Annotated in this window: 49 protein-coding genes and 4 pseudogenes; 21 read left to right on the top strand and 32 right to left on the bottom strand. The window is 57.8% G+C overall.

All coding sequences use genetic code 11. The features are described from left to right. The first annotated feature begins 40 nt into the window (after positions 1-40). The 3 genes from IVB12_RS11170 to asnB are packed head-to-tail and all read left to right on the top strand — an operon-like array spanning position 41 to position 4,079. The gene (locus tag IVB12_RS11170) at positions 41-748 is read left to right on the top strand and encodes an acyltransferase (protein WP_247298816.1); all 708 of its coding nucleotides are present in this window, start codon (positions 41-43) and stop codon (positions 746-748) included. Beyond that, positions 741-2,102: a glycosyltransferase gene (locus tag IVB12_RS11165; RefSeq protein ID WP_247298815.1), complete on the top strand. Its 1,362-nt coding sequence runs from the start codon at positions 741-743 to the stop codon at positions 2,100-2,102. The genes IVB12_RS11170 and IVB12_RS11165 overlap by 8 nt, the downstream gene beginning before the upstream one ends. Positions 2,103-2,135: 33 nt before the next feature. Further along, on the top strand, positions 2,136-4,079 hold the full coding sequence (gene asnB, locus IVB12_RS11160; RefSeq protein WP_247298814.1) for an asparagine synthase (glutamine-hydrolyzing): 1,944 nt from the start codon (positions 2,136-2,138) through the stop codon (positions 4,077-4,079). Positions 4,080-4,098: 19 nt separating this feature from the next. Here asnB and IVB12_RS11155 read toward each other — a convergent pair whose 3' ends face one another. Beyond that, on the bottom strand, positions 4,099-5,052 hold the full coding sequence (locus tag IVB12_RS11155) for a glycosyltransferase family A protein (RefSeq protein ID WP_247298813.1): 954 nt from the start codon (positions 5,050-5,052) through the stop codon (positions 4,099-4,101). Positions 5,053-5,768: 716 nt separating this feature from the next. Here IVB12_RS11155 and IVB12_RS11150 point away from each other — a divergent pair. Then, complete coding sequence (locus IVB12_RS11150; RefSeq protein ID WP_247298812.1) at positions 5,769-7,193, top strand: O-antigen ligase family protein; 1,425 nt, start codon at positions 5,769-5,771, stop codon at positions 7,191-7,193. 99 nt (positions 7,194-7,292) lie between these two features. After that, positions 7,293-8,453 carry a GNAT family N-acetyltransferase gene (locus IVB12_RS11145; RefSeq protein WP_247298810.1) on the top strand — a complete coding sequence of 387 codons (1,161 nt, stop codon included), beginning with the start codon at positions 7,293-7,295 and terminating at the stop codon, positions 8,451-8,453. Positions 8,454-8,554: 101 nt separating this feature from the next. Here IVB12_RS11145 and IVB12_RS11140 read toward each other — a convergent pair whose 3' ends face one another. Next, a complete protein-coding gene (locus tag IVB12_RS11140; protein ID WP_247298808.1) occupies positions 8,555-9,013 on the bottom strand; it encodes a class I SAM-dependent methyltransferase in 459 nt (152 codons plus the stop codon). Between the two features lie 697 nt (positions 9,014-9,710). Between IVB12_RS11140 and IVB12_RS11135 the strand changes: the two genes are divergently transcribed. Next, entirely contained in the window at positions 9,711-10,688 is a 978-nt protein-coding gene (locus tag IVB12_RS11135) for a hypothetical protein (protein ID WP_247298806.1), read from the top strand. 84 nt (positions 10,689-10,772) lie between these two features. On the opposite strand, the gene IVB12_RS11130 is transcribed toward IVB12_RS11135, so the two are convergent. After that, positions 10,773-11,861: a glycosyltransferase family 2 protein gene (locus tag IVB12_RS11130; protein WP_247298805.1), complete on the bottom strand. Its 1,089-nt coding sequence runs from the start codon at positions 11,859-11,861 to the stop codon at positions 10,773-10,775. Between the two features lie 347 nt (positions 11,862-12,208). Here IVB12_RS11130 and IVB12_RS38385 point away from each other — a divergent pair, with 347 nt between their 5' ends. Next, positions 12,209-12,919 (top strand): methyltransferase domain-containing protein, encoded by a 711-nt coding sequence (locus IVB12_RS38385; protein WP_247298804.1) that lies wholly within the window; start codon positions 12,209-12,211, stop codon positions 12,917-12,919. Between the two features lie 82 nt (positions 12,920-13,001). Here IVB12_RS38385 and IVB12_RS11120 read toward each other — a convergent pair whose 3' ends face one another. The 4 genes from IVB12_RS11120 to IVB12_RS11105 are packed head-to-tail and all read right to left on the bottom strand — an operon-like array spanning position 13,002 to position 17,059. Continuing rightward, complete coding sequence (locus IVB12_RS11120) at positions 13,002-14,048, bottom strand: hypothetical protein (RefSeq protein ID WP_247298802.1); 1,047 nt, start codon at positions 14,046-14,048, stop codon at positions 13,002-13,004. Between the two features lie 30 nt (positions 14,049-14,078). Further along, on the bottom strand, positions 14,079-15,563 hold the full coding sequence (locus IVB12_RS11115) for a lipopolysaccharide biosynthesis protein (RefSeq protein ID WP_247298800.1): 1,485 nt from the start codon (positions 15,561-15,563) through the stop codon (positions 14,079-14,081). A gap of 48 nt (positions 15,564-15,611) precedes the next feature. Then, the gene (locus tag IVB12_RS11110) at positions 15,612-16,265 is read right to left on the bottom strand and encodes a PIG-L deacetylase family protein (RefSeq protein WP_247298798.1); all 654 of its coding nucleotides are present in this window, start codon (positions 16,263-16,265) and stop codon (positions 15,612-15,614) included. After that, a complete protein-coding gene (locus IVB12_RS11105; RefSeq protein WP_247298796.1) occupies positions 16,262-17,059 on the bottom strand; it encodes a sugar phosphate nucleotidyltransferase in 798 nt (265 codons plus the stop codon). Before IVB12_RS11105 ends, IVB12_RS11110 begins: the two co-directional genes overlap by 4 nt. Positions 17,060-17,255: 196 nt before the next feature. Between IVB12_RS11105 and rfbC (IVB12_RS11100) the strand changes: the two genes are divergently transcribed. After that, a complete protein-coding gene (gene rfbC / locus IVB12_RS11100; RefSeq protein WP_247298794.1) occupies positions 17,256-17,876 on the top strand; it encodes a dTDP-4-dehydrorhamnose 3,5-epimerase in 621 nt (206 codons plus the stop codon). Positions 17,877-17,933: 57 nt separating this feature from the next. Continuing rightward, positions 17,934-19,277, top strand: coding sequence for an NAD(P)-dependent oxidoreductase (locus IVB12_RS11095; protein ID WP_247281166.1), 1,344 nt, complete (start codon positions 17,934-17,936; stop codon positions 19,275-19,277). Positions 19,278-19,391: 114 nt separating this feature from the next. Here the strand turns inward: IVB12_RS11095 and IVB12_RS11090 are convergent, their stop codons facing one another. The 7 genes from IVB12_RS11090 to IVB12_RS11060 form a co-directional block, all read right to left on the bottom strand. Then, a complete protein-coding gene (locus IVB12_RS11090) occupies positions 19,392-20,510 on the bottom strand; it encodes an acyltransferase (RefSeq protein ID WP_247298792.1) in 1,119 nt (372 codons plus the stop codon). Positions 20,511-20,864: 354 nt separating this feature from the next. After that, positions 20,865-21,917, bottom strand: a complete 1,053-nt coding sequence (locus IVB12_RS11085; RefSeq protein WP_247298790.1) for an SDR family oxidoreductase — start codon at positions 21,915-21,917, stop codon at positions 20,865-20,867. A 157-nt stretch (positions 21,918-22,074) separates the two neighbouring features. Then, the gene (locus IVB12_RS11080) at positions 22,075-23,073 is read right to left on the bottom strand and encodes an NAD-dependent epimerase/dehydratase family protein (protein ID WP_247298788.1); all 999 of its coding nucleotides are present in this window, start codon (positions 23,071-23,073) and stop codon (positions 22,075-22,077) included. 19 nt (positions 23,074-23,092) lie between these two features. Beyond that, a complete protein-coding gene (locus IVB12_RS11075) occupies positions 23,093-24,259 on the bottom strand; it encodes a DegT/DnrJ/EryC1/StrS family aminotransferase (RefSeq protein ID WP_247298787.1) in 1,167 nt (388 codons plus the stop codon). Between the two features lie 34 nt (positions 24,260-24,293). Beyond that, positions 24,294-25,556 (bottom strand): UDP-N-acetyl-D-mannosamine dehydrogenase, encoded by a 1,263-nt coding sequence (gene wecC / locus IVB12_RS11070; RefSeq protein ID WP_247298785.1) that lies wholly within the window; start codon positions 25,554-25,556, stop codon positions 24,294-24,296. Then, positions 25,549-26,673, bottom strand: a complete 1,125-nt coding sequence (wecB, locus tag IVB12_RS11065; RefSeq protein WP_247298783.1) for a UDP-N-acetylglucosamine 2-epimerase (non-hydrolyzing) — start codon at positions 26,671-26,673, stop codon at positions 25,549-25,551. Before wecB ends, wecC begins: the two co-directional genes overlap by 8 nt. Before the next feature lie 3 nt (positions 26,674-26,676). Continuing rightward, the gene (locus tag IVB12_RS11060) at positions 26,677-27,471 is read right to left on the bottom strand and encodes a WecB/TagA/CpsF family glycosyltransferase (protein ID WP_247298781.1); all 795 of its coding nucleotides are present in this window, start codon (positions 27,469-27,471) and stop codon (positions 26,677-26,679) included. 187 nt (positions 27,472-27,658) lie between these two features. Between IVB12_RS11060 and IVB12_RS11055 the strand changes: the two genes are divergently transcribed. Beyond that, the gene (locus IVB12_RS11055; protein WP_247298779.1) at positions 27,659-28,564 is read left to right on the top strand and encodes a glycosyltransferase; all 906 of its coding nucleotides are present in this window, start codon (positions 27,659-27,661) and stop codon (positions 28,562-28,564) included. Positions 28,565-28,586: 22 nt separating this feature from the next. Here IVB12_RS11055 and IVB12_RS11050 read toward each other — a convergent pair whose 3' ends face one another. Genes IVB12_RS11050 through rfbC (IVB12_RS11030) form a run of 5 tightly spaced genes read right to left on the bottom strand, consistent with a single transcriptional unit; the run spans position 28,587 to position 33,220 of the window. Continuing rightward, a complete protein-coding gene (locus IVB12_RS11050) occupies positions 28,587-29,756 on the bottom strand; it encodes a hypothetical protein (protein WP_247298778.1) in 1,170 nt (389 codons plus the stop codon). Between the two features lie 54 nt (positions 29,757-29,810). Then, positions 29,811-30,686 (bottom strand): glucose-1-phosphate thymidylyltransferase RfbA, encoded by an 876-nt coding sequence (rfbA, locus tag IVB12_RS11045; protein ID WP_247298776.1) that lies wholly within the window; start codon positions 30,684-30,686, stop codon positions 29,811-29,813. Then, entirely contained in the window at positions 30,595-31,581 is a 987-nt protein-coding gene (gene rfbD, locus IVB12_RS11040; protein WP_247298774.1) for a dTDP-4-dehydrorhamnose reductase, read from the bottom strand. The genes rfbA and rfbD overlap by 92 nt, the downstream gene beginning before the upstream one ends. An 8-nt stretch (positions 31,582-31,589) precedes the next feature. Beyond that, complete coding sequence (gene rfbB / locus IVB12_RS11035; protein WP_247298773.1) at positions 31,590-32,648, bottom strand: dTDP-glucose 4,6-dehydratase; 1,059 nt, start codon at positions 32,646-32,648, stop codon at positions 31,590-31,592. Positions 32,649-32,662: 14 nt separating this feature from the next. Continuing rightward, positions 32,663-33,220, bottom strand: a complete 558-nt coding sequence (gene rfbC, locus IVB12_RS11030) for a dTDP-4-dehydrorhamnose 3,5-epimerase (RefSeq protein ID WP_247298771.1) — start codon at positions 33,218-33,220, stop codon at positions 32,663-32,665. Positions 33,221-33,750: 530 nt separating this feature from the next. Between rfbC (IVB12_RS11030) and IVB12_RS11025 the strand changes: the two genes are divergently transcribed. The 3 genes from IVB12_RS11025 to IVB12_RS11015 all read left to right on the top strand — a co-directional run bounded on the left by IVB12_RS11025 (position 33,751) and on the right by IVB12_RS11015 (position 39,804). Further along, complete coding sequence (locus tag IVB12_RS11025; RefSeq protein WP_247298768.1) at positions 33,751-36,075, top strand: AAA family ATPase; 2,325 nt, start codon at positions 33,751-33,753, stop codon at positions 36,073-36,075. 114 nt (positions 36,076-36,189) lie between these two features. Further along, positions 36,190-38,169: a hypothetical protein gene (locus IVB12_RS11020; RefSeq protein ID WP_247298767.1), complete on the top strand. Its 1,980-nt coding sequence runs from the start codon at positions 36,190-36,192 to the stop codon at positions 38,167-38,169. Between the two features lie 168 nt (positions 38,170-38,337). Further along, the gene (locus IVB12_RS11015) at positions 38,338-39,804 is read left to right on the top strand and encodes an exopolysaccharide biosynthesis polyprenyl glycosylphosphotransferase (protein ID WP_247298765.1); all 1,467 of its coding nucleotides are present in this window, start codon (positions 38,338-38,340) and stop codon (positions 39,802-39,804) included. A gap of 61 nt (positions 39,805-39,865) precedes the next feature. On the opposite strand, the gene IVB12_RS11010 is transcribed toward IVB12_RS11015, so the two are convergent. Next, positions 39,866-40,234: an H-NS histone family protein gene (locus IVB12_RS11010; protein ID WP_247298762.1), complete on the bottom strand. Its 369-nt coding sequence runs from the start codon at positions 40,232-40,234 to the stop codon at positions 39,866-39,868. A gap of 729 nt (positions 40,235-40,963) precedes the next feature. On the opposite strand from IVB12_RS11010, the gene IVB12_RS11005 reads away from it, so the two are divergent. After that, positions 40,964-41,350 carry an H-NS histone family protein gene (locus IVB12_RS11005; protein ID WP_247298759.1) on the top strand — a complete coding sequence of 129 codons (387 nt, stop codon included), beginning with the start codon at positions 40,964-40,966 and terminating at the stop codon, positions 41,348-41,350. 160 nt (positions 41,351-41,510) lie between these two features. Here the strand turns inward: IVB12_RS11005 and IVB12_RS11000 are convergent, their stop codons facing one another. From IVB12_RS11000 to IVB12_RS10985, 4 genes are all read right to left on the bottom strand, one after another. Next, positions 41,511-42,590 (bottom strand): nucleotidyltransferase family protein, encoded by a 1,080-nt coding sequence (locus IVB12_RS11000; RefSeq protein ID WP_247298757.1) that lies wholly within the window; start codon positions 42,588-42,590, stop codon positions 41,511-41,513. Beyond that, positions 42,577-43,095 carry a hypothetical protein gene (locus IVB12_RS10995; RefSeq protein ID WP_247298754.1) on the bottom strand — a complete coding sequence of 173 codons (519 nt, stop codon included), beginning with the start codon at positions 43,093-43,095 and terminating at the stop codon, positions 42,577-42,579. Before IVB12_RS10995 ends, IVB12_RS11000 begins: the two co-directional genes overlap by 14 nt. A gap of 8 nt (positions 43,096-43,103) precedes the next feature. Further along, on the bottom strand, positions 43,104-43,706 hold the full coding sequence (locus tag IVB12_RS10990; protein WP_247298751.1) for a PqqD family protein: 603 nt from the start codon (positions 43,704-43,706) through the stop codon (positions 43,104-43,106). Between the two features lie 181 nt (positions 43,707-43,887). Beyond that, positions 43,888-44,133, bottom strand: a complete 246-nt coding sequence (locus tag IVB12_RS10985) for a hypothetical protein (RefSeq protein WP_247281186.1) — start codon at positions 44,131-44,133, stop codon at positions 43,888-43,890. A 705-nt stretch (positions 44,134-44,838) separates the two neighbouring features. Between IVB12_RS10985 and IVB12_RS10980 the strand changes: the two genes are divergently transcribed. Next, positions 44,839-45,054 carry a hypothetical protein gene (locus IVB12_RS10980; protein ID WP_247298749.1) on the top strand — a complete coding sequence of 72 codons (216 nt, stop codon included), beginning with the start codon at positions 44,839-44,841 and terminating at the stop codon, positions 45,052-45,054. Positions 45,055-46,079: 1,025 nt separating this feature from the next. On the opposite strand, the gene IVB12_RS10975 is transcribed toward IVB12_RS10980, so the two are convergent. Continuing rightward, positions 46,080-46,307, bottom strand: a complete 228-nt coding sequence (locus IVB12_RS10975; protein ID WP_247298746.1) for a hypothetical protein — start codon at positions 46,305-46,307, stop codon at positions 46,080-46,082. A 638-nt stretch (positions 46,308-46,945) separates the two neighbouring features. After that, positions 46,946-47,576: pseudogene (locus IVB12_RS10970) on the bottom strand (IS3 family transposase); the annotation flags it as partial. Between the two features lie 241 nt (positions 47,577-47,817). Between IVB12_RS10970 and IVB12_RS10965 the strand changes: the two are divergent. Beyond that, entirely contained in the window at positions 47,818-47,961 is a 144-nt protein-coding gene (locus tag IVB12_RS10965) for a hypothetical protein (protein ID WP_247298852.1), read from the top strand. On the opposite strand, the pseudogene IVB12_RS10960 reads toward IVB12_RS10965, so the two are convergent. Then, positions 47,929-48,140 (bottom strand): annotated as a pseudogene (locus tag IVB12_RS10960) (protein-(glutamine-N5) methyltransferase, release factor-specific); the annotation flags it as partial. The gene IVB12_RS10965 and the pseudogene IVB12_RS10960 overlap by 33 nt on opposite strands. 91 nt (positions 48,141-48,231) lie before the next feature. Here IVB12_RS10960 and IVB12_RS10955 point away from each other — a divergent pair. After that, positions 48,232-48,663, top strand: a complete 432-nt coding sequence (locus IVB12_RS10955) for an HIT family protein (RefSeq protein WP_247298744.1) — start codon at positions 48,232-48,234, stop codon at positions 48,661-48,663. Positions 48,664-48,714: 51 nt separating this feature from the next. On the opposite strand, the gene IVB12_RS10950 is transcribed toward IVB12_RS10955, so the two are convergent. The 4 genes from IVB12_RS10950 to IVB12_RS10935 all read right to left on the bottom strand — a co-directional run bounded on the left by IVB12_RS10950 (position 48,715) and on the right by IVB12_RS10935 (position 53,575). Next, a complete protein-coding gene (locus IVB12_RS10950) occupies positions 48,715-49,413 on the bottom strand; it encodes an ABC transporter ATP-binding protein (protein WP_247281197.1) in 699 nt (232 codons plus the stop codon). After that, positions 49,410-51,257, bottom strand: coding sequence for a branched-chain amino acid ABC transporter ATP-binding protein/permease (locus IVB12_RS10945; RefSeq protein WP_247298740.1), 1,848 nt, complete (start codon positions 51,255-51,257; stop codon positions 49,410-49,412). Before IVB12_RS10945 ends, IVB12_RS10950 begins: the two co-directional genes overlap by 4 nt. 11 nt (positions 51,258-51,268) lie before the next feature. Then, positions 51,269-52,144 carry a branched-chain amino acid ABC transporter permease gene (locus tag IVB12_RS10940; RefSeq protein ID WP_247298737.1) on the bottom strand — a complete coding sequence of 292 codons (876 nt, stop codon included), beginning with the start codon at positions 52,142-52,144 and terminating at the stop codon, positions 51,269-51,271. A gap of 99 nt (positions 52,145-52,243) precedes the next feature. Then, entirely contained in the window at positions 52,244-53,575 is a 1,332-nt protein-coding gene (locus IVB12_RS10935) for a substrate-binding protein (RefSeq protein ID WP_247298735.1), read from the bottom strand. Positions 53,576-54,045: 470 nt separating this feature from the next. On the opposite strand from IVB12_RS10935, the gene IVB12_RS10930 reads away from it, so the two are divergent. The 4 genes and pseudogenes from IVB12_RS10930 to IVB12_RS10915 form a co-directional block, all read left to right on the top strand. After that, positions 54,046-54,444: a hypothetical protein gene (locus tag IVB12_RS10930; RefSeq protein WP_247298732.1), complete on the top strand. Its 399-nt coding sequence runs from the start codon at positions 54,046-54,048 to the stop codon at positions 54,442-54,444. 117 nt (positions 54,445-54,561) lie between these two features. Continuing rightward, positions 54,562-55,032 (top strand): MarR family winged helix-turn-helix transcriptional regulator, encoded by a 471-nt coding sequence (locus IVB12_RS10925; protein ID WP_247298728.1) that lies wholly within the window; start codon positions 54,562-54,564, stop codon positions 55,030-55,032. Between the two features lie 203 nt (positions 55,033-55,235). Further along, positions 55,236-56,477: an ABC transporter substrate-binding protein gene (locus IVB12_RS10920; protein ID WP_247298726.1), complete on the top strand. Its 1,242-nt coding sequence runs from the start codon at positions 55,236-55,238 to the stop codon at positions 56,475-56,477. A gap of 125 nt (positions 56,478-56,602) precedes the next feature. Beyond that, positions 56,603-56,713: pseudogene (locus IVB12_RS10915) on the top strand (branched-chain amino acid ABC transporter permease); the annotation flags it as partial. On the opposite strand, the pseudogene IVB12_RS10910 reads toward IVB12_RS10915, so the two are convergent. Then, a pseudogene (locus IVB12_RS10910) lies at positions 56,709-56,936 on the bottom strand (Clp protease N-terminal domain-containing protein); the annotation flags it as partial. The pseudogenes IVB12_RS10915 and IVB12_RS10910 sit on opposite strands and share 5 nt — an antisense overlap. Positions 56,937-57,474 lie beyond the last annotated feature (538 nt).

Below are 57,474 nucleotides of genomic sequence, written 5' to 3'. Positions count from 1 at the left end.
GTATTCTGGTTGCAGGGCCGATTGCAGAATGATCCCGTAGATGCCAAACGGCGCCTGGAAGTTCAATGGCGCCCCCCCGGGACAGCCAGAGGCTGCCACGGTGCGTGAAGCTGTCCGATTGCGTCAGCAACACAGCATCGCGCACAAGATTGCAGGCGCGTGCCGTGCACTCTCGTACACGCTCCACTATGTACGTTGGCGGTTTCGGTTCGCAGAATTCGGTTGGCGCTCCCGGCTGGAAGCCCCCGATCTGCTCACCCACCCGGAGCACATCCGGATCGGCAATCATGTTCACATCCGCAAGGGCGCTAGGCTGGAAGCGATAACCAGCACAGACGCCTGCGAAGTCCCGAAGATCGAAATCGGAGATGGGACATCGGTGCACCTATACTCTCACATCGGCGCTGTCTCGCGGGTGCAGATCGGTCGAGACGTGCTCATCGCCGGCCACGTTTACATTACAGACCATGACCATGCTCTTCCCGAGCCCCGCTTGTCGACCACTCGAAACGCAGTCCTCATTGCCGCGCCAACCTGCATCGACGACCATTGCTGGTTGGGTGAAGGCTGCATGATCCTCAAAGGAGTCCATTTGGGCCAAGGATGCGTCGTCGGCGCGAACGCGGTAGTAACCAAAAGTTTCCCTCCCTATTCCGCGGTTGTGGGCATTCCGGCGCGCCTGGTAAGCCGGTATGACCAGGCCAGGAAGGAGTGGGTCGCCGTCGGTAGCGAGCAGATGCATGAGTGACGATGTGGTCGGCCTGGCAAAGACGGTCTTGGTCTTGGCCTATCATTTCCCTCCTATCGGCGGCGCTGGTGTCCAACGAACCGTCAAGTTCGTGAAGTATCTTCCCGAGTTCGGCTTCCGCCCCGTGGTCGTGACGACCGGCGACGCCAGCACCGCCCCTTCGTCGCCGCGCGACCCTTCCCTTCACCGAGAAATACCGGCTGGTACCCCCGTATACCGGACCCAAAACACTCCGGCCGCGCCCTTTGGTCACCGGATCGCTAGCATCGAGGACCGTTTGCTGGGGCTGGTGGGGCGCAGCGGCCGAAACTCAAGAGCTTGGATCGAAGCATGCACGAATGTGGGGCTGCAAGCCGGGCTCGAGAATCCGCCCGACTTGGTATATGCCTCACTCTCGCCGTTTGAGAGTTGTCCGGCGGCAGCTTTCATCGCGCAAGCCTTTGGAGTGCCATGGGTCGCCGACCTCCGCGATCCGTGGGCTCTCGACGAGATGATGGTATATTCAAGCCGCTGGCATCGCGCGGCTGAAATTCGGCGGATGCGGAGAGAATTGAGTACCGCTCGGCTCATCATCATGAACACCCCGGAGGCAACCCGCGCCTTGAAGCAAGCGATGCCGGAATTCTCGAAGAGAGCTGTCACAATTACCAACGGCTTCGATGCCGACGACTTTGCTCGTCCCCCGTCCCCCAAACTGCAGGGCCAATTCCGAATTGTTCACACTGGCCATCTGCATTCCGAGCTCGGCGCCCGCCACCGCCGCAATCGATTGGTTCGCCGATTGCTCGGCGGGCATCGACTACCCGTGGATGTAGAGACTCGCTCGCACATATACTTGTTGGCTGCGCTGGCGCGGTGGCGAAGCGAAACGCCAGACATGAGCCGACACGTTCGGCTGGTGCTGGCCGGCCCGATGACGCCTTCAGACCGATTGATCGTCGAAAGGTCCGGCGTTTCGGACCTGGTCGAGATGCCGGGCTACGTGGATCATCAGCGTTCCATCGACTTCATTCGCTCGGCGGAGATCCTGTTCCTGCCGATGCACAATCTTCCGGTGGAAGAGAAGGCACGTCTGGTTCCCGGCAAGACCTATGAATATCTCGCCGCCGGCCCCCCCATTCTCGCCGCAGTGCCGGACGGAGATGCGAGTGATCTGGTGAAGCAATCGCGCAATGGCGACGTATGCCGGCCGGATGATGTAGACGGCATGCTAGCCAGTTTGCGTGCGCGCTACGAGTCCTGGCTTGTCGGCAAGCAGCAGCTGCCGACGAATCCCGATTTTTGCAGTCGTTTCGAACGCCGTGAATTGACGCGCGCGCTTGCAGCGAATTTTGAGTGCATTCTACCCCGCTGATATCTCCAATTATGAATTGATGGAGCGCTGAGCATGTGCGGAATCGCCGGAGTATGTTGGCGGAGGCCTCGACCTTCAGGCAGCCCGAACGTGGCTTCCCGTATGGCCGACGCGCTGTCCCACAGGGGGCCCGACTCGGCAGGCAGTTATGAGGCGCCCTTCGCAGAGATCGGATTCCGTCGCCTTGCCATCATTGACCTATCCACCGGAGATCAGCCGCTCTCCAACGAGGACGGCTCCATACAGTGCTTCCTCAATGGCGAAATCTACAATTATAAGGACTTGCGCGACAGGCTACGAAAACTGGGTCATACGTTTTGGACCACCTCTGATACTGAAGTTCTCCCGCATCTCTACGAAGAGTATGGCACCGACATGTTCTCGATGCTCAATGGCATGTTTGCCGTTTGCATCGTCGATCGCCGGCAACAACAAATCATACTGGCCCGCGACCAGATCGGCGTTAAGCAGATGTACTATGCAGCATCCAACGATTGTGTGGTCTTCGCCAGTGAAGTCAAAGGGATCCTTGCGTCAGGCCTCGTCACGCCCGATGTCGATCGATCCGCAGTGATGAGCTATCTCGCACTGTTCTACGTGCCGGAGCCCCGTACCCTGCTTCGTGGTATCCTCAAGATTCCGCCCGGCAGCTTCCTGCGCCTCGCGCCGGGAGTGATCCCAGAACCGGTGAATTACTATCAACCGCCAGCTCCCATCTCCCCTGACGATCGTGATCCCGAACAGGCCATAGCTGAAACGCGGAATCTCGTCGAGGACGCCGTAAGACTTCAACTGCAGGCCGACGTTCCGGTCGGGATAAGCCTGTCCGGCGGCGTTGATTCCAGCGCCCTCGCATATTTCGCATCGCTGACGAGCAGTTCACCCCCTACAGCCTTTACTGTCGATTGGCCGGGGACATTCGAGGGCGAAGTTGCGGGGGCCAGAGATCTATGCCGGCATCTCGGTCTGCCGCACCGCATCCTTCGGCCGAAGCTTTCCGACCTGATTGAGGAGCTTCCGCTGCTGGCTTGGATGTGCGACGAGCCGATTGCCGATCCCGCGATGTATTCGCAGTTCGTGATCGCGCGTGCAGCCAGAGAACATGTCAAAGTCCTGCTTACTGGCGCGGGCGGCGACGAGCTCTTCGGCGGATATTCCTCGTACGGGCTTTCGACCAGACGCAGATGGTACGTTCGCATGCCAAGACCGATACGACACGCCATGCGTCCACTTGCGCAGCTAGGCGGTCTGTCTCGCGACGAGATTGAGGCGCTGGATTTGTACTCACATTCACGGCTTCCGTGGCACACCCGTGCAATGGCGAGCATTGACTCTCCGACGCGGTCGCTTCTCGCCAATCACCTAGGTGCGTCCGCCGATGCGTTCGTGAACTTCCGACATTGGTTCAGCGAGTACCGCGAGCTCGATGCGACCTGCCAGCAAATGCTGGTCGACTTGAAAACCTACCTCCCGGACCAAGTACTTCCCATGGTCGATCGCGCAACGATGGCTGCGTCTATCGAGGCTCGTGTGCCGCTATTGGACGTGCGGCTGGTCAACCATGTGTTCTCCCTCTCGACGAGGACAAAGCTCGGTCATCCTACGGTGCCGAAGCGGCTCCTGAAATTGGCAATCGAGTCGGGAGTGCCAGCCGATACCCTGACCCGAAGGAAAGTTGGACTTCCTTCGCCTATGGCAACACTCGTCCAGAACGAGTGGAACCGTACGTTGCCCGCCGCGCTACTTCGGCCGTCGAGCTTTGTCAGAACGCTCCTTCCAACGGAATGGCTGAAAGGATTGCTTGCGACCAGAGAAATCGCGCTTTCGAACTCAAGGGTTCTGTACTCGCTACTGGTACTTGAACTTTGGCATAGATTGTTTGTCGTCGAGCGGTCGGTCGGTCGCCCAGCCGTTCGTACCGAAGAACTTCTGGACATCCCTGCACAACGATCCAGGACTCTGTCGGCGGCGTCCTGATCAATCCATCGGGCGCCGGTCAGGACGTGCGATTGGCAGCCCTGCTAATCGTCAATCCACTCGCCCCAGATCCAATGCGAGCGTCACCGCGAGCAACATCGATAACGAGCCGCTTCCACTCGCCTCCCACCACTCGCCAGAATCGCGGCCCCCATACCCGCATGAGAGAGGCATAGCATTGCAGGCGATCGGAACGATCAAGCTCGACGCGAGAAATCGCTCGCAGAACTTCCAAGAATTGTTTGGTGCGAGGCATCACGTAGCGACCTCGGTTTGTTGCATCCATCTTCTCGTCGAATTGCTCCTTCGACTGATACTGACTAAAGCTAGTTCCAACATGCACCCTGGCCTGGTAGAGGTCGCGCGGAATCCGCCAGAACTGGCCGATCATCGCGAGTTCTGCGAGTAAGACCACATCCGAGGATTCAAAGCTTCCGATGAGACCCGTTTTCGCCAACACACTCGATCGATGAAGCCCGAGAGCCGGATAGCACAGACCGGAATGCCTCAGCACCCGCTCAAGTCTTCCGCTTACCGTTTCCTCGCGGGTGTCCAGATGGTCTTCGTAGCATCCCAGAAGATGGCCGCGCTCATCGATTTGAACCGATCTCGGATAGACGAGCACGACTGAACTTGGTGCCCTATGGAGCGAATCAACACACTCCCGCAAGAAGCCAGGGCTGCACACGTCATCATGTACCAGCCATTTGAAATAGTCGCATTCGGAGAGATGGAACACCCGCCGGAAATTCGGCGCAATGCCGATATTGGCTTCATTCCGAAAGTAGCGAACCCTTGAGTCGTGCCGAGCATATTCCTGGCAGATATCCGCCGTACCATCGGTCGAAGCGTTATCGGAGATCACCAGTTGGAAATTCTCGAAATCCTGGCTGAGGGCGCTATCGAGCGCCTCGCGCAGGTATCGCTCACCGTTGAATACAGGCAATCCCAAAGCTACGCGTGGCTTTCGCACTCATACTCTCCATGTGCCCGATGACTCCGCATAAGCATACTACCGATACCACTTAGGACGAGTATTCAAGAGCTGAGCGGTGGGGCCTTAGCTCTCGCCCACCGTCCTCGCGCGGATATTCTCCGCCCCCATGTGTCGCCCCCGGCTTCGAGTAGATCGACGCCGGCAATCGCGATAGGATGGCCCAAGACGGGATCCCGCTCAGCAGCCAAACATCGTATGCAGCAAATGCCTTACTTTCAACGGCACCGGCGGTCCGATCTATCCTGTCCTCGGCCTCGGCGCTCGGCTGCCGCTCATGGCGAGACACAATTACTACCGTGGGCGCGCCGATCGCGACCCGAGATCGAATTCGCAAACGCTTGATCCCGGCGACTCCTATGTCCCGCCGGACCTGAGGACTCTGTTGCTGGCGCGCAGTCCTTGAGCTCGGCAACCAAGCACGCCAGAGTATGGTACCTGCCGGCACCTGGGCGGGGCAGCCCCGTCCCAAAACGCTCCGTGAGTCTCAGGGAATGCCCACGTTATTGACTCGGCCTCATGTCCCTTTTTATTAAGTTAATAATATTAATGTTTGATATATAATAAAAACCAATATATATTGTGAACGCCGCCTTATGTTTAGACCGAATGTATGAGCATGTCCGCCCGGAGTCTGGAAAACCATTCTTGAGCGGGCGCATGCCCCTCGTCATTTGCATTGAGCGCTAAAGGCAATGGCTACCAGGCACCCGCAATCAAAATCTCTCCTTGTGTCTTTTAGTCCGCACGCTCAGCGACTGGAACTGAGCCGCGCCGACGCGACCGGAAGGCATTTCGGAGACGAAATCCTTCTGAAGGTACTGATCATCGCCATTTTCCTGCCAGAGGGCCTGTCATTCTTTATTGGGGATTACCGCTTCTCGCCCGCGCGGGCGTTCCTAATCATTGTCAGCCTTGTAGTGTTGGCACGGGTTTCCAGGCGGGCAAGCATGCCACGCTCAGTGTGCGTACCGTCGGACATCATGGCGCCTCTCGCAGGACTGTGGATGGTTGTTGCTGCGATAGCAACCGACGGGATCACTTCGGGTTTCAAAGGTGGAATCGCGCAGGCGCTTGAATTTTCCGGCACCTATTATGCCTTTCGATATCTGCTTGGTCCTATCGATAGCTCGGTACGGCTGGCGGCATTTCTGAGTAAGATAATCGTGCTTGTTGTCTTGATTGCGCTCTTAGACCCCCTTAGCGGCCAATTGTTCACGTACGAGTTTGTCAAAGGGCTCACTGGCTACGTGAAAATGGCTTACGAGACAGCCAAGGCTAGCCACAGCGAGGCGATTTACAGGGATGGCCTCGTCCGCGCGATGGGTCCACTGGAGCACTCGATATTGTTCGGGACCGTTTGCGCTTGGTTTGGTGCTCTGGCGCTGTTTACATTTCCGGGTCGGCTGCTCCGTTGGACCGTCCCAACTGTCGCAATTGTCGGCCTCTGGTTTTCGCAGTCACGAGGGCCGCTGCTAGGTCTCGTCATCGCATGCGCTCTGGCGGCCCTCTATGCTGCCACAAGGCAGTTTGGCGCTAGGTGGAAAGTTCTCGGTCTGCTCGTCGCTTTCGCGGTCACCGCAATCTTCCTCTTCTCCGGAAGTCCGATTGCCACGCTGATGACAGTCGGAGGACTGAGTCCCGAGGCCGCCTGGTACCGACAGGCAGTCTGGAATGCCGCATTACCATTGGTATGGGGCTCCCCGCTTTTCGGCATCGGTTTGACCGAAGATTGGGATTGGCAAGTCAATGGTGCGTTGATCGGAACGAGCGTGGACGCTTTTTGGCTCAGGACCGCGATGATGTTCGGGATTCCTGGCACCTTATTCATCTTCCTGACAATGGCAGGGGCATTTTGGTTAGGTCCAATCGATAACGCTGATAGCCTTTCCCGCGAAGAGCGGTTGTTGTCCGTCGCACTTGGCGTCGTCGTGACAGTTGCCACGTTTCTGGGTTTCACAGTGCACTTTTGGGGAGCTTGTTGGATTTTGCTTGGCGCTTTTCCCGGTATTCGAGCGAACCTCGCCGAATGCGCGATCGTACGTCACAGACATGCCTTCGATGAACTTGGGAAGGCTGCTCCGAACAGCTACGTCAGATCAGCACTTGTTCGCCAATGAGGTGATCTCCAGAGGGCTTTCAAGAACCGAGGACTTCGCGCGTGTGAGATCGCAAAGGCAACGCCATTCCACCATCTGGCATCCCGAAACGCAGGTGTCATGCATCAGTATCAATATCGTGTCCAAATCCTCAGGACCCCCAAGGAAATCGAAACAGTTCGCGAATTTTGGAATGATTGCAACCCTGGTCGAGACGCAGATCTCGATTTCTACCTGTTCTTCGCGGCTCTCCGCTCGGAAGCACGACGACCACATGTCGTGGTGCTCTATGATGCAGATACTCCAAAGGCTCTTCTTGCTGGCAGACTTGAGGACGCCCGGTTATCCATCAAGCTCGGTTACTTGAGCCTTCCGGCGCCGTCAATGCGCCTCCTGCAGTTCGTGCACGGTGGATGGCTAGGAGATACATCCAATACCAACGCCAAACTCCTTATCGGCAGCGTCCTCGATTCACTGAAGACGGGCGAGGCCGAGGGGGCCGTCTTCCATTACGCCGAGGTCGATTCGGCTCTGTTCCGATCGGCCAAGACACTTCCGCGCTGGTATTGCTCGGACTATGCCGTCAACCATCAAATTCATCGATTTCGCGATATTTCAAACCGAACTGAAGTCCTGTCTAGTCTGACAAAAAAGCATCGATACAATTTCAGAAGTCTCGCCCGAAAGCTGACGGATACCTTTCCCAATAGTAGGATCGACAAACTTTCGAAGCTCGACCAACTCGATCGGCTCGTCGCCGACGCAGAGAAGGTCGTAAGTAAATCGTATCAGCGTGGTCTCGGAGTCGGCTTTTCCGCAACGCCGATCGTCCGATCACGCCTTGAGTTTGAGGCGCGTAAGGGATGGCTGCGGGCATACATCCTTTATCTCGACGAGCGGCCTGGTGCCTTCTGGATCGGCTCGCTTCGGAATGGAGTGTTCGTCAGCGATTATCTCGCCTTTGACCCTGCCTACGCCAAATACGGCCCAGGTCTATATCTGATCGTACAGGTGATCGAGGAGCTCGGTCGAGATCCGATTGGCCCTCCGATCGAGCAAATTGATTTCGGCATCGGCGATGCACTTTACAAAGCGAGGCTTTCGAATCGCGAGCGCCAGGAGGCCGTCATCTGCATCTTTGCACCGACGGCAAAGGCCGTGGCGATCAACGCGCTCCGCTCAGGACTTGGGACGATGACCCAGGCAACCAAGACGGCGATGGGGCCACTAGCTGACAAAATCAAGCGGCTTTGGCGGATGAAGGTGACCGAGAAGAGCTAATTCTTACGGCGAGCACAGCACCAACCGCGAAATCATACGAACCATGGCAATGGCCAACAAATCGGCGCGCGAGGACGACGTCGAAATCGGGCGCCGACCATCTAGCAACGTTCCGAACCACTTTCACGCGCTCTCGCAACGCCCTGCCAGACACAGAATCCGGGAGCGGTAGGTATTTGGCCGATTTTCGCGAGAAAATCGGTTCGCTCGTCGACAACCGCGCTTTGCTCGGGACGGTAATATAGCAGATACAGCTTTCCCTGGTGTCGCGCCAGATTGCACAAAACCTGCCGCATGACGGTTTCTCGAAAAGGATTGAACATGAACACGACTATATCGCCTTCTGGAAACTCGAATTGAGCGGCATCTTCATTCCTGACTTCGACCCTCACTCCCGCAATCTTGCCGTTCTTGATCGCAAGATCGACCAGCGACTTCGCGAACTCGACACCAATCACGCGTGCAAACCCGTGCTGAGAAGCCGCAATCAATGCACGTCCCTTCCCGCACCCTAGATCCACGAATGTGAAGGCGGACCAATCCTTGTGCAAGAACGACAAGGCCGTATCCAGCTCATCCGCAGGAATGGCCTGATATCTTTCACCGTATCGCGCGTTTGCGGAGTCCGTGTCCAAATCCCATACGGGTGATATCCCACCGGTGTCAGTGCCGTATGTTGCATCAAACAAATCTTGGTTTGACCTCGCTGGACCCACCCCACTGAGAAAATACCGACCGGCGCGTCGGCAAGTCTCACGAACTCCATGAGTGCGCAGGGAATTGAGCGCTCTATACCCCAGAAGGCCGATTCTCCGAGTCATTGTCGGGTCTCTCCCCTTCCAACTAGTAATCCTATAGAAGTTGGATGCTGAACGGGTGTCAACGATCTTTGAACTCGCTCCGTTTTTCTGATTTCAGGACCCAACACTCGACTCTAGTCTCGATCAGGTGGCAGGTTCGGTCGGCCCCAAGGCAATTTGAACACCTTCGGCGATTTTGCAGGCGGTTGGCACGGATTGCCGACCACTCGGCGCAAGCTATCAGGCTCGACAACATCGGCTCGGCCACGTCACGCCGGCAGAATAACAACTATCGCCAACGAAATCGCGTGACAGCATCGAAACCGATGCATATCGTACACGTGCCAACTGCGATCAGATCCATTGACCGGCGTCCGCACTGGCGACCAAGTATTGAGGTTCTGCCTTGTTGGCTGCAATGATCTCGAGATCGTGCACCGCACTCCTGTTGTCTTGCTTGCCGTTCGCATTGCGTGACGGTACTGCATCAGAACTCGATCTGCTGGACGATGGACATGCGAACGCACCGCACGCGCCCATTCAGAAGCCAGAACTATTGACAAGCTATGTCAAGAGGCCACCTTGGAAAGTGGCTGGTGTTGATTACGGCGTTGGTGTTCCGGCCGATACCGTGCTTACCGACTGGCGCGATTTGCGCGGTCCAGGCATTTCGATCGTCGACAATCTTGTTCGCGTCGACAACACCAACGGCGTCCATATCGACAGCGTCGATTTTTCCCTTCACGGAGGTGCGATCCTCCTGTTCGTCAACTCTCCCAGGGGCGTCGTAACCAACAGCAAATTTCAAAGCACTAGCAGCGCCGGAGAGATAAACGCCGATGAGCAGTCGCCTGATCTTACAGTACAATTCTGCACGATAGCAGGAGGAGCCGACGGCAGCTCGCTCATCTCTGCTCATGGCAATGTCGTTGTTCAGTACAACTGGATGAGGGATTTCCCGCAGCACGCGGTCGAGATAGGTGGCACCACCAATCTCATTTACCGTTACAACCTTATCGAGAATGGCGGAACGGTTGCCGGTGCTCATCTCAATTATTTGCAAATGATGGGATCGAACGTAACGAACGCGGTGGTGATTGCGTACAACACGACGTATCAAACGCGCCAGGCAGCGAGCGGTGAAGGCTTTCAACTCTATATCAGCGATGGGACCAACTCCGGCGTATTGGTAAACCCTACATTTGCCTACAATACGATGATCGCGAAAGGCCGCCTTGCGATGTCCTACATGCTGCATGGCTCGAGCAGGTACGCAACGAGCAAGCCCCATAGTACTCCTATCGAGGGGATTGCGACTGCTCATCACAATTATTTCGACACGACTGGGGCGTATGGTGCGTTTTATCCAGGTTCTGTTTTGAAATGGTCTCTGGTTGAAAACTGGAACATGATCACAGGGAGGGGCATTCGATAGACCGGCGGCGTTCGATCGGCCCCAGTCCCGAAAAGTCGCTCGATTCAACGGGAAGGCGACTGTACGACGCTAAAGCGGTCTTTGTTAGGGAAGAACTCCGCCGCGGGACTCTGCCAGTTCGGAGATCTCGGGATAGCAGATCGGCGGACCCATTTCGCCCCTCAGTCCTGCAAATGTACCGTGGAGGCCCGCGATGCAGTTCTGCCATGCTCCCTTAACAAAATACCTGACAGCATACAGAACCATGACCACGGCGCAGAACGGCAATGCCATAGGGAAATGCTTACGCACGAAGCGAACGGCGTTGCGGTGCTGAAGATACACGGAGAATCGTGGCACTGCGGAAATATCCCTAGCAGATCCGGTCGTCGTCCCACGCTTGTGCCGAACTATGGACGCAGCCGCATAGCCCAAACCACACGGTTTGGCGCGGATCCCCCAGTCTAGGTCCTCGGAGAAGAGGAAATAGCTTTCGTCCATAGGACCGATTTTCTCAATACAATCGCGCGTCACATACATGGATGCGCCTGAGGGACAGTCCATGGCGGCTTCAATTGCGCGCACGTCGTGAGGCGAATTCAACTGTTCACCGCGGCCGATCGCAACTGGTCTCGTAAGCCATTTTTGCCAATGGAGTCCGCCCCGGCAGCGTACGGTCGCCGTTCCGTCGACATCTACGATCGTACTGCCCACCATCCCCTTGTTGCCACTCGCAGCTCGCTCGACCAAGGCAGCGAGGGCTCCTGTTTCCGGCAGGGTGTCAGGGTTTAAGACCCAGATTCCGTTCCATCCGGAAACATCCTGCAATCGATCGAGCCAGAGGTTGATGCCGCCTGCGTATCCGAGATTTCCGGCCGCACATGCAACCCACACATTGGAAGGGCTTGTCCGCAATCTCAATCGCTGAACCTCCGAACATCGACCCAGGCCGACGTCGGCCTGAACATCGACCCTGGTGGCGTCGGTGCATGGGCCCTCGGTGTCGCAGAGCCGCTCAACCAGCCGATGGAACGCGCTCCTCCCGCCATTCTCGCAAATAAATACGTTAAACTCCGGATGTCCCGTCGCGCCCGACAGAGCCACGAGACAATCTCTAATGTCCTCGGCATTGCGAAATCCAACGATAAGGATCGCAACGTCGGCCATCGAATCAAGGATCACGGCTTCTTCCATCTCCTGGTTAATTTATCCCGATGACCAAAAGCACGGGTCGTGCGCGACGCCATAATGCGCAACCCTCTGCTCGAGCTGGCGGCCTTCCATTTGAGACGCCGGAGAGGGTTCGATTCCGACCAATTCTCTGCCAACCCGGCCACAGGGCAGACGACACACGACGGAGGCGACTCTCGACTCTAAGGACCGGGTTAACAAAGGGCTCGACCAGCGCCGATCTAAGCGACGCGCGCATTATATCATGGTTGATCAATTTATAAAGTTCAGGCAAATTACCAAGCATAATTAAATCGACAAATTGCGCCGCCGCGGCCCAATCGTCGACGTCTGCGAGAGGTTATGTAGCAGTGGCAAACCATAAAATGGCGGTTGGTAGAGCCGATGAATTCAATGGTTACGAGAAAGCAGCAGCAAGCTGTTATCGTCTCGCAAGATTCTCCATTTTTCTGGATTTACTTGCATCGATTCCGGCAATGGCCCGCCCCTTGCGCATTCTCGACGTCGGCGGTGTCGAAGCATATTGGCACGATAAGCGACGATTGATCTCCCGGCCAGTGGAAATAACACTGATTAATCTGGACGGTGAGGGACTTGCAAAGCCGGGGCTTATGTTTCTCAAGGGCAATGCCTGCCACATGCCCGAACTCGCCGACAATAGCTTCGATGTGATCCATTCGAATTCTGTCATCGAACATGTAGGCCAGTGGTCGAGCATGATGTCGATGGCGAATGAGATTCGTCGCATAGCTCCAAGCTATTTCGTTCAAACGCCCTATTACTGGTTTCCAATCGAACCCCATGCGAGAACGCCGCTTCTGCACTGGCTTCCCGAGTCCCTGAAGTTCCGGCTGGTCATGTCTCGAAAATGCGGGCCGTACTGGTCCAAAGCCGAGACCGTCGACGACGCGATGAGAACGATTCAGAGTTCAACATTGCTCGATCGATCCATGTTCTCGGCACTGTTCCCCGACGCAACCATCGTTCCGGAGAAGGTCTTCGGCTTGACCAAGTCGCTCATGGCCGTCCGCAACAAATATGCAGCTGCGCCGAAGACATAAACTGGTGTTGGCTCAGGGGACGCAGTCGAGGACTTGCGGCAGGCGGTGCCGATTGGTCTAGGGTAAAGGCCACCGCGACGCGTCAGTGGGCGGTCTCCTCCGAAACTCTTTCGAGCCAAGCCTCACGCCACCACGAATATATGCTTCGTGGGCAAAACATTCGGTTGTGACTATAGCGCGATTGACAACACACCCCCTCTAGCAGCACAGCCGGAGTTTTCATTCTTCTCATTTTTCCGGTGCTTTCGTCGATGAAATTATTCACTCTCGCTTTGACGCGATAAGTTCCTCCGCAAAACGGCACCAGCTCCGCATCGAAGGCCATTCCTCGATTTTGGGCTGCCGTGTCGAGCGAGGCGAGAATCTCATCGTACGACTTCACCCGAACCAGTTCTCCGGGTTGGAGGTTCAACTCACATGTAGGAGTAGGTTTTCCGAGCGGTATCTTGCCACGTCTTCGCGGGAATGGAAATCCGTTCCTGATCGCTTGAAAGCGATCGTACAGCCAACGGCCGGGAATCCCAAGCCTGCCGCGAAAGGCCAACGAACCGAAGAAGTATCCCACGTAGATAAAACCGCAAAATATGCGGCCCAAAGTAGCATTGCCGGACGTATAATCCTCAACGTACTGCCTAACGTCCCACCACGGTAGGGGCGTAGTGTATTCGAGCAGTCGGGTTGCCTGGCAAATGTATATCGGCTCGCCATCGGCTCCACGGATGTGTGTTGCTTTGCCGACGTCTTCCTCTGTGCAAACGACCGGAGCGATCTTGCCGCCATGCGGCGCTCCGCACTCTGGCGACGATATCGTCGAAGTAGACGCTTCCGCGACAGGCTTGAGCCAAGCTTCCTTCCAGAAGAGCAAGCACGACGCTTGGCAGCCACCGTGTGCCTTGCCATCGCAGCGGAGATCCAGGTGAATCCCATCCGCAAGTTTTCTTCCAAGCGATTTTCCCGAGACGGTATCACAGGTCTTGTGCGCCCGTTTGTAGACGCGAAAGCGCTGGCCACAGTACTGGAACATCTGCGGCATAAATGGCAACCCATCCAACCGACCGGCTTTATCCAGCGTACTTAGGATTTCGTCCTTAGTTCTTACTTCCATCCAATCGCCTGATCGTATGCTCATGCTCGCCAGTTCCTCGAACAAAAATCCAGGTCACCCAACTGAAGCCGTGCGGTCCGGCAATTCAGGCAATCGCGGCTTCCTCAGCGCCGTAAGGAGATCCAGATAGAACGCCCTTTGGCCCATTATGAGCAGCAGCATCGAGTAGTAGACCCCAAGCATGATGCCACCCTCAATCATCAATCTAACATAAGGCGGCCCCCACTCTCCGAACTCTAGCTGGACACCAAACGCAACCAGAGCAGCCACGACACCTGAGAGAAACGGGCCCCTCACCGCCAGGAACAGGTCCGACAGCGAAATCGCCGTTCCGTGCAGACACCAGGCAATATGGGGAAGCACCCACAGCGTCATCGCAGTAGAATAGGCAATTGCAACGCCCTTCGGTCCATACGGCAGCCCGATGAGATAGGCCGAAATAACCAGCGGAGCGATGACGCAAGCTATCGTCAGGCTTCGTCTTGTGAGACCGACAGAAAAGAGAAGCCATGCCAGGGGATTGATCATCCCGAACACCAGGACCGTTGGTGCCAGCAGGCGGAAGATGATTGCTGCCTCGATCCATTTTGGTCCAAGAACGACCAGAACGATGTCTTTGCTGAACATGGCACAGAAAATCGTCGTGGGCATTGTCAACGAGACAACCAGCGAATAGCCCTTCAAAAAGTAATTCCTCAAACGGACGGGATCGTGCTGGAGCCGCGACAATGCCGAGAACGCGACGCCGCCCACCGCAGAATTGAAGTTGGATGTGGGAATCGTGACAAGTTGATATGCTCTTCCATAAATTCCCAGGGCGTCCGCGCCCCAAAACCGACCGATGACTACCTTGTCGAAATTGTAGGCGACATAAACGATCAGGCCATTTAGCGTAATTGTCCCGCCAAATCGCAGCATTGGAAAGGTTGCTCTTCCCCAACGTGGGGCACTCGGTATCCAAGCCGTCGCCAGCCACATGCAGACAGTATTCATCGCAGGCGAGACGATCGCCGCCGCGACCAGCGCCCAGTAGCCGAAGCCGGCTACCGCCATCCAAAGCGCAACGCCGATACCTACAATCTGCGACACCAAATCAATTATCGTCAACGCTACATAGCGCAACTGGCGTTCAAGAAGCGCGGAGTGCTGTACACCCGCCCCGTTGAGAACGAACCCGAAGCCGATGGCGATCGTCACCCAGAAAAGCCGAGGTTGATGATAAAGAGCAACGAGGGCGGGCGCGCTGGCCGCGGTCATGAGGGCAAGCAGTAGCCCCACCCCAAGATTGATCCAAAATAGCGTCGAGATCTGCTCATTGGTTATCGTTGCCTGCTGAACGGTGGCCGACGAGAGACCCGCAGTGCTGAAGAGGCCATATATTCCCGTAACGACGGTCGCCATCGCGATCAACCCAAAGTCCTCCGGATCCAGCAAGCGGGCTAGAATCGCTAGGGAGCCGATTCGAAGGGCGAAATTTGCGGCCTGACCACAAAGCTTTGCAAAGCCGCCGCGAACCGCCCTCGCCTTCAGATCATCCATAGATCGCTCCAAAACGAGCCCCTACAGCAAGCCACATGGCGAACCTCTTCAACCTAGGGCGAGCTTACGCGCAAGAAATGCCTCGGCGTACCTTTCTGGAGCCCGACATTCCATGCCCCGGATCCGTGCCAATCCGCGGAAGGTTTCAGGATCGAACCATTGCTTGGAGCGCTGGCTTCCAAAATGCGACATCAGGAGGTCGATCTTGCGCTGCAATGCTCGAGCTGAAACGGGCGCATACAAATTTGGTCGACCGACGTCCCCGTCCCACTTGGGAATCTCATATTCTAGAATCAAATTATCTCTGAATGTATTCCAAGTTAAACGTGACACCTGACGATGATCCTGATGGGCATCGTCTCCGCGGTGCGTCAGGATCAGATCCGGCTCAACTCGTCGCTTCAACGACTCAAACCACTTCTTGATCTCGTCACCCTGCTCTGGAAAGAAGCCGTCTCGAAAGGACATTGCTTCAATTTGAGAACGGGCTGCGTCGGACACGAATTCAGCCGCAGACGCCCTCGCCTCACTCTCACGTTCACCTGCCGCGCTAAGTACACACCAATGCACGTCAAGCCGAACGCCACGCGCCGTCAAGTTCAGAATCGTCGCACCGGCACCTATTTCGATGTCATCCGAGTGCGCACCGAGACAAAGGATCGAGAGACGCTCTCCGGGCGCGGCAAGCTGAAACCCCTTCATGAAGCAGCCTGTGTGCGCACTTCCGGAACAACCTTCCAGGGCATTTCGCCCCGCTCAATCATCTCCTCGAGAACCTGCCGGTCTCGCAGCGTATCCATCGCGCGCCAAAAACCTTCGTACTTGTAGGCCATGAGTTTTCCGGCCTCGATCAGGCGATTGAATGGCTCGAGCACAAGCTCTTCGCCCTCGCGTATGTAGTCGAAGATCTCTCTCCGGAAGATGAAGTAGCCCCCATTGATCCAGATCTCGGCCTGCTGACTGGAGCGGAAACGCTTGACGGTGTCTCCGCCGTTGAATTCAGCAAGGTGAAAATTGAACGGGGGATGCACGGCAACAAAGCATCCAACCATTTCACTCTTCTTGAACCGCTCGACTATTTCCGGCAACGGCGCGTCGGTCAGACCATCGCTGTAGTTTGCGAGAAAGACCTCCTCGTTCTCTACGAGGGAGCGCACCGCCATCAAGCGCTGACCGATATTTCGCCAAATGCCGGTGTCAACTAACGAAACCTGCCAATCCGGTGGCTGCTCGCCGATGACCTCAACCTTCCTGCCGAAGTTGGAAACAACGCAATCGCTGTGGGCCCAGCGATCCGAGTTCAAGAAGTACTCCTTGATCACATTGGCTTTATAACCCAGGCACAATATGAAATCGCGGTGACCATATTGGCTGTAGTATTGCATAACATGCCACAGCATCGGGTGTTGGCCGACGGGCACCATGGGCTTCGGAATGCTTTCGGAATATTCTCGGATACGGGTCCCGAGCCCCCCACAGAACAGCACAACTTTCATGGCTAGCGCTTCCCATGTTTTTGCCGGCCGTTTCGGTCGCCACAGATCGTCAAGAGCGGGTCCTACAGGCCTCGATTTAAATAACATAAAATCCACTATTGAATGTCGCATTTTATATTGCAAACTGAATTAATCAATATTTTTTGAAAACTATTTTGAGATTCCGTCCTTAAGCATTATCATCGTTGACATTTCGATGCGCTTGAATGCCGGCGCGGGCAGTTATGGAGGAATTGGGGTGATTATAACCGAAACCGAACTTAAAGGAGCCTACATTATCGATATTGAACGCCGCGAAGATTCCCGCGGCTTTTTTGGGCGAGCCTTTTGCCAGAGGGAGTTTAGGACCCTCGGCCTCAATCCGGTCATCGCGCAGGCCAACATCGCGTCAAATACCCGGCGGGGAACCTTGCGCGGTATGCACTTTCAGTTTCCGCCGGCATCGGAAACGAAACTGGTTCGTTGCACACGTGGCGCCATCCTCGACATTATAGTCGACCTGCGCCCTGAAAGCCCGACCTACCTGCAACATGTCGCCATCGAACTGAACGAGAGCAGCCATCGGTCGCTCTATGTGCCGGAACGTTTTGCTCACGGTTATCAGACTCTCGTCGACAACACCGATACCAGTTACCAGGTGGGACAGTTCTATACCCCCGAGGCGGAGAGCGGGCTGATGTATAACGATCCTCGGCTCGGACTGACGTGGCCGCTTCCGGTTTCCGTGATCTCGGAGAAGGATCAGAACTTTCGGTTGCTTAACGAGGTCGAATCCGAACTGAAAGAGCGGATGGAACTCGCCGGCGTCGCGGGTTGACGCCGAAAGAACGTTGCTCGCAGCGTTGACCGATCCCTCCAGTTGAAAGAATCTACGATGATACTCATCGATCACGCCCTAAAAGCCCGTCATGCGGCGGGAAAGCCAATCCGCGTCGGCCTTCTCGGCGCAGGCTTCATGGTTCAGGGGATTGCCAATCAGATAACCAACAGTGTTCCTGGAATGAGGGTGGTTGCCATATACAGCCGAAAGCCTCAGCGTGGCCGTGACGTATTCAACTATTCCGGCCTAGCCGACGTGGTTTACGCGGACAGCCAAGGGCAGCTGGACAGAGCCGTTGCCGCTGGCGTTCCGGCGGTCACCGAGGACGCGTTCCTCCTCGCCAGATCGGACCTGGTCGACGTGATCGTCGACGTAACCGGATCGGTTGAATTCGGGGCTCACGTCGCGCTGGAAGCCTTCAAGCATCAAAAGACCATGGTTCTCATGAACGCGGAGATCGACGCGACTATCGGGCCGATCTTGCAGGTCTATGCAAAGATGTATGGGGGCACCCTGTCCGCATGCGATGGCGACGAACCGGGGGTGCAAATGAACCTGGTCCGATGGGTCAAGGGGCTCGGCTTGATCCCGCGCGTCGTCGGCAACATCAAGGGACTTCAGGATCCGTATCGCACCCCCACCACGCAGAAGGGATTTGCCGAGCAATGGGGACAGAACCCAGCCATGGTCACCAGCTTCGCCGACGGATCCAAGATCAGCTTCGAGCAAACGATCGTGGCCAATGCGACTGGCTTCAAGGTCAGATCACGCGGCATGTCGCGCGGACTGGAATATCGCGGCGACGTCATGAAGATAGGCACCCTCTACGACATAGACGAAATCCGCGCCCTGGGCGGAATCATCGACTATGTCGTCGGCACACCTCTGACCAAGGTCTACGTGCTAGCCGAGCACACCGATCCAAAACAACAGAAGTATTTGAGCTTGTACAAAATGGGTGAAGGCCCCTTGTACTCGTTCTTCACACCATATCACCTCGTTCATTTCGAAGTACCGAACTCGATTGCTCGTGCGTTTCTTTTCAAAGATTTGATCGCCCCTCCCATCGCCGGTCCGGTTGTCGAGGTCTGTGCCGTCGCTAAGCGTGATTTGGCGGCGGGCGAGGTCCTCGACGACTATGGGATGTACATGACCTATGGCGAAGCCGTGAACTCCGAGGAAATGAGCCAAATGCAATACCTTCCCGAAGGTCTCGTTGAGGGCTGCAAGTTGCGGCACGCAGTCAAAAAGGATGAAGTGCTGACCTATGCGGATGTTGATCTGCCGCCCGGTCGCCTGGCCGACAAGCTGCGCGCAGAACAATACAAACATTTCAATGGACACACTTGGCTTGAGCAACGGATTACCCCGGATGCTTCATTTGCTCTCACGGCGTGAAAGGGCTGGAAGATGACCACGTTTGCCGAGCCATTGACGCAGGCGTGCGAATGCGTCGCGAGGAGTCCGCTCGCCCGCCTTACTCGTGATCCTGAGCGGATCTTCGCTGAATATTCATTGGGAAGCCACACCCGACGTTATCGGCGGCTGCATCCAAGCCGCGGCACGTCTTCCCACATTTATCCCCGGCAGTTCAATGTATCGATACGTGAGTTCTGAAACGATTATCGTGGCGGGTATGCTCAGGAACGAAAGCAGCAACATTCCAGGAGCAGCTCCAGAGTAACTGAAGACGGACCAAACGATCGCTGAAATGACAGGGTAGTGACACAAAAATATCGAGTAGGAGCGCGAACCAAAATACTGCGCCGCGGGATTCGTCAGCGCCCAAGAGTATATATTGGCAGCAAGTCCCGGCCGTTCGTGGCACTTCTGCGGAAGACCAAAAAATACAATAAACCAGATCAGGAACGGTCGCAGTTCACTGCGCAGCGGAAAAAGGACGATTGCCAAAGCCACTGCCGGGACCAGCCAATTATGACCTTCCACATACGGGTAGGTCAACCGGCTCACAATTCCCACCACGAAGTAGCTAGCTGCGAGCGGCAGCGCTCCGGGCTGAACAGTGCCGACGAAGCTCTTGAACCACAATTCACAAATTGCAATTGTAATCGCGAGTACTGGGATGAATATTTCATTTCGGATGATGCAGATTATCAGCGGTGCAACAAGATAGAATTGGAACTCCAGCGAAATGCTCCAGGCTGGCATGTTGAATGCGTACTCCGAGTACGGCAACGCTGCATTCGAAATGGCACCGTGCAGCATCGTGACATGCGCGAGAAGGTGTGACCAGAAGTACTTATGATTGCTTGCGGCGACACCATTCGCAACCTTTGCGAATTCGGAATCGTTAAAGCCAGGAGAGGTTAGCGAAATGGCAAGCAGATCGTTGGTAAAAAAGCCAACAATGCAGGTGGCGGCGAACAACGGAAACAATCGTGCGAAACGCTGGGCGAGATAGACAGGATATGCCTCCGATTTTTCAACAATGACGTGCGTGATTACGAAGCCGCTGACTATAAGGAAAACGAGGACAGCGGGTAGGCCTAGTGATCTGAGCTGTGCCGCCAACGTTCCCTCATTGAAGCCCGAACAGTATGCGAGGTGCGCCAAGACCACGGTCCACGCCAGCCAGCCTCGCAATCCCTCGATTGCCTGAAATCTCTTCAACGGTGCTCGCCTTCTCTATTGGGTGGACGTGGAGAAACTGGCGCGGCTGTCTCTAGCAGCGGTTCGGAAGATGTTATTTTCGTTTGTCGGATGTATGTTTTCCCAGGCTATGATCTACATAACGTGACTGACATCGCGACACCTCCCCGAACGTCACGTCGCTCTTCGTCCCATGGTTCTTGCGACATTCGGCCGCGCGTCCCCTCAGGCCATTCCAACCGTCGGCGACTCTTCGAGGGAGCGCGACCTGGCAGTGCACTATCTGTGTCGTGTCAGGCCCACTCTGACGAATGAGCTTGACGCTTCCTCGGCGATCTCCAGCTCGTCGAGCTTTGCCGCACCGATCAGCTGGAATCATGACGCGGCTTGAAGCTGCAGTTTCGAGTGGCGCAAATCGCTATTAAGAATTCCCTCCGCAAGCAGTTTCCGAATGTGGCTGATCCGCTGATATCGCGGCCCTTCGAATTCTTCCAACGTCAAGTTTGACGAACGATAGACCCTGTAGAGCTGCTCGGCGCCCATCCGAGCGTCCCAGCGCGGCTGGAACCCTGGCAGCTTACAGCGGATCTTCTCGAAGCTCACTCGGTAGGATCGCTCATCTGGACTCGCATCCTCGGCGAACTCCACCGTAGAATTCGGCACCACACTCGCGACGATCTCGGCTAGATCCCGAATTCGATAATTGTGAGCAGTCTGACCGACATTGAATGCCTCATTGAAGACGGATTCGGCAGGTGCCTCCAATGCGGCGATGAAAGCTCTAGAAATATCCTCGATGTGGACGATTGGCCGCCAGGGCGAGCCATCCGATTTCAGATGAATTCTTCCTGTTGTAAACGCCCATGCAACAAGGTTATTCAGGACAATATCGAAGCGCAGCCGCGGTGAGACTCCGTACGCTGTCGCTGGCCTCAGATACACCGGGCAAAACCCGTCGCCGGCCAACGTCGAAATATCACGTTCGGAGGCAACCTTGGATTCCCCGTAGGCGGTCACCGGATTGAGCGCGGCGGTCTCATCGATCATTTCTTCGCCGGCTTTTCCATAGTTGCTGCAGGACGAGGCGAACAAGAAACGACGTACGCCGGCATGTTTGGCTATCTCGGCGATGCGAACGCTTGCGCGATGATTGATCTCGTCGGTCAGCTGAGGCCTCAGATTGCCGAGCGGATCGTTGGAGAGCGCTGCTAGATGCAGCACAGCGTCGAAGCCAACGAGATCCGCGACCTCCGCGTCTCTGACGTCCTTCCAAATCGTCGGGACCTCGAGAATGCTACCGCCAGCAGCGTATGTACACCGGGAGTAGATATCGCTGTCCATTCCAGTCACCTCGTGACCGGCGCCGACCAGCATTGGCGTCAAGACCGTGCCGATATAGCCAAGATGACCCGTTACAAGAACTCGCATCGCCATTCTCCATCGCACTCAATTTCATGAACGAAACTTGCCCGGTTTCCGTGTTTCGGCCAGCGTTCTGTCAAATGGCGGCCCGCCTGGAGCACGCAAAAGTGCAATGCAGGACGGCTGCACGTACGGCTTCGGCTGTTTTGGCACAGCAAGGGACTCATGAAGCCAGAGCCTGCCGTTGGCGCGCTGTTGCAAGTCCTCGTTCGGAGCGCCACCACTTCACAAACTCCGTCAGTCCGAGTTCGAGCGGCACTGTGGCTTGGAAGCCCAGCAGCCGTTCCGCTTTGCCTGTCGACGCAACCCGCCGCGGTGTAGGATTGATCGAGTGCTCGGGCGCGATCTGCGGGAGCACGCCGTCATTGCCCGTTACGGAAGCCAAGGCCGAAGCGAGCTGCACCAAGCTTGTCTCGACACCGCTCCCCACGTTGAACACCTCGTCGCTGACCTTTGCCCTCGCAGCAAGGATTGTTGCGCGTGCTGCGTCACGGACATGCACTAAATCCAAGGTCTGCTGGTCGTGCCCAATTATTACTGGCGGTGTTCCAGCCTCCACTTCCTCCATCCAGCGGGTCAACATTTCGGCGTAGCGGCCGTGCACGTCCATTCGGCTGCCATACACGTCAAAATATCTCAAAGCGATATAGTCGAGGCCATGCATATCGTTATAGGCGCGGAGCAGGCCTTCAATGCAGACCTTCGCTGTTCCATAGACCGTACGGTTTCCATACGGATTCTGATGCTCCGTCGTCGGCACTTCCTCCACCGCGCCGTACACCGCAGCGGAAGACGCAGCGATGAACTTCTCGACGTCATACTTGACGCAAAGTTCAAGCAGGTCGAAGGTACCGTTCACCATGACCTCCATGGCAAGACGCGGCTCGGCCATGCAATGGGCGCTGCATGGTGCAGCGTGGTGAAAGATGATGTTGGCTCCCTTTACAAGAGCTTCTACCAACTTGGTGTCGCGCAAATCACCACGGACTAGTCGAACGGGGCCTCGATTAAGCGACTTCCTAAGATTCTCCGGTCGGCCGGTCGTCATGTTGTCCAGCGCGACGATCTCGACGCAGCCTTCGTCGCACAACAAATCTACGATATGCGAACCGATGAATCCGGCCCCTCCGGTAACGAGAACGCGTTTGCCCTTGAGATCCATGCTGACCGCTCTCCTGGTTCTAGGCTAATCGGCCATCTCGAGGCATTTTGTTCTGAAATACCCGGTCGCTCCGGAATATCTGGGCCTCTCGTGGAGCAACTTTTCTCACTTCGGAAGCAACAATGCCGGCTCGCTCCGGCAACAGCTCGGGATAAATGGGAAGCGATAGAAACTCACGCGCAAGCCTCTCACTTACAGGCAGATCGCCGACGCGATATCCAAGTTCTACGTAGCTCTGTTGTAAATGCACCGGAACGGCGTAATGAATGCCGACGCCGATGCCCGCGCGGCCTAGCATGGCAAGAGCCTGATCGCGATGCTGAAGTCTGAGGGCGTAGATATGATAGACATGCCGGCTGTGGCTGGGTGGCCGCGGACTCGCAAGTGCAGCAGTCGACAATGCCTGATCATATTGCGCCGCGATCGCTCGACGTGTCTCAGTCCAGGATTCGATGTGATCCATCTTTACGTTCAGTACTGCCGCCTGCAATTCGTCCATTCGATCATCGCATCTTGCGAAAACGTGATTGCGCTCGTCATCCTGAGTCCGACCGAGGAGCCACGACACACGTCGCGCGAGTTCCGGCTGATCGGTAACAACTGCTCCGGCCTCACCATGGGCTCCGAGATTCTTATCGGGATAGAAGCTGAAGCAGCCCAAGTCTCCGATCGAGCCGGCACGCCTGCTCTTGTACACAGCACCATGCGCCTGCGAAGCGTCCTCGATCACAAAGAGACCATAGCGGCGGGCAATCGACATGATCGGATCCATGTCCGCCATGAGCCCATGCAGATGGGCCGGCAGGATCGCCCTCGTTCTGTTCGTAATCGCAGCCTCGATCAAAGCAGGATTCATCGTCCACGTGACTGGATCAACGTCCACAAAGACCGGTGTTGCACCGCACCTGATGATGGCAGCGGTCGCCACGACGAAATTCATCGAGACGGTGATCACCTCATCGCCCGGCCCAACTCCAGCCGCCAGCAATGCGAGACGGAGCGCCGACGTGCCGCTGTTGACAGCGCAACAGCACGCGACATTGCAGTAGTCGGCAAACCGCTCCTCGAAAGCGGCCGCTTCGGGCCTCCATGTAGACCGCAGGTCCCGAACGGCGCGCGCGATCGCAACGTCGATTTGCGATCCGACTGTCCGAGCTTGTGCTTTCAAGTCCAAGAAGGGTATCAAATCGGTAGTCTCGCCTCCGGAGGGTTCGGCAGCTTCACGTTCGCGCAGGCATATCTTGCCATATACCCCGAGTATCGATGACGTCGAGATGACGGCGTTCGGCTAGTGGAACCATCTTGAATTCGTCGTGGTCGACCAGGAGAAGGGCGATCTCACACGTGCGCAATGCTTGGTCGATGCTCAAGAATCCCAGCCGATAGTCAGCAAGTTCGGGCGGTAAGTGCCGCAGATTCGGTTCCACAAACTTGATGCGCTCCCCGTACTTCTTCGCGAGGTGTATTGCGATTTCCATCGCCGGGCTTTCGCGCAAATCATCGACATTTGCCTTGAACGTCAGCCCGCAGCAAGCCACGTTTGCATATGGATGATCGTCGATCAGAGCCTCGGCTCGCTCGATAATGCTTTCCGTCTTGGCAATGTTGACCTCGCGGCTCGCCCGCATGAGGCGCGCGAGGTCCGGCGCCGAGTCGATGATGAACCAGGGATCGACCGCAATGCAATGACCACCCACACCTGGTCCCGGTCGCAGCACAGTCACGCGCGGATGACGGTTGGCAATATCGATAACCTCCCAAACGTTGATGTCGAACCTATCGCAGATCAATGAGAGCTCATTGGCGAATGCAATGTTCGTGTCGCGGAACGCGTTCTCCGTGAGTTTGACCAACTCGGCCGCGCGCGCGGTGGTCGCGACGCAGGCCCCCCGAACGAACATTTTATAGAAGCGCTGAGCCCGGCGAGTGCAGGCAGGGGTCACTCCCCCAATGCATCGGTCATTGTTGATCAGCTCACTCAAGATCCTCCCGGGCAATACGCGCTCCGGACAATAAGCGACGTAGATTGCACCATCCTCATGACCGTTGACACCAACTCTCAGGTCGGGCCTGCGTTCGCTAATCCGCTTGGCGATTCCTTCAGTCGTTCCGATCGGCGACGTCGATTCGAGAATGACGAGATTACCCGGTCGAAGCAGATCGAGTATGGACTCGACCGCGGTATTCACGTTGGACAAATCCGGCCGATTGTTTCCGTCAATAGGTGTGGGTACTGCGATGATGAAGACGTCGGCGGCTTGCGGTTCGCTCGATGTCGTCAACGCTCCGCTCGACACCACTTTGGAAACGAGACCATCAAGATCGGGCTCCGAAATGTGAATGGATCCGGAACCAACCGTCCTGACCACATATTCCTTTGTGTCCACCCCAACCACCTGAAGGCCGCGGCTGGCTATCAGCGCGGCTGTCGGCAAGCCGATGTAGCCAAGTCCGATGACAGCAACTTTATGGAATTCAGGCATCAAGAAGCACCTTCACGATCCGCTCGCTCGCCCGCCCGTCACCAAAGGGATTATGGGAGCGAGCCATAGCCGAATAAGTCTCATCGTCGTCGAGAAGACGAAATGTTTCGTAGACGATCCTATCGTAGTTCGCGCCGACCAGTCGTGCGGTGCCGGCCTCGACGCCCTCCGGACGTTCCGTCGTTTCGCGCATGACAAGGACGGGCTTTCCGAACGTCGGCGCCTCTTCTTGCACGCCTCCTGAGTCAGTGAGAACCAAATACGAGAGCGACAGAAGGCTGACGAAATCGGTGTACTCTTGAGGAGAAATGAGTACGACACGCGGATGATCGGCGAGGCGGCTCGCGAACACGTCGCGAACGTTCGGGTTCGGGTGAACCGGAAGTACGACGGCAACGTCCTCCCTGCTCAGGATTGTCTCCAGTGCATTGACGACGTTGAAAACTCCCCCGCCGAAATTCTCTCGGCGATGGCAAGTGACTAGGATAATGCGGCGGTTGCCGTGGCGCTTCTTGATTCCGTCCCAGCGGGACGAGAGCTGCGGATCGGCCTCCACCATGGCTTTCGCGAGGATCAGCGCGTCAACGACCGTATTTCCTGTAACATGAATGCGATCCTTTGAGACGTTCTCCGCCCGCAGCGCTCTCGCAGCACGCTCGGTCGGCGCGAAATGCTGATCGGCGATCGAGCCGACAATCTTGCGGTTCACCTCCTCGGGCCAGGGTGCGAAGATATCTCCACTTCGCAGTCCCGCCTCGACATGTGAGACCGGAACGCGGTGATAGTACGACGACAGCGCACCTGCCATAGCAGTCGCAGTGTCGCCCTGGACGATCACTCTGGTGGGCTTCACCCTCTCCAGCACATCTCCGATCTGCGACAATAGCCGGCCGGTTAGACTATCGAGCGTCTGATTCACTGTCATGACGTCGAGATCGACATCCGGGACCACCTTGGCCACCTTGAGAACCTGGTCGAGCAATTCCCTGTGCTGCGCTGTCGCGCAGACCGTGAGGGCGATGTCTTTGCTCTTTTCGGCCTTGAGCCGCTTGATGACCGGAAACAGCTTAATCGCTTCCGGCCTGGTTCCTAACAGGATGAGAAAATGCTTTCGCACGTCTCACCCTCCGATCCGACCTGCCCCGGGGGGCAGCACACTGTACATGCCAGGCGCCCGTCTAACTGCCTGCCACATGAAGGCTTGCGTCAAGATTCCCGCAAATAGCGTGTTGGTCCTGGCATACCGCCACCACATCCGCCTGGGCTCCTGATAGATGCGGTACAACCATTCGAGGCCGAGCTGCTGCATGCGAGTGGGAGCTCGCCGAACCGAGCCCGCGAGAACGTCGAACCCGCCGCCCACGCCCATGATGAACGGTACGCCGAGCTCGTCGCGGTGGGCCGCAAGAAATCGTTCCTTCCGCGGCGTGGGCATGCCGATGAACAGGCAATCAGCGCCACTGGACTGAATGCCGCGGACGACCTCGTTCTCCTGCTCGCTCGAAAAATAGCCGTGCCTCAACCCAGCAAAGACAAGCGAAGGGTGCTCGTCCCGAACACGCTGCGCCGCCTGTTGCACGACGGCGGGTGAGGCTCCCAGAAAATACGGTCGGAGGCCCTCTTGGGCGCACACTTTCAGCAACTCGCTGAGTAGATCTACGCCGGTGACTCGCGACGTTGCCGGGAGACCAAACACCCGCGCTCCCCACAGGATTCCCATGCCGTCGATTCCGACAATGTCGCTGTTGGCGACATCAGCGGCAAGCACTGGATCGGAGCGCATGTTGACGAACTTCGCTACGTTGAGCGCCACATGCTGCAGACGCTGACGGTTTCGCATGGCCTTACGAGCAAGGTCGACAGTCTCTGCCATAGTCAAGATATCGATGGGGCACCCCAGAAAGTAGGCACGCATGGGTTCCTCCCCGGCCATGGTTCGCTTCGAGCGATGGACCGCCTGCAATTGAACTTAAATAATATCGAGATAATAATGATAGCGATTTTATTTGCAAGTTATATTGATATTATATTTTGACCTTAAATGCGAGGCCGACAGCGCCGGCGACGGGCAAGTCGCGGCAGTCAGTGGCGGAGAGAATTAAATGAACATTAAATCTCGGGCGATTTCGGTGATTGTCCCACATTTGAATCAGCCAAGCGCGCTGAAAACATGCCTGGCCAGTCTCGAGGCGCAGAGCCTTCCCCGGGATTCGTTCGAGATCATTGTCGTTGACAACGGCTCCGCAACCTTGCCAACCGACGTCCTCGCTCAATATCCGGGCGTACGACTGTTGTGCGAGGCGCGGCCCGGGCCTGGCCCGGCGCGCAACACCGGAGTTGCTGCTGCGAGCGGCGAGGTGCTTGCCTTCATTGATGCCGATTGCAGGGCACATCCGGATTGGCTGAGCAGCGTGTGGCGCTCACTGCATTCGTTGCCGCCTCGAACAGTGCTCGGAGGGGACGTCCGCATCTGGCGGGGCACGAAGCCACATCAGGATGCCATCGCGGCCTACGAGAGCGTCTTCGCTTATCGATTCAAGCTCTATATCGAGCGCGATGGCTATTGTGGCACTGGCAACATGGCAATGCTTCGCCGGGATTTCCATTGCGTCGGTCCGTTCGCAGGGATCGACGTGGCGGAGGATATGGAGTGGGGACAACGGGCGCAGCGTGCCGGGCTTCGATTTCAATATATCCCGGAAATGATCGTCTTCCACCCGGCCAGGAGTTCTCTCCAGGAGCTCTATGTCAAGTGGGACCGACAGCTTCTGCACTACCGCAACATGGCCGACGGTAAGCCGGCGTGGAGATTACGTTGGATTGCGCAGGCCCTACTTGTTCTGGCCTCGCCCGCTCCGGGCATCATCACGATCTTAACGAGTGACCGGCTCTACGGTATCCGGGCCCGCATCAAAGCTATCGCAGTCATGTGTGCCGTAAGAATGCATCGGGTCACAACAATGCTGTCGCTGCTGCGCAATCGGCGAGCCGTCATCTGGAACCGTTAGCACAAGCGTTCGTCCCACGGCGTCAGGCCGGAATGGCTACCTTGCCAAAGGCCGAGTTGTGGGTCAGTTCCAGCAAGTCAGCGCGCTGACCGAACGACCACAATATCCAGCCCAGTTCGTAGCTACGGCATTCCAGCCGAAGTCCGACACCGGCATTTTCAATTAGCCCGGACTCGTGTCCGGAGTAGGCGTTTGTGATTGCGCGCAGCATCCTGGGCGCCCTCGTTGTCAGCTCCTGCTTGCGGAGCTGAGATCGGATGGTCAGCCCGAGATCGGGCACCAGCATCGAGCGGCGAAGCTGGTTCTTGCCCAGTACCCAGGTAAATCCCTTGATTAGGGCATTCCGCGCCCCCCGAACCCGGTAGCGCTCTGCCCATTCAAGCAACGCCGGAGCCATGCCATACTGGTGCACCGAGTAGACTTCATAGAAATCAAGCACGCGCCCACCAACCGCATCGAAGAACCAGGGCCACTCGCCGTCGGGGCCTTGAAGCGCAATCAACTTGCGCACGCAGGCCTCTGCCATGGCGAGTGCGGATGACTCGCCTGCGAATTCACCGTAGTGATAGCACGCAATTGAGAGATAGATCTGCGTCGCGAACGAAGCGAAGCGCCGCCGAAATCCCGATGCTGCGTCGAAGAATAGCCCTGATCCGGTGTAAAATCGCTCTTGGAGAAAGCGATACAGCGGAGCGGCGAAAGGCGCCCACTCCTTGCCGCCGGCCCTGGCCTGAGCCACCACGCCCGTCAACAGCATACCCAAATCTTGGGCCCGAAACGTCTTCCACCCCCCCTGATCGCTCAAGAGCGCTTTCACTTCACGCCTAACTTGTTCGGGCAGATCGAGGCTGAGTTCTGCGGAAACCCAAAGCGCCATGCCGAGTGCATACTTTGGTACCGAAAGGACCGTGAGCTGGACCGCATTCCGATGGAATGTTTCCGATAGATTGATGCTGCCAGGAACCTCCTTTATCCTTGACATTCCGAGCAGAACGTTAAGCGTGTAGAACACATCGCTGCGCCGTAAAGACTCGTTCGGCGAAGCGCGCCCGTCCAGATGGTAGATGTGTGACCAGCAGCCGTGTTCAGGTAGCCAACACCGCTCCAATCCTCTGAGCGCATAGCGCACCAGCGGGGAATTTTGCGAGGGATTGGGCATCAAAGTCCCACTGTTGATCGGGTTGATGTTCATCGAAGAACCATGAGTTAACTCGTTCCAATGTCTGCGGATCACTGAACCCGAGACTCAAGTCAGCAGAGACCCGATCTCGCGCAAATACTGACCGTAGCCACTCTTCTCCAACGGTCGCGCCAACTCTTCGATCTGGTTGCGCCCGATGAAGCCCTGCCTCAGCGCAATTTCCTCAAGGCAAGCGACCTTCATGCCCTGGCGCTTTTCAAGCGTCTGCACGAACATAGCCGCATCGATTAGCGACTCCACTGTTCCGGTATCTAGCCAAGCGAACCCGCGTCCCATCCGCTCGACATGGAGCGCCTTGGCCGAAAGATACTGCATCTGTAGATCGGTGATCTCGAGTTCCCCGCGCGACGACGGCTCAATGCGCCGTGCGTAGCGCACGACGTTGTTGTCGAAGAAATAGAGACCTGTGATCGCCCAGTTCGAGCTCGGCTGCTTCGGCTTCTCCTCGATCCGCAGCGGGCGATCAGACTCGTCGAACGTAACGACGCCATACCTCTCCGGGTCTCGTACATGATAGGCGAAAACGGTTGCACCTTCCTCACCCTCGGCAGCCCTTGCGAGCATTTCGCTCAGACCGTCGCCAAAGAAGATGTTATCTCCAAGCACCATCGCAACACGATCGCTCCCGATGAAGTCTGCGCCGACAATGAACGCATCCGCCAGACCGGCGGGTCGGGGCTGCTCCGCGTAACTGAGCCTAACTCCCCATTGACTGCCGTCCCCTAGTAGGCGCTCAAACTGACACCGATCTGATGGCGTGGTTATGATAAGAATCTCGCGCACGCCTGTCAGCATCAGCGTTGACAAGGGATAGTAGATCATCGGCTTGTCATAGATGGGCAGTAGCTGCTTGCTCACCGCTCTCGTGATTGGATACAGTCGAGTTCCGCTGCCTCCGGCCAGCACAATTCCTTTCAGCATCGATTCTACCTTCCGCGAGTTGGTCGAGACAAGTTTCGAGAGAACAACGCCATAACGGCAATCGAATACCTAAGACGCGTTCTGCCTTGGATGAATCGAGGCGCGAATTCCGCGGCCGTCGCGCGGCCGTCTGGTACTGTTCGCTCGTGATCGCCTCAAGCTGCGGCACTCGGATTCCGCGATGAGCGAGCAAGTCGAAAATCGCTTGGGCAAACCCATGCCAAGTCGTCTCACCCTGTCCGGCAAGATGAAAGATGCCGGCCATGGTTCTACGATCATGGGTAAGCAGCCGCGCCGAGAGCTGAAGGATCGCCGACGCAAGGTCGAGCGCGAAAGTCGGATTTCCGCGCTGATCCTGAACGACTCTGACGACTGGTTGCGATTCACAGAGCCGCAGCATCGTCCGAACAAAGTTGTTGCCGTGGGGACTATAAAGCCATGAAGTGCGAATTACCGTTGCGAGCGGGTGAGCCGCTAGAACGGCAGCTTCGCCCGCGAGCTTCGATGCGCCGTACACATTCATCGGCGCAGGAACATCGCTTTCCTCGTAAGCATCCAGCTTTGTGCCGTCAAAGACGTAGTCGGTTGAGATTTGGATGAACGGTATATTCATTTGCCATGCGACATCGGCCAACGCGGCCGCTGCGTCGCGATTAATGCTGAAGGCCCTTGCTACTTCCGATTCTGCTAGGTCCACCGCCGTGTAAGCGGCAGCGTTGATGATCATGGACGGCGCGAATGGATCGATCGCCCGTCGGAGTTCCCCATGCGCCTCCAGATTGAGTTCGCTGCGTCCAAGGGAGACCACGGGCATGCTGTGCAGCACCGCGAGGTCATGAAGACACCTTGCCAACTGACCGTTGCGACCAGCAATGAAAATGGGCCTTTCCGTCATTCTCAGCCTCAATGTTGTGGAGCCAAGAGCCCCAGACGCGAGCCGTCATAAACCCCGTTGCGGGCACGCTCCCACCACGCGCGGCTCTTGAGATACCATGCGACTGTTTCGGTCAGCCCCTGCTCGAACGTTCTTGTGGGCCGCCAGCCGAGCTCACGGCGAGCTTTCGACGCGTCAATCGCGTAGCGGACATCGTGTCCCGGACGATCCGGCACAAAGGTAATCATCGATCGTCGCGTTGCCGGACCGGGATACAGCCTGTCGACGACGTCGCAGATCTGGGTAACCACGTCGAGGTTCGAGCGTTCGCTATCGCCACCGAAATTGTACTTCTCGCCGGGCCTGCCTTCCGACAGAAGCGTGATCAAACCTGCCGCATGATCTTCAACATGCAGCCAGTCGCGCACGTTTCGGCCGTCGCCGTACACCGGCAGCGGCTTGCGCTCGATCGCATTAAGAATCATCAAAGGGATGAGCTTTTCTGGAAATTGAAAGGGGCCGTAGTTGTTCGAGCAATTCGATACAATGACCGGCAGGCCATAGGTCTTGAACCATGCAAGCGCGAGATGATCCGAGGCAGCCTTGCTCGCTGAATAGGGCGAGCTCGGCTGGTAAGGCGTTTCTTCCCGGAAGAAGTCGGCAAGTCCGAGTGAGCCGTAGACCTCGTCTGTCGAGACGTGAACGAAGCGAAACCGCTTTCGTCGTGACACCGAGAGGCCCTCATAATATTTTCTGGCTGCTTCCAATAACGTGTAGGTCCCCACGATATTCGTGGCAATGAAAGCGGCCGAGCCGGTGATCGAGCGGTCGACGTGACTCTCGGCTGCGAGGTGAATAATTGCGTCAGGCTGGTAGCTGCTGAACACGAAATCCATGGCCTCGCGGTCGCAGATATCCTGCTGCTCGAACAAGTATGACTTTCGCCCCTCGATAGACGCCAACGAGGCTGAGTTGGCCGCATAGGTCAGCTTGTCAACATTGATCACGGCAGCGCCCTTCTGTAGCACCAAGCTACGGCACACTGCAGAGCCGATAAATCCCGCTCCCCCGGTCACCAGAACGCGCATCTGACCGCTCTCCGTCACTCGAAAATGGCCGTAAGCTGGTCCAGCCTGGGCAGGGACCTGTCTTTTGGCGACACTTGGGCCTCGACTGTTGTCACCGGCCACTCGATCGCCAGTGCCGGATCGGCCCAATACAGCCCTCCGTCATGGCTTGGAGCGTAGACCTGGTCGACCTTGTAGAACACGACGGTCTCAGGTTGCAGCGTGCAGAAACCGTGCGCAAAGCCCTTCGGGACAAGCAGTTGCTCACCCGTTTTGCTATCCAGCTTGACAGCTATATGCTTTCCGAAGGTCGCCGACGAACGCCGAAGATCGACCACGACATCCAGGATGGCGCCGCTCAGCACTCGGATGAGTTTGGCCTGGGCGAACGGCGGTCGCTGGAAGTGCAAGCCCCGGACCGTCCCGACCTGATCTGAGCTGGATTGATTGTCCTGAACGAAATCGACGGGAATCCCTTTCTCTGCGAACGCCGATCGCTGAAACGTCTCGCAGAAATAACCCCGCGCGTCGGATACTCGATCCGTTTGAATGATCTTTATATCTGGGATCTCTAAACACCGTACTTCCAGCATGAAAACGTCCTCCGGTACGTGGTGCTCAGTCCCGCCAGAAGGCGCAACGAAGTCTTCAAAGCACCGATCGAAATTGCTCTCGTCGAAACTGCCTTCGCCGTTGTCATTCGAGCCGTCATGATGGGCGCTCGCACATGCCACGCGTCTGCAGCGCGGGAGGAATTAGATTCTTGCCGAGTCGCATCGCCATGCCAGCACGCGGCCCATTCAAGGCGTTCGACGGTCGTTGAATGATCGGGGAGACCCGACACGCTTCTTCCTTCACGACCGGTCCCGCGCCATGCTTTAATCACCATAATTCAAATATCATTTAATAATTCCGTCCGCCGATTATCGTGAGCGCGCAACAGCGACTCCGCGTGAAGTTGGCCAAAAGGCCCCCTTCCGCGGACCGTCATCCAATTAATAACCGAATAACATTTAATTTGGCAATCATATTTTTCTGCGTTATATTCATTTAATAAATCATATACCAAACGCTCGCATGCGGGCGACCAAGCCGACGTGTTCCCGAGCCAGACAGGTACTTCATGCTTCAGAGCAATCTTCTACAGACCGACAGAACACGCTTGCCACTGGCCAGCCACGCCCAGTCGAACGAGATGGACGGCGGGGGAATCGGCGATCTCGTCAAGTTCGCCGTCGTCTTTTTAAGACGTCGATATCTTATGATCATCGTCACCGCGGCTCTCGTATTCGCCGCCGCGATGTTCTACCTGCGGTTCGCTCCCCCGACCTACACAGCTCAAGTACAGATCCTGCTGTCGAATCCTCGAGCTCAATTCGTTCAGCAACAGTCACTCCTTCCGGAGCCCGTCGTCGACGCGGCCCAAATCGAAACGCAACTGCAGATGGTAAGGTCGCGGGGGATTGCAGCGGCGGTCATAACCCAGCTGGATCTCGCCAACGATCCGGACCTTACCGCTTCACGGTGGTCCTTCAGCTCGCTACTGCATCGCATTCGAAACCCCGGCCAGCAGCCGGAGCACGTTTCAAAGACTGATACGCCTAACGAAGGCGCGATCGCCGCGTTGCTGGATAGGCTCTCCGCGTACAGGATCGGATATAGCAAGATCATCGAGGTTAGCTACAGCTCGAGCAACGCGGAACGCGCGGCGGAGATCGCCAATGCCGTGGCCAAGGCGTACATTAACGACCAGATGAATGCGAAATTCGAGGCCACGCGAACGGCAGCGAGTTGGCTGCAGGAACGTCTCCAAAACCTCAATGAGCAAGCACTGACGGCCGAACGCGCCGTGAGCGCATATAAGTCCCAAAATAACATCGTCTCGACCGGCGGAAAATCGATTGATGAACAGCCCGTCAACGATCTCAACGCCCGATTGGTAGCTGCCCGAACCCAGACCTCCGATGCACAGGTCAAGTTCAACCGTTACGACGCGGTCCTACGCGCCAATGCAGCTGGCTCCTCCACCATCAGCGCTCCCGACGCGGCGAGTGCCGATGTCCTCCAGAGCGCGATCATCAATACGCTTCGCCAGCAATATCTCGAGTTGTCACGTCGCGAAGCCGATTGGTCAGCCCGGTTCGGCCGCGACCATCTGGCGGTTGTTAACCTGCGCACTCGGATACGCGACATTCGCACATCCATCCTCGAAGAAGTTAAGAGGCTCGCCGAAACCAGCAGAAACGAATTGGAAGCTGCTCAGCAGCGGCAGCAGGAGCTCGAGAAGCAACTTGCTCGCGCCGTCTCGCAATCACGCCTGACGAACTCAGCAGAACTGACAATACGGGAGTTGGAGAGCCGAGCGAAAAGTCTGCGCGCCATGCATGAGGCGTTTCTGCAGCACTCCATGGGGGCGACCCAGCAGGAGACATTTCCGATTTCGGAAACACGGGTGATCTTTCCCGCCTCCCCGCCAGAACGCAAGAGCAAGCCGAAGGCAAACTTGGTGCTCGGCTTCGGCTTGGCCGCCGGGCTAGCACTCGGGATCGGCTTGGCTCTTCTGAGAGATGTTTTGGATAGAGTTTTCCGCACGTCCTCGCAGGTGGAGACCGCACTGGAGCTACCATGCTTGTCGCTGGTCCCCTTGCTGTCGTCTCCGAAGGGGCAGAAGTCTACCGCCCGATCCCAGCAACCGGATGAAGATCTGCGATCACGCACGATCTCAAACGTTCCGACGCTTCACCGAGCCGTCATCGGGATGCCGCTCTCCCGCTTCACAGAAGCCATCCGTTCGATCAAGCTCGCTATCGACCACACCCCCGCGAAGGCCTCCAATCAAGTGATCGGAATCACGTCGGCTCTGCCAAATGAGGGCAAGACGACGATTGCAGCCTCTCTAGCTCACCTCATTGGACATAGCGGCAAGCGAGCTATTGTCGTCGATTGCGACCTTAGAAACCCTTCACTCTCTGCGGCTATGGCTCCGAAGGCTGCATTCGGTTTACTCGAGGTGGCGAACGGAAAGCGTTCGCTCGAAGAAGCGCTGTGGCACGACCCCAAAACCAATCTCGCATTCTTGCCAGCCGTCCGGCGTGGCCCCATCCTTCATACGAGCGAGATCCTTTCCGCCGAAAACATAAGCAAGCTATTCGACCGTTTGCGGCAGACCTATGACTACGTCATAGTTGATTTCCCACCACTCTCGCCTCTGGTAGATGTGCGTGTCACTGCGCCGTTGGTCGACTGCTACGTTCTCGTCGTCGAATGGGGACGGACGAAAATCGATGTGGTTCAGCATGCCCTGCATACTGCGCCGACCATCTCCGATTCCTTGATCGGCGTCGTCCTTAACAAGACCGATATAAGGGCAATGGCACGATACGACGCTCACCGGAGTGATTACTACGATGACAGCCACTACGTCAGATATGGCTTGTCGGTCTCCTAGGATGACCCTCTGACTTGCGTCGAGCCACAACGATGGGGTCAGGCGCCTTCTGCAACATGCTCTTGTTGAGCGGGTCAGAGTCAGAAATGGTGTAAAATGGTTGTCCAGTCTGCAATGCTCGCTGTGCCTGCGGCGGTCGCTGCGGCTTTTGCTGTGGTCGAGAACCTAAAGAGTCCAGTGGTGCTATCGGGCATTCTTGCGGCTGCTATACTGGCCGTCGGCCTGTTCTCCAAGTCGTCAACCCTCGCCTCTTTCGCAAGGCTTCTGCGGCCCGTTATAATTCTGGCTCTTGCCGCACCCGTGCTTTGGATCGTATTGCAAGTTGCTCCGATCCCGCTCCGCGGGCTCGGAAATCAGATCTGGGCGACGGCGTCGGCCGCTCTACACCAACCTCTCGCACAGAGGTTCTCGGTTGATGTACACGAGACGGTACTGGCGCTTTCACATTACAACATTGTCCTCGCTGCCGCCCTCGTCATCGCGGTCGTTAGTCTGGACACACATCGGGCGGCGCAGGTCCTCTATATCCTTGTATCGATCACCGCCGTCAGCTGTATATTTTCGATCTGGAGAAACAACAACCTGAGTGGCTCCTGGCCCGCCGAACAAGCTTGGACCGGCTCGACCGCGGCAGCACTTGGTGTCCTTCTCTCCACTGCAATGGCTATCCGTGCGATCGACCAGTTGCGGCGGCCTAGACGATCGCCTCGCTCGCCGACAGGACCGCTCGCCATTCTTAGCAGCGCGATTCTATCATTGATCGTCTCGCTTGTGGCTATCGCACTTTGTAGCGGTTCGACAGCGCTGATTGCCGTGCTGCTCGGAGTGACAGTCATCCTCACGGTGGTCGCAATTCGCAAATGGTTCTTTGGCCTGTGGGGCAGAGCTGGTGTTCTCTCAACCGCCACCATGTTGTTCGTCGCCAGCCTCACTTTCGTTCCGATCAATAGGAATGCTGACCTAACGATTGCCTTATCGACGCAAACTCGGGCCGCAACCGAGCGGATGCTACAGGACACTCACCCGATCGGGACCGGTGCAGGCACTTTTGTGGTGCTTCTGCCGATTTATGGAGACGTTGGCATGGTCGCAATGCGCGAACGGCCGACCGCTGCCGCGGCGGTCGCGGTCGAAATGGGACGTACGTTCCTCTGCGGGGTATTGATAGTCACCGTCATCAGCGCCTGCATCTTGTTCGGGCGCGCGTTGTCTCGCAATCAGGCTTACCTATATCCAGCCGTCGGCGCAGGCGCTTGCGTATCGTTGACAATACTGGCCTTTGCCGAAAGCGGCCTTTTCGATTTATGGACATCACTGCTGGTGGCGGCGGTCTACGGCCTGGCGTTCGCGCAAAGCCTGTCCGGTACAGCCCGCGACCTGGATTCCATCAAGTTGCGGCAGCTTACACAGGACGCCAGCGACCGAGCCACGGCAGCACGACGAATTCCTTCGGCCATCTTCGCTTTCCCGTGGCCTCTGACACGCGTTGTTCTAACAATGATCGGGTTGCTGTTAGCTGCGCAAGCAGCTTTGATGGTTTCGCAAAGTTGGCCGTTTGGTGATCGCCTCTCTGTTACATCGGTTGCCGGTTCGAACGAAGCCTTGATCTCAGCGCACCAATCCACGCGCGAGGATGTCGCCACTGCAACTGTGCGCCTCAAATCTGACAAGGCCACGGACCCGCAGAACACCGGCCGGTCCACGGACTTAAATGCTTTTTCTGCAGTGCTGGAATACTCGCCCCTTCGAGGCGACGTTTGGCTCATGCTGGCGGCGCTTTCAAAGCAGCACGCGGCGACTTATGACACGACAAGCTTACTTAGGATGTCCTATTATACTGCACCAAACGCGCTGGATCTTATTCCACTACGGCTTTCCGTCGCTCTCGGCATTGACGCTGCGATCAAGGATCCTGAGCTACGAGATCTTATCCGGCGCGACCTCAAAGTTGCGATTACCGGCCGGACCGCACTCGGGCCAGCTATCGCCGCCGCATACCAATCGGCATCGGCAGACGGCAGGGCGCTTGCCGAGAGCTCGATTTCGGAGCTCGACCCAAGCTACGTCCACAAGTTGCGCTCGCAAGGCCCATAGCGTCTTCCAGCAAGTGTGCCCGATCACACCCAGATCGGTCCTGATTGATAATCGGGCGGGCGTTAGAGATCCGATCAAATTATCGAATCACGACCAATTCAGGTTGAATAATTTATTTAAATTCATAATATATTAATTATTAACCGCATGCGCTCCTGTTGATTGGCCATGAATTTTATCAACCGGCATATCGGCGAGCATGAGAGCGATCTAACTCTCGTCAACTCACGATCGTCCATTGCTGATGAAGGCAAGTGGCCCGTCCGGTACGACTCTGTTGAATTCGTAGCGATCTGCGCCGATATTGCGACCATTCTATTCGCCGGCTTCCTTTCCGCGCTTCTTTCACCCGGCAGCCCGGCACCAGCTGGCCTAGGCCAGGCATGCGCCTACGCGGCAGCAGCATCAGTATCTTTTGTCTACATTCTGAAAGGCAGGGGGCTGTATCGGCCAACAGAACTCCTCGTTCTCCGAAGCCAAATTCGCGCTATTTGCCTCACGTGGATTTTGTTGCATGTCCTGGCCGCCGCTGTAGAGATGCTGGATGACAAGCCACAGTTCTTCCGAGGTGCCGGCCTCCTGTTTGCGGCACTCGGCCTGGCATCTTTGATTGCGCAACGGTGCGTTGCCAGGACACTGCTAATAAAATGCTTCAGTGGCAGGAGGTTCGCTCGGACGAATCTCGTCCTGATCACCGATCAGCCGCCTTCGAATCATGCTGGTCTGTCGGAGACTCTTGCGGTCCTCGGCTATTGCGTTAAGGGCCGCTTTGGGTTGCCTGCGATGGGCTCGGACCCCGGTTCCAGAAAACGGCTCAGCTGCCGCGTGATCGAACATATTCGTAATTCAGAAGTCGATAAAATCGTGCTGGAGGGCAATCCGGAACGTTGGGCCGACCTTCGTGCCTTTATCTCCGACCTGAGGGTGCTGCCATTCCCTATCGTGTTCGTCCCGGTTGGTGCCGCATCCGAACTGCTTCGACATCCGACGAGGAGCTTGGGAAGTGCCGCTTGCGTGGAAATCCAGCCGGGCCCCCTCACCGCAATCGAGCGCGCAAGCAAGCGAATAATTGATATTATCGGCGCGGGATTTGCTTTGATAGTCTTTGCACCATTGCTCGCGATGGCTGCGGTCGCGATCAGACTGGATTCTCCCGGTCCGATCCTGTTCAAACAACAAAGATGCGGCTTCAATGGCCGAATATTTTCCATCCGAAAGTTTCGGACGATGCATGTGCTTGAGAATGGACCTGTCGTCGTTCAGGCAACGCCTCTTGATCCTCGCATCACCAGGGTTGGCAGATGGCTACGGCGAACGAGCTTCGACGAGCTGCCGCAGTTGTTGAATGTCCTCGACGGCAGCATGTCACTGGTGGGCCCACGCCCCCATGCCGTGGCCCACGACGGACAGTTCGAAAAGCTCGTCCGGAAGTACGCCTTCCGGCGCCGAGTGAGACCCGGATTGACCGGATGGGCTCAAATCCATGGCTGCCGTGGACCAACGCCTACAGCGGCCATGGTTGAGAGACGTGTGGAGTACGATCTCTGGTATATCGACAATTGGAGTCTTCGGCTAGACCTCGCAATCCTGCTGCGAACTCCCATGGAAGTGCTGCGGGGGCGCAACGCCTGTTAAGCGAACAGGATCGCGTTAAGCGAACAGGATCGCGGCGCCACGCCGGCCCATGGACGGCAATTCACGCCCGTTGCCGATACTTCGGAGCCGCTTCCCCTATGCGAAACTCCTCGATCCGACGGCCGGATTTCATGGCAGCAACCAACCACCGCGGCCGCTTGCCACGTCCCGACCAGGTTTCTGAAGTCTGCGGGTTGCGGTATTTCGGCAGCACGCGCGGATATTTGCGCCTCGGTTTGCCGGTCGGAGAGACACCCGCCCCCCCAGTTTCGGCTGACACAGCCATGCCACCGCCGAGAACCGCCAGGCGCTTCTCCAGTTCCTGCTTTTCCGCCTTGATTCGATCCGACAAAATGCCGCTAATTTCCTCATGAAGCGACCATAGATCGTCGAGGGACATCGCTTCTAGTTCGAGCTTCTTGGTCGACATGCTAGCATCCTGTAGTTGCGCCCATTTAATATTGCCCCGGCCGGGTAATCAAGAACCAAGAGGGTCAACATTACAAAAATATGTGGAACCGAACGATAAGTTCGTGCTCCACATAACTGCGTCGCCGGTTCTAATCAAGACAGAAAAATGAGCTATCCCCCTCAATTTAATTTGGCCAAAGCAACATCACGCGCCTTACGTGCACCGTTTCCTTCGATTTCAAGCTAAGAATGCAGGTTAAGTGGGCCGCGGGATCAATCTGCCGCGCCGCACTCTCGGCGGATATGATCGGCGCGCGAGCCCGCCTTTCTTCGTTGGCAATCCAACTGAAATGCGACCATCAGCCTGCCGCAATCGCGAGCTTATGACTGCGATGTCTCTCAGCGCGAGCCGTCGCAGCTGGATTTGCAGCTTCAAAGCCTGGATGTCGGTCAATGCAGCCGACGGAGCGATAAACCGGCTGATCGCCGCTTCAAGGCGCCCCATAGGGCAGTCGATAGCGACTAATGTTTCTTTTCGGGCTTGCAGCAAGGCTTCTGGCCTTTCAATACGTCGATTAAAAATAATGCTCGCAATATAATATTAAATAATATACTATTTATTTATTGTCGCGTCAAATTTGAAAGACCGGTCTCGGTCCCTGTCCGTCACTCGCCGCGCGAACAACGATATTCGGCGTGGAGATGACAGGCAGGTGGGGGCATCAGTCGAACGGTGACGAGAAATGCTATGCGAAGGCAAGATCTCGAAGCCATGGATTTTGAGGAACTCTGGCTCCTTCACGAGGAGCTGACGAAGATTCTCGCCGAGAAGATCACCGCCGAGAAGCGGGAACTGGAAAAGCGTCTTGCGCAACTCAACCAGCCGGATCAATTCGGTGAAGCTGAAAGCCGGGCGGCCGAGGCGGGAACAGGCCAGCCGCCCCGTCGCAAATACCCGAAGGTCGTACCGAAGTACTACAACCCGCTCCAGCCAACAGAGACTTGGTCAGGACGTGGTAAGCAGCCCCGCTGGCTGGTTGCCGCCCTCCAATCAGGCCACACGCTGGAGGAGTTCAAAATCCGCGAGAACGGCGAATCGTCCGAAGGGAATCCTGGTGGTCGAGAGCATTCCTAGCTCTGCGCCATTGGGCGCACCTCGGATCGACTGAGAATGTTCAGTCCTGCGGATTGGGGCAGCCGCCCACCCACCTGGAGCAGGTAGCGGATCGAAAACCCGCTCAGCCAAGATCTGCCGCCACGATCTCTCGAGAACGCTCGTGTGACGGTCACAGGCACTAGACCTTTCCCGCGCGAACTGCGGTCGTCGCATTCAGCAGAAATTGTAAGGTTCTCGCTCTTGGCACAGACCACAATCCACGTCGGTTCGCGCTGGTTCTTGTCGAGAGAACGGCCGCCTCCCTGCGGTAGTTTCTGAGGTCCAGAATGTTCATCGCCAGGAGGGGCACGCGTGTGGCCGGAAAGCGTGCTTGCATCAACTGCCGCATGAACTGCAGGCGCGGAATCAGTCGGGAGCGCAACGCGTGCGGAATCTCGACGCCCAGCAGCTCAGTAAGAGCGAACAGCTGAGTTTCGACTGCGTTCTTCATCAACTCGCCCGAGACAAGAGAGCTAAGCTCCCCCCAATCGAGGCCCTCGGCGGAATTGCTTAGATCGCGTAATTCAACAAGGTGCCGCAGGTCGAGGTCGCCGAGCCAATAACCATAGTCTTGAAACTGATCATGGATGATCAACATGAGCGCTTGGTAGGTAGGCCTGGGGATATAGACGCGTCCCCGTCCCAGCGGCGCAGGGACGCAATGGTTCAGCGCATGCCCGAAGCTCTGGTAGAGGTACGCAGGACCTGGAGCTGCCCGCTGCAGGTCGATGGTCCCGACATCCTGCGACCGATTCAGCTCGACGTGCCATCTCTGGCTTTCGGAAGGGGCCTGGTAATCGATATCGTAACCAATTGCACATAGAGCGGCGACTGCCGTTCTGGCCTCCTCTGGCATAATCATGATGTCCAGGTCAGACATTAACCGAACGCCTCGTCGCTCCTCCGGCGCGGTCGCCAGTGTCGATGCCCCCTTGAGCATGATCGGCGTAATTCCCGAGCTATTCATCGCAACGACGGCTTCTTCCAGTTGGGCGATGAGCCGATTGTTGCGCAGCACGTTTCGGCGGTGGATCTGGCGAATATATGTGCAGACGTCCTCCGGCAGCATCGATGCGAATTTGTCGACAAGATCGATGAGCGCCGGCGTCGTCAGAGTCTGGTTTGCGAGCCCGATTACGGGCGTCCACTCTACATCGACCGGTGGCATGCCTCGCAAGCAATTGCAAAGGCTCGTCAGTGCGGCGCTATGTCTTGCCATTGCACAAATCCATAATCAATCGCCGAGCCTCCACGGCCTCGCAATAGGTGAGTTGAAGCGATCGCGCTCCCGCGACAATCCGCTTCAAAGCGAAAAAGCCGGCCTGCGAAAGTCGTCCGTCAGCAGCAAATGCGTCCTCGATGAGCCGCTTCATCGAATCCAACTGATCTATCGCGGTCAGTTCGGCCGGTCCGCTCGCGACCCGGTTCAAGAAGATGACCCAGCTTGCGGAAAAGCATTGGTTCTGTGCATCCGTAACGGGTACGTACCGCACCAGAACGCCGTCGGAACGGCAATGCGTCGCGTCGTGCCGGTCGCCATGTAGTCGCGAGAGAAAGCCCCACGATCCCTGCTTGAGGGTGAGCGCAAACGGAAGCCCGCAGATCGTTCCGTCAGCTCCAACCAGCGCAACATCATCGCCGGGATACCGAAGTCCGGCGTCCACCAGTTGCAGTGTGAGCGTAGACTTCCCAGCTCCCGGTTGGCCGCATAACAGCAGGCCCATACCGTCTTTCACGAGAGAAGCGGCATGAAGGGAGAAGACCCAACGACTGCTTCGAATGAGCCGCTCGGTGATGTGAGCTTTGATCGTAGGTGCCAGTGCTTCGACTTCACATCTGGAGATGCGGGCATCCTCTCCGCGGAATCGTCCAGCATCATTGCCTCGACGGTAATGTCGACGTCGCAGCCGGCGTTCTGGTCCGGAACACAAAATAGCGGAAGCAGCCGATTCAAGAGGTCCCGATTTGCAGCCCGGATGCCTATTCTGTGCCGACCCAGGACCGCTGAGAAGGCACAATCGGCCGGCATTCGCCAATCGACTTCAAGAAACCCTCGATCGATCCAGACATTTACAGCCTGTCGCGTGAACTGGCGTGCCGTTTGCTCGTCAATGTCTAGCGCACCAAGCCGCTGATAAATTTCTTCCAGTGAGGCGCCTTGTGCCAACTTACACCAAATGAATGCCGCTACTCGGTCCAGTTCAAAAATCTTCTGCCCTGCTTCGCTGAAGAGCATTGATCGACCCTCCAGCAGCGCGAACACTGCATCCGGAGCCGGTCTCAACACCATCTCTGCCGACGATCTTTCCAGCACGGCTCCGACCAATGTGAACAAGTCTGCCCCGCCCTGTACCGACGAGGCGGCGACAGCATCTGGGAGGCGCTATTGTCGCGGCACCAGGAGACGGCCGTCGCCCACGAGATTCAGTCTAGCCCGGCCTGCGGCGTTGCAATTCCCGTTCAGCCGAACACATGCCATCCGATCGGGCTCGTTTCGAAAGTGACAATCCGGCCGGTCAGGCCGCCAGCTGACCGTCCTTGCCCCCTCCCTGCGGAGAAATGTTCAACACCTGCTTTCCAAGAAGGCTCGCTCTCGCGATCAACCGATGAGCATCCAATAGGTACCGATAAGCTTCGCGATCGGCACTCCGTTCTCTCAGAATGCGCTCTTTCTCGCCGATGCTTAGCAATTCAGCGCGCATCTGAGCCAACTGCAGTGTATTCGAGGTGAGGTTGTGCTTGTTAAGAATTGATTCCCACATCGTCTCCTCCAGTCGAACGAACTTGGACGAGTTTAGCTTACGTGATTGGCGGCAATTAACAACGAGATTTGCATATTTATCGCATAATCAAAATTTGTTTCATATTTGAACCTCGAGTAACCATTTAACCCTACGAGCAAGCCGCAGCACGCAACGAAACCGGCGACGGGAATGAGGGGGTTGCTGACGCCAGCGAGGAAAGGTCGGATATTTTTGGTGAGGGACATCGTGCCGTACAGCCCCCGCGTAAAAAATAAATTGGCCGAGAGTCGCAAATCAGACCGACATGCAAATTTTTATTTGCACATTAAATAAAGACGGAGAATATTAATGAACTGCAGGAGGGGAGCGAGACCAGTGATCCGGTGGGCTGATCTGTCCGTCAAGACCAAGATAATGGTTTCATTGCAAGCGGAACGTTCCGCGCGAAACCGCAGGGATTTGGACATGACTATTGTTAGGCGCCTCCCAGAAGCTTTCGGTTGAGGTCGCAGCACATTCAAGGTTGCCGAGCGAAAGCCGGCGATATCGCCATTTCGCCAAGCAGGAATCCGGTCGGTTGGAGAAGCGTCGTCACGAGCAAGCTGCCCCTTGCTCGAACAACGACCCCAGGTGCGATGCCCCCCAGTTAACCCGCACCGACGAGAGCGCACTCCAGCCGGCCGGCCCCTTATTCAACCATCAAATTATTTCAGGGAGGCTCGCATGGGTATGATTATGGTCAAGTGCCCGCAAACCGGTCGCGCGATCCCGACCGGCATCAAATCCGATCGTGAGACTTTCCTGCGGAGCATCGTGTTTTTCGGCAATACTCGTTGTCCGATCTGTCAGGCTAATCATAACTGGTTCGCCCGCGAGGCCTGGGTCGAAGAGCCGATCATCCGGACGGCGGAGATGCTTGGTGCGGCTCCCTCGTTCTGATGCAAATGACGAGGCCGTTCTGGAGAGTGCGTCCAAATTCCCTTTTCCCGATGCAGGCATTTTGTTACGACGCGTTAGAATGCGCGAAAATATTTCCGCGTATCGTCGTAAAGCGAACGGACGGCGCGATGATCCATCGCTTAGACGTTATTGGCAGGTCATCACAAATTCGAGCTTCCCGTCACGGATTTGGCAAGGGCCTGTCTGGGGGTGTTGTAGTGAGTAGTGGGATTTGCAGCCTGGCTGTTCTGCATCACGCAACGATCGAACTCGTTGGCCTGCTCGCTCAATTGCAGCGGCTCCGGGAGAAAGTACGAAGAGCGGAAGCACGACGCTCGGGAGAAAGACGGCGATCAGCATCCGCCTCGCGCACGCGAACGCCCCGAGCAACAAGGTATCGCACGCGTCTGTAGCCGGCGTGACCCTCACCAAGATCACCTGCAAGCGTCCTATTGTTCCGAAACTCTACGCGCGACTCGCGCTGCGCAAGACATCGATCGCCTCAGCGCGAGTAGCAGTCCGATGACGGGCTGCGAATGTCCAGTTGTACGAAGCGCATGTTTCGGCCCGGACTAAATTCAGCGACGTAGGCATCTTGCCGAGAATAAAGAGACGAGCACAGACCACGATCACTCCTCGATCCGAATTGAGACGGTGATCGGCTGAAAGGCCGCTGATCGCTTGCTGGAATACCCGTATCGCCAGATACCCAAGCGGTTGAAAAGCTTGGTGGGCGCACCAGGGCTCGAACCTGGGACCCGCTGATTAAGAGTCTGATGTTTGATGAACAACCAGAGGTACTTAGGTGTAAAAAGACACGCGAACGAGCCTATACAGATCAACAGGTTACGGCCGAATTGTAAATCGAGCCGCCGCGGATCAACGAACCCGCAACACCTGCGTCCCGAACGTAAATAGCGATCGAAAAGATCAATAAAAACGATGAAGTTCGCTTCTGCTTGAGTACCTCATCGCCGTTTGTTCACGGTATTTCGGTGGTCAATCGGTGGTCAGACCTAAAGTGCTCAATCGTGCGCATGCCGAGCGTCGATGCAGACCACCGGAAGCTCAACCCTGCGGAGTTCATGCCATAGCCAACTCGCCATCGCCCCGGTCTCAAAGCCGATACGCTCGGCATGAGGCGCATGTTTGCGAAGCAGGTCAGTCAAGGCTCCAGGATTAGACTTCGCTTTTCCTTCGAAGATTACTTGACCAGTCTCGTTGGAGACGTCCAGTCCGACGTACTGCTTCATGGGAGCTCCTTCGAATCATTTGATTGCGAGGGCTCGACGATAACGGAGCTTGCCCGCCACGAGCGCTGACCGCAATTACGTCATCGTGGTCAGACCTAAAGTGCTCAATCTAGTCTCGGGCTGCGGCTCGCCGGCGCGCTGCAGGCACGACGATCGTTAGCCGCTTGCACCGCTGCCCCGCATCCTCTGGTACTTTGAATGACAATAGTCCCACGTTACCGGCGTCACGCGGGCGCGAGGCCGGCGGTCAGCGTCGGGGGTTCGAGACAGCTGAGCGCTACGAACGGTACCGCACCCAATCTCAGCCTTTGTTTTCAAAGACTTATCGCGCGACCTGATACCGCCAGCTCACGTCGGCATCGTCCGCTCATGGCCGCCCAGGGCGTGTCTGACTGTTGAGGCTCAATCGCATTGCTGCAGAAAACACTTCCTGCGCGGGTATGATCTCCCGGGGTGAAGCAGCATTGGCCGAGAACAATTGCGCCAAAGGCTCATGCACATTTAAGTGCGCAGTTTGACCCCATGGCGCCGAAGCTCGCCCATTTTGCCCATCGCTCAATCGGCTTTACTGAGGCTGCCTAATTCCATCGTTTTCTGGGTCACCGTTGTGAGCTGCTGCCGGTTTGATGGACACCAGGTTAAGCAAATCCCACCTTGCGCTCGAACTCAACCGGGCTGAGATAGCCCATTGCCGAGTGCCTGCGGGTCGTGTTGTAAAATCGTACAATGTAGTCGAACACATCGGCTTGCGCCTCGTCTCTGCTCCTGTAGGTTTTGCCTTCCGTCCGTTCGGTCTTGAGCGACGAGAAGAAGCTCTCCATCGCCCCGTTGTCCCAGACATTGCCGGAACGGCTCATGCTGCAGACAATGCCGTGGTCGGCCATCAAACGCTGGAACTGCTCGCTGGTCTACTGACTGCCCTGGTCGGAGTGGTGCAACAGCGCGTCCGGCTTGCCGCGTCGCCAGACGGCCATCAGCAGGGCATCGGTCACCAACTGAGCTGTCATGGCGGCACTCATAGACCAACCCACCACCCGGCGTGAGAACAGGTCGATCACTGCTGCGACGTAGAGCCAGCCCTTGGCCGTCCAGAGATACGTAAGTCGGCGATCCACTTTTGGTTCGGCCGCTCGGCAGTGAACTGCCGGTCAAGGAGGTTCGCGCCGGCACGGTCTCGAGCTGTCGATCGCCGCTGTCCTTCGGCAAGCGCCGGCGTCGCGGCCGCGCCCGCAGGCCTTGCAGGCGCATCAGCCGCTGGTGGAGGCCACAGTCCGCCGCCGGGAAAGGCCTGTACCGGGTCCGAGCCGAACTCCTTGACCCACTTGCGCAGAACATTCTCATGAACGTCCAGGTCGCCGCCGGCTTGCGCGAGCGATTTGGGACGACAGGCGGATATCCGGGCGTGCTGTGCCGTGGCCGGAGCCGGCGATCACGACGAGCAGACTGGCGGGATTGTGCCGCGGTCATGAGGTGTCGTCCGTCCTGGGCCAGTGTATGTTGAAGAGGGATAATGGTCGTATTCCTGTACGTGAACACCGCTAAGCAACTCGGCGAACAAGACCCCATCGACGGTTTCGACACGCTGATCGGCGCCTCGCTAGACGCCGAGATAGCGCTGCTACGCATATCGTTCGAGGCGCGCGGTCTCCTCTAGCGTAAGCTTTCGCGCCGCCTGCGTCACCATTCCGGTCAGATCGAGCTCCAGAGCCGCGCCGACGAGAAGGCGCGCGGCGAGAGCGGACTCCTCGATGCCGGCCGATCGCAATCGCGCGGCGAGGGCGCGACGCGCACTCTCGATGCTGTTTCCGGGAAGCCTGTCGTCAATGGAACCATCTCGCTTGGCATCGTGGATAGATCGGCAGGCTTGCTTGCGTCAACGGAAAGGAGCGCGTTTGATCGTACCTCGCAGCGATGGGAGGGGTTCATGGCGGCCTATGACGATCAGAACGTCTTCGCGAAGATCCTGCGCGGCGAGATTCCCTGCTTCGAAGTTTTCAGGGACGACCGCAGCTTCGCCTTCCTGGATATTATGCCGCGCTCGCCCGGACACACGCTGGTCATTCCTCGCGCGCCGGCGCGCGGCATCCTCGACATCGCCGATGACGATCTCGCCGCGGTTGCGAGAACCGCTAAGCGGATCGCGATTGCGGCGATGAAGGCGTTCGACGCCGAGGGTATTATCCTGCAGCAATTCAGTGAGCCGGCCAGCGGCCAGGTGGTTTTTCACCTGCACATGCACGTCATGCCCGTCAGGTCCGGGATCGAGCTGTTGCCGGCGCAGACGCGCAAGGAAGACATGGCCGTGCTCGCCGATCACGCCAGACGGATGGTCGCGGCGCTCGCGGCTAGAGCATGATCCGGAAAAGTGTGCCGCGGCATTCCGAAGAGATCATGCTCAAACATCCGTCTAAACGCCGAGATAGCGCTGTAGCAGTTCCGGCTGGGCCTTCAGCTCCTGCGCCGGCCCCTCGTGCACAATGTGGCCGTTGTTGATGATGTAGATCCGGCTCGCCAGCGCTAGCGTCGCCGCCAGATTCTGCTCCACCAGCACGATGGTCTGGCCGGCCGCCGCCAGCTCGCGGCAGGCCTTGACGAGATCCTGGACGATCACAGGCGCAAGGCCCTCGAACGGCTCGTCCAGCAGCACGATCTTGGGATCGCGCACCAGCGCCCGCGCGATCGCAAGCATCTGCTGCTCCCCGCCGGAAAGCTCGGTGCCACGGTTGTTGCGACGCTCCTTCAGCCGGGGAAACATCTCGTAGATGCGGCCGAGCGGCCAGCGTTTGGGCGCGGTGATCTGTGCAAGGAGGATGTTCTCCTCCACCGACAGGCTGCCGAAGATCCGGCGCTCCTCGTGCACCAGTTGCATGCCCGCTTGCGCGATCTTGTGGCTTCTGCGCCCGGCGATATCGATGCCGTCGAATTTCACGCTGCCGCTGCGGGGTGTCACGACGCCCATCAGGCTCTTCAGCGTGGTGCTCTTGCCGGCGCCGTTGCGGCCGAGCAGTGCCACCACCTCGTGACGGTCGACATGCATGGCGACGTCGAACAGGATGTGGGAGTCCCCGTAATAACTGTTCAGGCCGTTGACCTCGATCAGGCTCATGCGGCGATCTCTCCGTGGACGCCGCCGAGATAGGCTTCCTGCACCGCGGCGTTGGTCTTGATTTCCTCGGGCGTTCCGGAGACCAGCACGCGGCCTTCCTGGAGCACGGTAATGCGCTCGACCAGCTCGAACAGGGCATCCATGTCGTGGTCGATGATGATCATGGTGCGGCCGCGCGCGATCAACTTGAGCAACTTAACGGTCTCGACCCGCTCGCGCGGGCTCATGCCGGCGAGCGGCTCGTCGAGCAGCAGCAGGCGCGGCGAGGTTGCGAGCGCAAGCCCGATCTCCAGCCTGCGTTTCTCGCCATAGGCGAGCTCGGATACGGGCGTGTCGGCGCGGCGGGTCAGATTGACAAGGGCCAGCGTGTGCTCGACCTGCTCGGCCAGGCCCTTGATGCCCGAGAGCTTGCGGAACAAATCGAGCCGGAATTTTCCGCGCAGCTCGGCAAGCGCGGCGATCGTCAGGTTCTGGCGAACGGTGAGGCCGGTGAAGAGCTGGTTGACCTGGTAGCTCTTGGTGAGCCCGAGCTGGCAAACCTCGGTGATCTTCAGTCCCGTGATGTCGCGGCCCTCGAACACGATCTGGCCCGACGTCGGGGCGACCTCGCAGGTCAACATCTTGAAGAAAGTCGACTTGCCGGCGCCGTTAGGACCGATGATGCCACGCAGCTCGCCCTGATTGACGCTGAAATCGATGTCGCTGTTGGCGACGAGGCCGCCATAGCGTTTGGTGAGACCTGTGGCCTTCAGGATCGGCCTGGAATACGCAGGATGTTCGACTTCTTTGGCCTGCATCGATGCTGGCGCAGGTTGCCGTGTCGGCGCGGCGTCCGTAGCCTCTTGTTCAGCCTCTGCTTCCGTCCGCTTACGCCTGCCGGAGGCGAGGCGATAGAGATCGGCGAGGCCGCCGATGATGCCGCCGCGCAGAAAGCAGACCAGCAGCACGAACACGACACCCAGCACGAGCTTCCAGGCGGCTCCGAGGCCCAACGCGGCCTGCAGGAAGTCCTGCAGGAGGAGCCAGACCGCCGCGCCGACCAGCGGCCCGAACAGCGTGCTCCTGCCGCCAATGGCGGTCTGCATCACCAATTGGCCGGAGGTGTCGAACGTGAACGCGTCCGGCGGCATGAAGGCCTGGAGCACGCCGAGGAGGCCGCCGGCAAACCCCGCATAGGCGGCGGCGATCACGAAAGCAGTCAGCTTGTAGCCGTGGATGTTGTGGCCGACGGCCGTGGCGCGCAGCGGATTGTCCCGGATCGCGCTCAGAATCGCCCCGACCGGCGAGCGGACGATCCTGAGCGCGATGATGACGCCGATGAAATAGCACAGAGCGATGAATTGATAGAGCGACCAGCCGTTGGTGAAGTGGATCGTGGTGAAGCCGAGATTGAAACTCGGCGTCGGGACGCCGGGCAGGCCGTTCTCGCCGCCGGTAAAATCCGAGAGCGGATTGAACTCGACGAAGAAGAACACCTGCGCGATCGCCACGGTGATCATGGCGAAATAGATGCCGGTCCGGCGCAGCGCGATCAGGCCGACAAGATAACCGGTCACGGCGGCGGCGATCATGCCGATGATCAGCGCGCCCAGCACGTTGCTGAAGCCGGCGCGCGTCAGGAGATAGGCCGCGACGAAGCCGCCGGTGCCATAGAAGGCGGACTGGCCGAACGACAACAACCCCGTGAAGCCGAACAGGATGTCGAAGCCGAGCCCGAACAGGCCCCAGACCAGGATTCGATTGACGGTGTTCGGCGCGAAGCCGAGATGGGGCAGCACAAACGGAGCCGCGATCAGGCCGATGGCCGTTAGCGTCTCGATCAGGAACTGACGTTGCTTGAGCATGACGAAATGACTTACTCGCGGCCCTGAACGCCGAGCAGGCCATGCGGTCGCACCACGAGTACGAGCGTCATCACCGCAAACAGCATCACATAGGCGTAGCCGGGGTTGAACATGGAGGTGACGCTGATGATCTCGCCGGCAATCAGGCCGCCGAGGATCGCACCGGGGAACGAGCCGACGCCGCCGATCACCACCACCACGAACGTCTGGACCAGGATGTCGTCACCGATGCCCGGTGTCAGCGAAACCACCGGCGCGTTGACGATCCCGGCAAAGCCGGCGGCCATCGCACCGATGCCGAACACGACCATGAAGACGCGATAGACGTTGATGCCGAGCGAATCGACCATCACAGAATCCTCGATGCCGGCGCGCACGATCATGCCGAGCCTGGTCCGGTAGAGGATGATGAACAGCGCGCCGAGGGCGATGGCGACGATGCCGACCACGGCGAGGCGGTAGGTCGGATAAAACATGAAGCCGAGATTAGTGATGCCCCGGAACATCGCCGGGGGTGGCACCAGCTGCGACTGGCTCGAAAAGATCAGGCGCACGAGCTCGACGAAGCAGATACCGAGCCCGAAGGTCACCAGCAGCTGATCCTCGTGCGGGCGATGATAGAAATGGCGGATGATGACGCGTTCCATGAGCACGCCGAGCAGCATCACGAACAGCGATCCCGCGATAACGGCGAGGACGAACGATTCCGTGTACTGGTAGGCGACAAAGCCGGCGTAGCCGCCGATCATGAACATCGCGCCATGGGCGAGGTTGAGGACGCCGAGCGTGCCGTAGATGATGGTCAGACCGGAGCTGATCAGCGCGAGCAGCGCGCCGAGCGCCAGCCCGTTGAAAAGCTGCGAAACGAGGTTGGGCCAACTGATCATGAAATGGTCACTGCTGCGCAGGCGCGACGGAGCGCGCCAAAAAGGTGACACCGCACGGAGCAGAGGGCAGCCCGCGGCGTCACAGGGGTTAGAGCGGGCTCAGCTGTAGTCGCCGAGATGGCAGCCGAAGGCGTCCGGCTTCTGCATCAGGCCGTCGCCGGGGACGACCTCGACCACGTCGTACCAGTCTTCCTTGTTCTTCATGTCTTTCTGCTGCTTACCCTTTACGATGACCACCGGGCGGACGCACTGATGGTCCTCGGGACGGTAATGCACGTCGCCGACGAGCGAGGGGATCGTCTCGCCCTTCTCATAGGCCTTGATCACATCGGGCGGGTTGAAGCTGCCGGCCTGCTCGCACATGCGGGCCCAGTGCGCGAAGCTGACATAGGCGTTCTCCGCGCCCCATTCCGGCTTGTAGCCGTACTTCTTCTCGAAGGCCTCGTTGAACATCTTGGCCAGCGGGAACTTGTCCTCAAGTGTCCACCAATAGTCGGTGGCAGCGTAGACGCCCTGCATCAAGCCGCCGGTCTCCCGGGCAATGAACGGCACCTGATACGGTACCACCAGCTTCATCTTGTCGAGGACACCGAACTGCTTGGCCTGCTGGGTCGACAGCACCGCGTCGTGGCCCCAGTTGACGTTGATCAGCACGTCGGCGCCGGAATTCGCGACGTTCAGAAGATATGAGGAGTAGTCAGGCGCACCGAGCGGCGCCACCTGGTTGGTCACGGTGGTCCAGCCGGCGGTCGCAAGGAAGTCCTGCATCGACTTGGTGACGGTGTGACCGTAGGTGTAGTCCGGCGTGAGATACGCAGCCTTCTTGCCCTTGCCGAACTCCTTGACCATGACGGGGCCGATCGCCGCGGCGGCGGTCTGGCCGAAGAAGTTCTGGCGGAAGCCGTAGCGGACGCAGTCCTTGCCGGTGGTGTCGTTCGAGCCGGAAATGCCGCACACGAAGATCACCTTCTCGCGCTGGGCGAGCTTGTTGAGCGCGACCGCGACCGCGCTCGAGGTGCCGCCGGTGATCATGATCGCCTTGTTCTCGCTGATGAAGCGCTGCTGCGCCTGCACCGCCTCGTTCGGCTTGGCCGCGGAATCCGCGACGCCAAACTTGAGCTCCTTGCCGAGCACGCCCTTGCTGGTCTTCGGCGAGATCTTCTTGATCAGGTCGTGACCGCTGTTGATGTGCTCGATCGCGAGTTGATAGCCCTTGAGTTCGTCTTCGCCCTGGACGGCATAGGTGCCGGTGCGCGGCACCGAGATTCCGATGAAGGCCGTGGACCCGGACACGCCCGCAGGATACGTGCCGATCGGCCTGTCCTCGGCAAGGGCCGGCATTGCCGGCAGCACCGAGCCGCCGATGAGACCTGCAGTGGTCTGGAGCAGGCTGCGGCGCGAGAGGCCGCGGCGGATGAGATTGTCGGTCATGATCGTTTCCTCCGAATGTCATTCTTGTTTGCAGGCACAACACGACCTGTCCTGCGGCAGCAGACCTCGAGGGCCTGCCTGCACCGGGCACGTCACATCCGCGTGTAGCTCCTGCACGTAAACATTGCTTGTGAAGTCCTTCTGTCAATTTCGCCTTTGGTCGAACGACAAAAATTGTCACGTGAAAACATATCGGATTGCGATATATATTAGTCTTTGTGAGTAAGAGGCTGGAGGGTTCAGCGGGAGAAATGGCGCGGCAAACGACGATAGCGGGTGCCCGGAAGCGACGCTCTTGGCCGCAAAAGGCGGAGTTGCAGGAGGCGGCGTGGCCGGTCAGAGAGGGGAGCGACACGCGTGCGGCGCCGCAGTCCAGCGATGCGGCCCGCATGTCCGAGCCGCGCAACCGGTCTGCCGGCAAGCGGGGACTAGCGGTTGGCGCCATTCAGGCGAAACGGGAACTTGGCCCGATGCAGAAGCTGAGCGGGCGCGCCCAGAATGTCCTGAAGGAGCTCGCGGTCGAACTCACCGGCGAGCAGCCACCTAAGGGGACTTGGTCGCCCTCGCGTGAACTGCTGCGCGCGCTGACGGCCGAGCGCCTCGCAACTGCGCGCAACTGCGGTCCTCACACCATGCGGGAGATCGTCGACTGGGCGCAAGGCTGCGGCGTGACCATCAAGCCCGTGATCCCGCCCGGCGGCTCGCTGTCGCAGATGTGGGGCGAGTTGATCACCGATGCGGCGGCCGGTAACCTGACCAGCGCCGAGATCGCGGGCGCGCTGCAGCGCTCGATCAGGCGGAAGAGCGTCCGCATCCCGATCGCGTTCCAGGTCATCCTGGTCAAGATCCTGCTGTCCAGCTTCGAATAGGCAGCTGAGGAGCACCGGATATTTGTGCATCCGCGGCCCCGCCGATTGGTCCCGCCGTCCTTCCTTGATAGTCTCGGCAGCGACCGCTTCGCCGGCGGGCTGACGTCGAAGGCAGGAATGGCTGAATCAAAGCGGAAGACTGGACGCAGGGCGCATGGCGTGCCCGCCAAGGGCGGCGCGATGCGTGAGGCCGACTACGCGGCGCTAGCCCGATTCCGCTACCAGTTGCGAACCTTCCTTGCTTTCAGCGAAGCCGCGGCCCAGAACGCCGGGCTGACGCCACAGCAGCATCAGGCGTTGCTGGCGATCAAGGGGTTCGCCAGCCCCGGCGGCGCCAGCATTGGCGACATCGCCGGCTTCCTCCTGATCCGGCACCATACGGCGGTGGAGCTGGTGGATCGCATGGCGAAACTCAAGCTGATCGGCCGGGAAGCCGATCCCGAGGACACAAGGCGCGTTCTCGTCAAGCTGACGGCCAAGGGCGAGCAGAAGCTGCGATCGCTCTCGCGCATACATCTGGACGAGCTGAGTGCCGCCGCTCCCGGCTTGGCCAAGATGCTGCGGTCGTTCCGGACCAAAGCGCGCTGAGGGAGATGGCGTGAGTCAGGTGCGCTGAGCTCGTTTCGGAAGTCCAACCACACTTGAATACTCGTCGCGCCGCCCTTCTCGGATGCCAGTATGCGAGGCCGCTCCCCGCAATCATGAATGCAGTTTCACTTGCCGAGAATCTGTAGGCCGCTATAGTCGCGCCCCAATGGCTCACAAGAGGCCTGTTGAAGGGAGAGAACAACATGAAAAAGAGACTCTCTGCTGCGTTGCGAATAGCACTTGGTACTGCGGCCAGTGTGCTGATGACGGCACCAGGCGCGGCACTTGCGGCGGATCCACTTCGGATCGGCGTTATCGCGGAAGCGCAGGCGATCGCCGGCGCCTCCATCCCACAGGCGGCGCAACTTGCCGCTGACGAGATCAACGCCAATGGCGGCGTCGATGGACGCAAGATCGAAATTATCTCCTACGACAATCACTCCTCTTCCGCGGATTCTGTGCGTGCCTTCCAGCGTGCCGTCAACGAGGACAAGGTCAACGCAGTCATCGCAAGCTACATCAGCGAGGTCGTACTTGCGCTGGAACCGTGGGCTTCGCGGCTGAAGACACCGTTCGTCACGCCCGGTGCTGCCTCCAACGAGATCAGCAAGAGCGTCCATGCCGATTACGAGAAGAACAAGTACACCTTCCACGGCTATCTGACTTCGGCGGCCCTGGCGCTCTCGGTTTGCGATGGCGCCAAGGACTTGCTCGTCGACAAGATGCACATGAAGACAGCAGTCATCATGAGCGAGGACGCTGCCTGGACCAAGCCGCTCGACATCGGCTACGAGGAATGCCTGCCCAAAATCGGGCTGAAAGTGCTCGACCACATCCGCTTCTCCCCTGACACCACCGATTTTACGCCGATCTTCAATAAGATCGAGGGCTCCAAGCCCGACGTGATCATCACCGGCATTTCCCATGTCGGTGTGCAGCCGACGGTGCAGTGGAAGAACCAGCAGGTGCCGATCCCGATGTTCGGCATCTCCTCGCAAGCCACCAACGAAACGTTCGGTAAGGACACCAACCAGGCCGCGGAAGGCGTCCTCTATCAGGGCGTCTCGGGACCGGGTGTGGCTGTCACGCCGAAGTCGGTGCCGTTCGCGGAGAACTTCAAGAAGAAGTTCGGTAACTATCCGTCGTATGCCGGCTACACTGCCTATGACGAGGTCTATTACATTGCCGATGCGGTGAAACGGGCCGGTTCGACCGAGGCGGACAAGCTCGTTGCTGCGCTGGAGAAGACCGACTGGGAAGGCACCATTGGCCGCGTCCAGTTCTACGGCAAGGACGACCCGTTCACGCACTCGATAAAATATGGCAAGGGCTTGATCACCGGCCTGATGCTGCAATGGCAGAACGGCAAGCAGAGCGCGGTCTGGCCCAAGGACGTCGCCACGGTCGACGTCAAGTTCCCGAACTTCATCAAGCTCAGCAACTAGCAGGAAATGCTCCCTGGGCCACTTCCCAGGAGCTTCCGCACGCGTCCCACACAGCACTCTTTCTCAAAGCGGCAGCCCCGCTGCCATGCGGCCTATTATCAATGCGAGTCTTCCACATCTTGGATTCGCGGCGCATTCCCAATGAGGAGAAGGAGATCTTCGTCCTCACCGGCACCCTGCTCTGGGGCATCATGATCCAGGAGCTGATCGCCTATTTCTTCACCATGCGCAGCCGGAGACCTTTGGCAGCTTGTTCAGGGCATCCTCGGTCGCCTTCAGGATTGCACGGGAATCGCCGCCGGCGCGGTCGATCAGACCGCCAGCAAGCCCCTCGCTGTCATCCAGCAGGACCTTCAGCAGATGCAGGGTGGAAAACTGCTGATGACCTTCGCGCATCGCCAGCGACTGCGCGGACTGGATGAAACCGGGCGAGCGCTCGGTATATCGTTCAATATTCATCATCGTCTTCCCTCGGCGATGCCGCTTCGCCCCCGAGTGCGATCAGCAAAAGGAGGTACCGGTTTAGCGTTCGACCGCGATCAAGGCATTGAAGATCCGCGATCTGATCCCCAAACCGCGCGCCGCTTAGTGAATTGTGCGCAAGGCAACAGACGGCATGCTCTTTGGGTTTCCGCAAGCTCGCACTGACATTCGTCAATTCGCCAAGCGGTTTTCGCCGTCGACGCTGAAGCCTACTGCGATAGTGGGCGCATATCGGCGCCTTTGAGCCGTGCCCTGTCCGCGCCAGCCAACCGCTCGGACGCGCGTCTCACCTGCAGCCGACTTGCGTCGTCCAACCGTGGCGATTCTTGCTAATTCTCGTCCCTCTCGCAAGTCAGCTCGAAAAACGTCAATCCGTCCGCGGATCCACACGAAAATCCGGATAGCCAAACTAACCAAGCGCTACCGGCCAGCGATGCGCGAACAGCCTACCTTGTCGGCGGCGAGCGAAGTTGAGCAATAGTTGTCGCGGTTCCCGCGCCGCAATAGCCTGCCG

It is taken from the genome of Bradyrhizobium sp. 179 (assembly GCF_023073535.1).
Classification (GTDB): domain Bacteria; phylum Pseudomonadota; class Alphaproteobacteria; order Rhizobiales; family Xanthobacteraceae; genus Bradyrhizobium.
Note: the sequence above shows the minus strand (reverse complement) of the source record. Positions and strands in the feature narration are given on the sequence as shown.

Excerpts from the sequence above, each read along its gene's own strand:
- IVB12_RS11170 (WP_247298816.1), top strand. The coding sequence starts at position 41 with ATGCCAAACGGCGCCTGGAAGTTCAATGGCGCCCCCCCGGGACAGCCA.
- IVB12_RS11165 (WP_247298815.1), top strand. The coding sequence starts at position 741 with ATGAGTGACGATGTGGTCGGCCTGGCAAAGACGGTCTTGGTCTTGGCC.
- asnB (WP_247298814.1), top strand. The coding sequence starts at position 2,136 with ATGTGCGGAATCGCCGGAGTATGTTGGCGGAGGCCTCGACCTTCAGGC.
- IVB12_RS11150 (WP_247298812.1), top strand. The coding sequence starts at position 5,769 with ATGGCTACCAGGCACCCGCAATCAAAATCTCTCCTTGTGTCTTTTAGT.
- IVB12_RS11145 (WP_247298810.1), top strand. The coding sequence starts at position 7,293 with ATGCATCAGTATCAATATCGTGTCCAAATCCTCAGGACCCCCAAGGAA.
- IVB12_RS11130 (WP_247298805.1), bottom strand. The coding sequence starts at position 11,861 with ATGGAAGAAGCCGTGATCCTTGATTCGATGGCCGACGTTGCGATCCTT.
- IVB12_RS11120 (WP_247298802.1), bottom strand. The coding sequence starts at position 14,048 with ATGAGCATACGATCAGGCGATTGGATGGAAGTAAGAACTAAGGACGAA.
- IVB12_RS11115 (WP_247298800.1), bottom strand. The coding sequence starts at position 15,563 with ATGGATGATCTGAAGGCGAGGGCGGTTCGCGGCGGCTTTGCAAAGCTT.
- IVB12_RS11110 (WP_247298798.1), bottom strand. The coding sequence starts at position 16,265 with ATGAAGGGGTTTCAGCTTGCCGCGCCCGGAGAGCGTCTCTCGATCCTT.
- IVB12_RS11105 (WP_247298796.1), bottom strand. The coding sequence starts at position 17,059 with ATGAAAGTTGTGCTGTTCTGTGGGGGGCTCGGGACCCGTATCCGAGAA.
- rfbC (WP_247298794.1), top strand. The coding sequence starts at position 17,256 with ATGCGCTTGAATGCCGGCGCGGGCAGTTATGGAGGAATTGGGGTGATT.
- IVB12_RS11095 (WP_247281166.1), top strand. The coding sequence starts at position 17,934 with ATGATACTCATCGATCACGCCCTAAAAGCCCGTCATGCGGCGGGAAAG.
- IVB12_RS11085 (WP_247298790.1), bottom strand. The coding sequence starts at position 21,917 with ATGCGAGTTCTTGTAACGGGTCATCTTGGCTATATCGGCACGGTCTTG.
- IVB12_RS11080 (WP_247298788.1), bottom strand. The coding sequence starts at position 23,073 with ATGGATCTCAAGGGCAAACGCGTTCTCGTTACCGGAGGGGCCGGATTC.
- wecC (WP_247298785.1), bottom strand. The coding sequence starts at position 25,556 with ATGCCTGAATTCCATAAAGTTGCTGTCATCGGACTTGGCTACATCGGC.
- IVB12_RS11060 (WP_247298781.1), bottom strand. The coding sequence starts at position 27,471 with ATGCGTGCCTACTTTCTGGGGTGCCCCATCGATATCTTGACTATGGCA.
- IVB12_RS11055 (WP_247298779.1), top strand. The coding sequence starts at position 27,659 with ATGAACATTAAATCTCGGGCGATTTCGGTGATTGTCCCACATTTGAAT.
- IVB12_RS11050 (WP_247298778.1), bottom strand. The coding sequence starts at position 29,756 with ATGAACATCAACCCGATCAACAGTGGGACTTTGATGCCCAATCCCTCG.
- rfbA (WP_247298776.1), bottom strand. The coding sequence starts at position 30,686 with ATGCTGAAAGGAATTGTGCTGGCCGGAGGCAGCGGAACTCGACTGTAT.
- rfbD (WP_247298774.1), bottom strand. The coding sequence starts at position 31,581 with ATGACGGAAAGGCCCATTTTCATTGCTGGTCGCAACGGTCAGTTGGCA.
- rfbB (WP_247298773.1), bottom strand. The coding sequence starts at position 32,648 with ATGCGCGTTCTGGTGACCGGGGGAGCGGGATTTATCGGCTCTGCAGTG.
- rfbC (WP_247298771.1), bottom strand. The coding sequence starts at position 33,220 with ATGCTGGAAGTACGGTGTTTAGAGATCCCAGATATAAAGATCATTCAA.
- IVB12_RS11025 (WP_247298768.1), top strand. The coding sequence starts at position 33,751 with ATGCTTCAGAGCAATCTTCTACAGACCGACAGAACACGCTTGCCACTG.
- IVB12_RS11020 (WP_247298767.1), top strand. The coding sequence starts at position 36,190 with ATGCTCGCTGTGCCTGCGGCGGTCGCTGCGGCTTTTGCTGTGGTCGAG.
- IVB12_RS11015 (WP_247298765.1), top strand. The coding sequence starts at position 38,338 with ATGAATTTTATCAACCGGCATATCGGCGAGCATGAGAGCGATCTAACT.
- IVB12_RS11010 (WP_247298762.1), bottom strand. The coding sequence starts at position 40,234 with ATGTCGACCAAGAAGCTCGAACTAGAAGCGATGTCCCTCGACGATCTA.
- IVB12_RS11005 (WP_247298759.1), top strand. The coding sequence starts at position 40,964 with ATGCGAAGGCAAGATCTCGAAGCCATGGATTTTGAGGAACTCTGGCTC.
- IVB12_RS11000 (WP_247298757.1), bottom strand. The coding sequence starts at position 42,590 with ATGGCAAGACATAGCGCCGCACTGACGAGCCTTTGCAATTGCTTGCGA.
- IVB12_RS10995 (WP_247298754.1), bottom strand. The coding sequence starts at position 43,095 with ATGGGCCTGCTGTTATGCGGCCAACCGGGAGCTGGGAAGTCTACGCTC.
- IVB12_RS10985 (WP_247281186.1), bottom strand. The coding sequence starts at position 44,133 with ATGTGGGAATCAATTCTTAACAAGCACAACCTCACCTCGAATACACTG.
- IVB12_RS10980 (WP_247298749.1), top strand. The coding sequence starts at position 44,839 with ATGGGTATGATTATGGTCAAGTGCCCGCAAACCGGTCGCGCGATCCCG.
- IVB12_RS10975 (WP_247298746.1), bottom strand. The coding sequence starts at position 46,307 with ATGAAGCAGTACGTCGGACTGGACGTCTCCAACGAGACTGGTCAAGTA.
- IVB12_RS10965 (WP_247298852.1), top strand. The coding sequence starts at position 47,818 with ATGGTCGTATTCCTGTACGTGAACACCGCTAAGCAACTCGGCGAACAA.
- IVB12_RS10955 (WP_247298744.1), top strand. The coding sequence starts at position 48,232 with ATGGCGGCCTATGACGATCAGAACGTCTTCGCGAAGATCCTGCGCGGC.
- IVB12_RS10950 (WP_247281197.1), bottom strand. The coding sequence starts at position 49,413 with ATGAGCCTGATCGAGGTCAACGGCCTGAACAGTTATTACGGGGACTCC.
- IVB12_RS10945 (WP_247298740.1), bottom strand. The coding sequence starts at position 51,257 with ATGCTCAAGCAACGTCAGTTCCTGATCGAGACGCTAACGGCCATCGGC.
- IVB12_RS10940 (WP_247298737.1), bottom strand. The coding sequence starts at position 52,144 with ATGATCAGTTGGCCCAACCTCGTTTCGCAGCTTTTCAACGGGCTGGCG.
- IVB12_RS10935 (WP_247298735.1), bottom strand. The coding sequence starts at position 53,575 with ATGACCGACAATCTCATCCGCCGCGGCCTCTCGCGCCGCAGCCTGCTC.
- IVB12_RS10930 (WP_247298732.1), top strand. The coding sequence starts at position 54,046 with ATGCAGAAGCTGAGCGGGCGCGCCCAGAATGTCCTGAAGGAGCTCGCG.
- IVB12_RS10925 (WP_247298728.1), top strand. The coding sequence starts at position 54,562 with ATGGCTGAATCAAAGCGGAAGACTGGACGCAGGGCGCATGGCGTGCCC.
- IVB12_RS10920 (WP_247298726.1), top strand. The coding sequence starts at position 55,236 with ATGAAAAAGAGACTCTCTGCTGCGTTGCGAATAGCACTTGGTACTGCG.